Genomic DNA, 54,571 nt, shown 5'->3' on the forward strand with positions numbered 1-54,571 from the left:
CCAGAAGGATGAGCCACCGAAGGCATTCGCGCGCGCCGGAGCCAGGCCATGTGTGTCCATGGCGGCCTGCGCGGCGGCGCGGCGGTCGCGGAAGGCCCGGGTCATGCGCGCCACCTGCGCGTCCCAGTGGCCCTGGGCGAGGAAGTAGGCCGCGGTGCGCTGGACGTGGCCGGGAACGTGGCGCAGGACGAGGCCGCGCAGGGCACGCAATTCGCGGATCACGGGCTCGGCGGCGACGAGGTATCCCAGGCGCAGGCCCGGAAAGAGCGACTTGGCGAACGAGCCGATATAAATAACCCGGCCCGTGCGATCGAGCGATTTGAGCGCGGGCAGGGGCGGTGTGACGAAGCCCAGTTCGAACTCGTAATCGTCCTCGACGATCAGCATCTCGCGCCGCTCGGCCAATGCGAGCAGGGCGCGGCGGCGGGCGAGCGGCATCGTCACGCCGGTGGGGCAATGGTGGCTGGGCGTCACGAACAGGACGTCCGCCCCCTCGGGCACCTGACCGGGAGGCAGCCCGCCGCCATCGACCGCAACTTCCTGCGCGATGCAGCGGCCGAGTTGCAGGATCTCGCGCAGGGCGGGGTAGCAGGGGCGCTCCATCACCGCGGTGCGCCGCTGCGTGAGCAGGACCTGCGCCGCCATCCAGAGCGCGTTCTGCGCGCCCATCGTCACCAGCACCTCTTCGGGGCGGGCGTCGATACCGCGGCGGGGCAGGATGCGGGTGGTGATCTGCTCGACCAGATAGGGGTCGTCGCGGGCATAAGCGTCTTCGGAGAGGGGGCCGAAATCGCGCGAGCCAAGCGCCTGGAGCGCGCAGCGCCGCCAATTGCCGTGATCGAAGAGCCGCTGGTCGGTCTGGCCGTAGATGAAGGGATACGGATAGCGCCGCCAATCCGCCGGGCGGGCCAGTGGCGCCGGGTCGGGAAAGCGCTGGCCCAGGGCGCGCGACCAGTCCACACCGCCGCGCGCCGGCCGGGCCGCGCGCGGGACGGGCGCGGGCGTCGGCGCATTGGGCGACACGAACGTGCCGGACCGGCCGCGGGAGACGAGGTAGTCGTTGGCAACGAGATCGGCATAGGCCAGCGTCACGGTGATGCGGCTGAGGCCCAGATGGCGGGCCAGCGCGCGGCTGGACGGCATCCGGTCGCCCGGCCGCATCCGGCCCGCGAGAACGCCGCGCGTCACCGCGTCCTGCACCTGCCGTTGCAGCGTCGCCCCCTGAGCGGGGCCGAGCACGAACGATTCGACGGGGATCCGGGCCATGTCTGGACCGATAGCGCGGCCGGGTTGGCCTTATGAAGGGGTGTTGTGGCCGGGTGCCGCGATCAGCGGCGGCGGCGGAACCAGCGGTCGGTGGCGCCGGTCATGGGGGCGAGGATGATCGCCATCAGCAGCCAGAACGTGATCCGCACCGCAGAGCCGCCGTCATTCGCCGTGGTCGTCGCAAAGCGCGAGACATCGTTGATCAGAAGGAAGCAGGTGAAGGCCGTCGACAGGATCACGCCCATGGCGAGGCAATCGAGCCATTCGTTCAGGACCTGACGAACGTGCCGGTTCATGAGGGCTCATCTAGGCCGGAGCTTCCTAACATCCAGTAAAGAAGCCGAAATCCGGCTTTCCACGCGGCTGTCATGTCAGAAGCCGAGATCAATGGAGCGGATCGTCGCTTCGTCGAAAAGGGCGGACAGAGGTGCGGCCACATCGGTGATCGCGACGTAGAGAATGACCCCTCCGATCGCCAGAACGACCAGCGGGGCAGGCGCCTTCGATTGCTTCCGCGCCGGAGCGGCGGCGCCCCAGGCGGGCGCGGGACGAGGAGCCGCCTTGGCGGATGCAGGGGCGGTGGCGGCCCGGACCTTGGACGGTCTTTCGGAGCGGACGACCGGCGCGCTGCCGGATCTTGCCTGCGCGGTCCCGCGCATATTCGTGATCGGCCCCTCGTCGCGCGGAACCGCGTTGCGGGGGTGCCTGGTGTCGAGCGGGTGGAACGACTTCGCCATGCCGATCCCATGGCGGGCGAATGCGGCAGGGATTTGGCCGCCCGGCGCCGCGCCGCCGCTTGGCGAGGAGGGGTGTGGCCCCACGGGGCGTTGCCCGGCGATCCGGGTCCGGGGGCCTGGGGTGCGGCGAGCAGTATGCCGCCCGCTCTCAGGGTGTCTCGCCGTCCCGTGTCAGGACGTCCCAAACGGCCTGGAGATATGTCTTCGGCTCGTAGACCGTGAGCCCGAGAACGGTCACGCCCGTATCGGGATCGCCGACTTGGCCGACGGTCGGATTGGAGAGGGTGAAGAGCAGCAGATACAGCGCGACGGCGGCCAGCACGCTGAGGATCATCGCGGGCGCGCTCCTGCCTTCGGCGCGCTGGCGGGCGCTTTCCCCGCGGAACAGGGCCAGAACGGCGGCGCCGGGCAGGAACAGCCTTGCCCAGAGCGGGACGCTGCGCCGTGCCTCGCGCTCGGCCGACCGGACGCGCGCCTTGCGTGCCTTCGCCTCGGCGCGCATGTCGACGATGGGACCGTCCGCAGGTGGAGGGGGCGCGGAGCGATTGCGTTCGTCGAGAGGGTGCAGCTTTCGCATGCCGGACCTGATCGCCTCGAAATCGAGCCGGATTGGGTCGGTGCGCGGGCTATTCCTCGTCCCGGCCAAGCAGGACGAGCGTGCCGATCGGCGCCGCCAGCATGGCGAGATGGGCCCAGACGACGGTCAGCATCAATGGCCCCATGGCCCGCAGCCCCTCGCGTGCCCCGAAGATGTCGAGCAGCATCATGGCTTCGAGCAGAAGGGTCGACACCACGACGCCGATGGCGAGGCTGTCGAGCAGGATCCTGGTCGGTCCGTCCTTCATCTCTAAGGACTTAGCCGGCCCCGGAGGGCCGGCAAGGCATCAGGAGAGGACGCGGCCCATCGCCTCGTCAACCGAGGCGGTGATGGCGTCGATGTCGTCGGCCGTCGCGATCAGCGCCGGGCTGAAGAGCAGGCAGTTGTTGCGCTTGGGGACCGAGCGGTTCGACGCCCCGATCACGTAGCCCTGCTGCATGCAGTCGGCGGCAATGGCCTTGACCTGCGCCTCCGGCAGAGGCTCTCGCGTGTCGCGGTCGGCGACGAGTTCGATGCCGCAGAAGAGGCCCTTGCCGCGCACGTCCCCGATGGCTGCGTGGCGTTCGGCCAGCGCGTGAAGGTTGTCCAGCAGGCGTTCGCCCATGGCCTGCGTGTTCCGGAGCAGGTCCTCGGTCTCGATGATCTCCATGTTCTTGAGGGCTGCGACGGGCCCGGCGGCGCACCCCCCGAAGGTGGAGACGGCGCGGAAGAAGTTCATCGGATCGTCGGGGGCGGATTTGAAGGTGTCGAACACCTCTTCGGTCGTCGCGACGCAGGAGATGGCGGCATAGCCCGAGGCGACACCCTTCGCCATTGTCACGATATCGGGGCGCACGCCGTAATGCTGGTAGCCGAACCAGGTGCCCGTCCGGCCGATGCCGCAGACGACCTCGTCGATGTGGAGGATCAGGTCGTATTTGTCGACGATCTCCTGCACGCGCTCCCAGTAGCCGGGGGGCGGGACGATGACGCCGCCGCCTGCCGTGATCGGCTCGAGACAGATGGCACCGACGGTATCGGGGCCTTCGGCGAGGATGACCTCTTCGATGGCGTCGGCGGCGCGGCGGCCGTAATCCTCTCCGGACAGGTCGCCCCAGCCCTGGTCGTGCTTGCGGTATTCGAGGCAGTGAGGGACGCGCACGAAGCCGGGGGCGAAGGGGCCGTATTGCTCGTTGCGTTCGTCCTGACCCCCGGCGGACATGCAGCCGATGGTGGTGCCGTGATAGTCGCGGTCACGGTAGAGGATCTTCCACTTCTTGCCACCGTGGCGCGTCTGGGCGATCTGGCGGATCATCTTGAACGCCTGCTCGTTCGCCTCGGATCCGGAATTGGTGTAGAAGACGCGGCTGAGCCCCGGCATCTTGTCGAGAAGCCGTTCCGCGAACAGCGATCCCGGAATGCTGCCAAGGGTTTGCGCGAAGTAGTTCATCTTGACGAGCTGGTCGCGGACGGCATCCGCGATCTCTGTCCGGCCGTAGCCGACATTGACCGTCCAGACGCCGCCGGACACGGCGTCGAGATGTTCCTTGCCGTGCTGGTCCCAGACGCGCATCCCCTTGCCCTCGACGATGATCCGGGGATCCGTCGTCTCGAGCGATTTGTGGGGCATGAGGTGGTGCCAGATATGGGCACGGTCCGCCTCGACCACATGGCTCAGGTCGTTCGCGTTGAAATCCTTCATCACTGACCTCCGGGACTGATCTGGCGAGGGGCGTGGCCCGCCCGTCTTCGCACAGCGCACGAATATCATGCCGCCCGCAAGTAGGGCAGCGAAATCGTGAGCGGGATAGGGCCAGATTATCCGTCAGGATCGGTCCACATCGGGGAAGTGACGCCGGGTCGCTTGTCAGCGCTCTCGCGTCGCGCTTAGGCTCTGCTTGCGTGGACGCCCCTGCGATGCTGGGGTGCAGATCAAGGCGGCCGAGAGAGATGCCGCCCGACACATATCCAACGGGAGACCGACATGACCCTGAAATCCAAGCTGATGGGCGCCGCAGCCGCGGTGGCCGCGCTGTCCGGCGCGCAGATGGCGATGGCAGACGCCCATCTTGAAGAAATCACGGTGGGCTACTTCCTGGAATGGCCGATGCCGTTCCTGGCCGCAAAGGCGTCCGGCGCCTATGACGAGGCCCTGGGTGTGACGGTGAACTGGGTCAGCTTCGACACCGGCACCGCGATGAGCGCCGCGATGGCCTCGGGCGACGTGCAGATCAGCGTCAGCCAGGGTGTGCCGCCCTTCGTGGTCGCCACCAGCGCGGGCCAGAACCTGCAAATCGTCGACGTGGCCGTCAGCTATGCCGACAACGACAATTGCGTCGTCCGGGAGGATCTGGAGATCACCGCCGACAACGCGGCGGACCTGTCGGGCAAGAAGGCCGCCGTGCCATTGGGCACCGCGGCGCATTACGGCTTCCTGCGCCAGATGGAGCATTTCGACGTCGACATCTCGACCATGGAGGTCGTCGACATGGCCCCGCCAGAGGGCGCGGCCGCGCTGGATCAGGGATCGGTGGACATGGCCTGCGGCTGGGGCGGATCGCTGAACCGCATGAAGGAGGCGGGGAACATCCTGCTGACCGGCGCCGAGAAGCAGGAGCTGGGCATCCTAGTCTTCGACGTGACCTCGGCCCCGGCCGAGTTCGTGGCCGAGAACCCGGATCTGGTCGCTGCCTTCGTAAAGGCGACGGCGGACGCGAATGCGGAATGGGCGGCAAACCCCACGGACGAGATGCTGGCCGTCATCGCCGACGAATCCGGCATGGACACCGAGGCGACGCAGGCCTCGCTCGACACGTTCGAGTTCCCGACCATCGATCAGCAGCTGTCCGACGCCTGGCTGGGCGCCAATGCGGCGACCTTCATGAAGGGCGTGGCGGACGTCTTCGTCGAGGCGGGATCGATTCCCTCGGCGCTGGACAGCTATGAAGACCTGATCAACGTCGAGCCGCTACAGGACGCGCAGGGCATGTGATCGGCGCCGGGGGCGGCCTCGTCGCCCCCGGTCAATCGGCCCCCGAGAGCGGGGCAAGGGGGACAGGGATGACCGGATTATCCATCGAGAAGCTCTCGATGCGCTTCGACCTGCCCAATGGCAGCCATGTCCAGGCGCTCAAGGACGTGTCGCTGGATCTGAAGAACGGCGAGCTGCTGAGCGTGCTGGGCCCGTCGGGTTGCGGGAAGACGACGCTACTGAACATCGTCGCCGGGTTCCTCGCTCCGACGGAGGGGCGGATCGTCCTGAACGGGCACGATGTGAAAGGACCGGATGCCGAGCGCGGAATGGTGTTCCAGCAAGGTGCCCTCTTCGAATGGATGAGCGTGCGCGACAATGTCGAGTTCGGTCCGCGCATGAAGGGCGCGCCCGTGGCGGAGCGGCGCGAAAAGTCCGACCACCTGCTGGAGATCACCGGCCTGAAGGATTTCAAGGACAAGGCGATCTACGAGCTTTCGGGCGGGATGCAGCAGCGCGTGGCGCTGGCCCGCTGCTTGGCCAACGACCCGGACGTCATCCTGATGGACGAGCCGTTGGGCGCGCTGGACGCGCTGACCCGAGAGAAGATGCAGGGCCTGGTACTGGAACTCTGGAAGGAGACCGGCAAGACCATCATCCTGATCACCCACTCGGTGGAGGAGGCGCTTCTCCTGGGCGAGCGGCTGCTGGTCATGGCGCCGCGTCCGGGCCGGATCCACAAGGAGTACCGTCTGCCCTTCGCCGAAGCCGGCGTGGGCGCGGACCTGCGACAGGTCAAGAAACACCCCGATTTCGCCACCACCCGCGAAGAGATCCTGACGATGATCTGGGAGATGGAGGAAGAGATCATGGGCCGGACGGAGACTGCGTGACATGACCGGATTGCTGATCGTCCTCGTCTACATCGTCCTCTTCGCGCTCTCGGCCTTCGTGGTCACGGCGATCACGGCGCGGGCGCGGCCCAAGGACTACACCTCGCTGAAGACGGTGACTTTCGGCGACGAAAGCGCGGTGCGACCGAACCGCTGGGCCAGCGTCATCTCGGTCGTCGTGCTGTTCCTGATCTGGGGCGCCTTCACCGGGTCCAGCCTGTCGCCGATCCACGTGCCCGGACCGTTCATGGGCGACACCTCGTTCACCTACACGGCCCGGAACGCGTCCGGCGAGACGGACGAGGCGACGGTCACGGTGCGGGTGCACGAATTCGGTGCCGATGTGGAGGACCCCGCGATCGAGGAAGGCGACGGCTTCGCCAGGAACGACGCCGAGCGGATCGCCGTCTACAACTCCGCTATCATTCGGGTGGAACGCAACGACGAGGGCGGGCGCGAGGACGGCTATGCGGTCACCGCCATCGACGGCCAGCCCATCGGCTTCAACGAAACCGTCCAGACCGCGGATGGCCGCGTCACGATGAACGCGCGGGGTAGCCTGAACTTCGTGCCCGAGCGGGGCTTCCAGATGCAGCCGCTCTACCTGCCGTCGCCCGAGCGGGTGTGGGCCGCGCTGAGCGAAGTGGCGACCGACGGGTACCGCAACTACACCCTGCTTGAGCATCTGGGATATTCGCTGTTCCGGGTGCTGGCCGGGTTCTTCTTCGGCGCGCTGATCGGCATCCCGCTGGGCTATGCGATGGGGTTGAGCAACTGGTTCCGCGGCTGGTTCGACCCGATCGTGGAATTCATGCGTCCGGTTCCGCCGCTGGCCCTGATCCCGCTGGTGATCATCTGGTTCGGCATCGACGAGACGGGGAAGGTGGTGCTGCTGTTCCTCGCGGCGCTCTGGATCATGGCGATCGGGGCACGGGCGGGCGTGTCCGGTGTGAACATCACCAAGGTCCACGCCGCCTATTCGCTGGGGGCAAGCAAGACGCAGATCCTGCGCCATGTCATCATTCCGAACTCTCTGCCCGAGATCTTCACCGCCGCGCGTGTCGCCATGGGCGTCTGCTGGGGGACGGTGGTCGCGGCCGAGCTTGTGGCCGCGAATGTCGGCGCGGGGATGATGATCACCACGGCGTCCAAGTTCCAGCAGACCTATATCGTGGTGATGGGGATCATCCTCATCGGCATCATCGGCTTCGGCATCGACATCCTGATGCGCAAGGCCGAGAGCTGGCTCGTCCCGTGGAAGGGGCGGAGCTGATGCTCCAGATCAGGCCCAATTGCGAATGGTGCGACCGGGATCTGCCGCCCGATAGCGCGGACGCGATGATCTGTTTATACGAATGCACCTATTGCGCGGATTGCGTGCGCGACGTGCTCCACAATGTGTGCGCGACTTGCGGCGGGGGCCTCGTGCCGCGTCCGATCCGGCCGCGGCACGCCCATCGCGAGGCGCCGAGGCTGGGGCTTGCAAACCAGCCCGCCTCGATCACGCGCGTGCTGTCGAGATGGCGCCGCGAGGATGTGGACGAGATCGTGCAGCGGTTGCGGGATCTGCCGCCGGAGGCGCGATAGGCGCCCGCCGCTTCAGGCCGGCTTGCGCGCGAAGACCAGCCAGACCAGCGCGCCGCCCGCCAGCGTCAGGAACGGCGCCATCGCCCAATTCACGGCGGCCCATCCGAGTTCGGCCGTGTCGGCAGAGTTCATCAACCCGCCCGAGGACAGCGATGCCAGCGAGACGAGGCCGAAGACCATCGCGTCATTGAGGCCCTGCACGGTCCCGCGCTCGTGCGGGGCGTGCGCGCGGGTCAGCATGGTCGTGGCGCCGATGAAGCCGAAATTCCATCCGAGGCCGAGAAGGATCAGGGCGAGATAGAAATTGACGAGTTCGGTCCCGGAAAGCCCCGCGAGGCCGGCCGCCGCCAGCAGCGCGAGGCCCGCGCCGACGATGGTGGTCGTGCCGAAGCGAGCGATCAGGTGGCCCGTGAAGAAGCTGGGGGCGAACATCGCCACGACATGGGCGGCCACGATGTCCGAGGCGTTGCCGACGCCGAAGCCGCAGCCCACGACCGCAAGCGGCGTCGAGGTCATCACCAGGTTCATCAGGGCGTAGCTGACCATCGCGCAGATGATTGCCACCGCGATCACCGGATCCGAGAGGAGTTCCGACCAGGAGCGGCCGCGATCCGCGCCCGGTGCAGGCCGCGGCGGGCGCGGGATGTCGAGCGCGAAGAACAGCCACATCCCCGCAAGGTTGAGCGCGGCCGCCGCGAGATAGGTCGCAAGGAAGGGGGTCAGCGTGACGTCGGAGGTCGCCTTGACCAGTTGCGGCCCGATCAGCGCGCTGAGCAGGCCCCCGGCCATGACGTAGCTGATGGCCTTGGGCTTGAAATCGTCTGACGCGGTATCGGTCGCGGCGAACCGGTAGAAGCCCTGCGCGCTCATGTAGATGCCGGTCGCGTAGGAGCCGAGGAGGAACAGGACGAAGCTGCTCCAGACAAGGCCCGCGACGCAGAGAAGCGCGCCGCCAGCCCCGGCCAGTGCGCCCAGAACGAAGCCCGACCGGCGCCCGAAACGCTGCATGAACGGGCTGATCCAGGGCGCCGTCGTCATCGAGCCGATCACGATCAGGCTGATCGGCAGCGTCGCCATCAGCGGCGTGGGCGCGAGCGTCATGCCCGCCAGCCCGCCGGCGATGAAATGCAAAGGCATCTGCGCGCCGAGGATCGCCTGTGCCGCTACCAGAACCCAGACGTTCCGCCGCGCGCGGCGATCGTCCACGAGGGGGGCGTCGCTGGGAATGTCGGCCGGGCTCGTCATGGCTCCGGGATAAGCGCGGGGCGGGGGCAGCGTCCAGCGCTGGATTGTGTGGATACGCTTGGCCCGCGCGCGGGCGGGACGGGGCCTCGCATTCCCGATCGCGTGGGGCGGACAGCAAGGAGCGGGTTGATCCCCGCTCTCCGCCTCGCACATGTGGACGCATACGAATTGACGCGACTGGCCCGCCACCCGCGCGTGCGGTCGTCTGGCAGAACGGAGAGGGCGCGGCCTGGCCTGCAGAGAGATGCGAATCATCGAGACTCCGGACGATGTGGCCGAGGGCGCGGCTTGGCTTGCCGCCGTCGAGCCGCGCTTCGCCGCCGCCTTGCGCGAGACGGGACCCCTGCCGCTGCGGCGGCGGGGGGACGGCTTTGTCGCGCTTCAGAACGCCATCATCAGCCAGCAGGTCAGCGTGGCCGCAGCGCGGGCCATCAGCGCCAAGTGTCGCGCCGCCGGGATCACCGGGCCCCGCAAGGTGATGTGGGCCAGCGACGACGAGTTGCGCGCCTGCGGGCTGAGCCGTCAGAAGATCCGCTATCTGCGCGAACTCGCCGCCGCGCGGATCGACTGGCGCGCCTTGCGCACAGCGCCGACCGAGGAGGTGGTCGAGACATTGATCCGCGTGCCTGGCATCGGCCGCTGGACGGCCGAGATCTATGCGATGTTCAGCCTGGGCCATGCCGATGTCTTCGCGCCTGCCGATCTCGCATTGCAGGAATCGGCGCGCGTGCTGTTCGATCTGCCCGACCGCCCCAAGGAGCGGCCGCTGCGCGAGATGGCCGAGGCCTGGGCGCCGTGGCGGTCGGTTGCGGCGCGGCTGCTGTGGTCCTACTACCACGTGGCCAAGGACCGGGAGGGCATCGCGTGACGCTTGCATTCGAACGCCGGGGGCCCGAGAGCCCCGACCGGCTGGTGATCTTCGTCCACGGCTATGGCGCCAACGGGGCCGACCTAATCGGCCTTGCCGACCCACTGGCAGAGCACACGCCGGGCACCGCCTTCCTGTCCCCCGATGCGCCCGAGCGGAGCGTCGCGAACCCGATGGGGTTCCAGTGGTTCCCGATTCCCTGGATCGACGGGTCCTCGGAAGAAGAGGCGATGGCGGGTATGGAACGCGCGGTCGCCGATCTGAACGCCTTTCTCGACGAGGCGATGGAGCGCGAGGGGGTCGCGGCCAAGGACGTGGTGCTCTTCGGCTTCAGTCAGGGGACGATGATGTCGCTGCATGTCGCCCCGCGCAGGAGAGAGGCGGTCGCGGGCATCGTGGGCTTCTCCGGCCGTTTGCTGGCGCCGGAGCGGTTGGCCGACGAGGTGCAGGTGCGGATGCCGATCCTGCTGGTTCACGGAGATGCCGATGAGGTGGTTCCGCCTCAATCGCTGCCGCTGGCCGCCGAGGCGCTGGAGCAGGCAGGGTTCGAACGGCTCTATGCGCATGTGATGAAGGGGACCGGCCACGGTATCGCACCGGATGGCCTGTCGGTCTCGCTGGGCTTCATGCGGGACGTCCTGGGGCTGGAAGACTGATCCTCCGGACGTGTTGGCTCGGGTTCTCTTTTTTCCTTCCGGGGGCGCAGCGCCGCGCACTCCGGGGCAAGTCCGGGCCGAGAAGAAGCCTGGTGCGCCCCGTCAGCTTTGCGGCAGGGAATGTGCCGGGCGTCCTGTGTGGTCTGTGAATAACTGTCACAGGGTCGTCACCGGCCCCCGCCATATGGGCACTTGAACGGGATCGGACGCCAGATATAGTCCGACCTGAGAGGGCCTCGCGCCCCGAGCCGCGGGGCCGGTTAGAGGAATGACCGGATGCCAGCGACGAGTCCCAGATCAGACCCGGATCGAAGTCCGGAATTCCGCACCAGTTTCGTGCGCGACCCTGCCGGGACGCGGCATTTCCCGGCGCTCGTGCTGAATGCGGATTACCGGCCGCTCTCTTACCTGCCCCTGTCGCTCTGGCCGTGGCAGGAGGCGGTGAAGGCGGCCGTGCTGGACCGCGTGACGATCGTCAGCGAGTACGAAGAGGTCGTACGCTCTCCTTCGACCACGATCCGGATCCCGTCGGTCGTCGTGCTGCGGGACTATGTGCAGCCTCAGAAGAGGGTCGCGTTCACCCGCTTCAACCTGTTCCTGCGGGACGAATTCCAGTGCCAGTATTGCGGCGCCAAGGGCGACCTGACCTTCGATCACGTGATCCCGCGCGCCCGCGGGGGCGTGACGTCGTGGGAAAACGTCGTCGCGGCCTGTGGGCGGTGCAACCTTCGCAAGGGATCGCGGTCGCTCAAGCAGGTGGGCTTTTCGCTGCGCAAGCCGCCGAAGCAGCCCTCGTCCGGACAGCTGATGAATCTCGGTCGGAAATTCCCGCCGAACCATCTGCATGAAAGCTGGATGGACTTCCTTTACTGGGATGCCGAACTGGAGGCCTGACGGCGTCGGCCGCGCGAACGGGGCGAAATGACCCCGAGCGGGGGCCGCTAGAGATCCAGGTCCAGCCAGACGGGAACGTGGTCCGAGGGTTTCTCGCGGCCGCGCATTTCGGTCTGGATCGTGCAGTCGGTCATCCGGTCGGCGACCCATGGCGACAGCAGGAAGTGGTCGATGCGGATACCGTCGTTCCTGTCCCAGGCGCCGGCCTGATAATCCCAGAAGGAGTAATGCCCCGGCTGGCCCGGATGGCGGGTGCGGAACGCCTCGGTCAGGCCGAGATTGCAGAGGCGGCGCCAGGCGGCGCGGGTCTCCGGCCGGGCAAGCGCGTCGTCATGCCATTTCGCGGGGGCGGCCGCGTCCTCGTCCTGCGGGATGACATTGAAGTCGCCCGTCATCAGAAAGGGCGTTTCCTCGGCCAGCATGGCGCGGGCGCGGGTCTCCAGCCGCTCCATCCAGGCGAGCTTGTAGTCGTATTTCGGCCCCGGCGCGGGATTGCCGTTGGGCAGGTAGAGCCCGCAGATCCTGACCGCGCCCGCCTCGCCGATCGCGGTCGCCTCGATATAGCGCGCCTGCTCGTCCGCATCGTCGCCGGGCAGGCCGCGCGTGATATCTTCCAGCGGGATCTTGGCGGCGAAGGCCACGCCGTTGAAGCCCTTCTGGCCGTGGGTGTGGAGGGTGTAGCCCTCGTCCTCGACCAGGTCGCGGGGGAACGCCCCGTCGGTCGACTTGATTTCTTGCAGGACGGCGACGTCCGGGGCGTCTTCCCTGAGCCAGGATTGCAGCGTCTGGGCCCGGGCCTTGACGCCGTTGATGTTGAAGGTGGCGATGCGCATGGCGGCATCGTTAGGGCACGGTCGCGGCCTTGTCACCCGGTTGCGCGGCTGGAGGGGGCGCTGCCCCCGCGCCAGCAGCGCCCCCCGGACTATTTCGGCCGAGAAGAGGACCCGAGAGGGGGCGGTGCGACAGCATGCCAGTGCGGTATACCACGGTATGCACTTGCGCCGGGGCGCGGGATCGGGCAAACCGCGCGCAAGCCAGGCCTGACCGGAGGAACCCCGCATGACCATCGAAGTCGGAACCGACACTGCCAAGACCCGCCGCGAGCTGAGCGTCGGCGGCAAGACCTACGCCTACTACTCGCTGGATGCCGCCACCGAGGCCGGACTGGGCGACTTCTCGAAGTTGCCTGCGGCGCTCAAGGTGGTGCTGGAAAACATCTTGCGCTTCGAGGATGGCGGCGCGACGGTTTCGACCGACGACGCGAAGGCCTTTGCGGACTGGGCCGCCAAGGGCGGCAAGAACCCCCGGGAGATCGCCTATCGGCCCGCCCGCGTCCTGATGCAGGATTTCACCGGCGTTCCCGCCGTCGTGGACCTCGCTGCGATGCGCGACGGGATCGTGGGCCTCGGCGGCGACGCGCAGAAGATCAACCCTCTGAACCCGGTCGATCTGGTCATCGACCATTCGGTCATGATCGACGAGTTCGGCAATCCGCGCGCCTTCCAGATGAACGTGGATCGCGAATATGAGCGCAACATGGAGCGGTACCAGTTCCTCAAATGGGGCCAGACCGCGTTTCAGAACTTCCGCGTGGTGCCGCCGGGCACCGGGATCTGTCACCAGGTGAACCTTGAATACCTGGCGCAGACCGTCTGGACCGACGCCGATCAGGACGGGACCGAGGTCGCCTATCCGGATACTCTGGTGGGCACCGACAGCCACACGACCATGGTCAACGGCGCGGCCGTCCTGGGCTGGGGCGTGGGAGGCATCGAGGCCGAGGCCGCGATGCTGGGTCAGCCGATCTCCATGTTGATCCCCGAGGTCGTGGGCTTCGAGCTGACAGGCCAGATGGTCGAGGGCACGACCGGCACCGATCTCGTGCTGAAAGTGGTCGAGATGCTTCGCGAAAAGGGCGTGGTCGGCAAGTTCGTCGAGTTCTACGGCGCTGGTCTCGACACGCTGCCGCTGGCGGATCGGGCAACGATCGCCAACATGGCGCCCGAATACGGCGCGACCTGCGGCTTCTTCCCCATCGACGGCGAGACGCTGCGCTACCTGCGCACCACGGGGCGGGATGAAGACCGGATCGCGCTTGTCGAGGCCTATGCCAAGGCCAACGGCATGTGGCGCGACGCCGATTACGCGCCGGTCTATACCGACACGCTGCATCTGGACATGGGAACGATCGTCCCCGCGATCTCCGGCCCGAAACGGCCGCAGGACTACATCGCGCTGGACCGGGCGGCGAAAGCCTTCGGCGAATACGTCAAGGGCGTGCGGTCCGGCGAGGATGCGTCCGCAAAGGCCGAGATCCGCTGGGAAGGTGAAGGCGGCGCGCCCGAGCCTGTCGACATCCCTGGCGATGAGGGCCACCACGCGCGTGGCTATATCAACGGGGGCGAGGCCGATCGCGCGCAGATGCATGACGGCTCGATCGTGATCGCGTCGATCACGTCCTGTACCAACACGTCGAACCCCTACGTGATGATCGGCGCGGGCCTGGTGGCGCGGAAAGCGCGCGAGAAGGGTCTGAACCGCAAGCCGTGGGTGAAGACGTCGCTGGCGCCGGGCTCGCAGGTCGTGAGCGCCTATCTGGAAGCGGCCGAGCTTCAGGAAGACCTTGACGCGATCGGTTTCAACCTCGTGGGCTATGGCTGCACCACCTGCATCGGCAACAGCGGCCCGCTGGCGCCCGAGATCAGCAAGTGCATCAACGACAACGATCTGATCGCCACGTCGGTGCTGTCGGGGAACCGCAACTTCGAGGGCCGGATCAGCCCCGACGTGCGCGCCAACTACCTGGCCAGCCCGCCGCTGGTGGTGGCCTACGCGCTGGTGGGCGACATGAATGTCGACATCACGACCGAGCCGCTGGGACAGGATCAGGACGGCAACGATGTCTTCCTGAAGGACATCTGGCCGAGCCAAGCCGAGATCGCCGAGCTAGTCGAGCGCACCGTGACCCGCGAGGCCTTCCAGGAGAAGTATGCCGACGTCTTCAAGGGCGACGAGAAATGGCAGGCGGTCGACGTGCCCCAACAGGAGACGTACGACTGGCCCCCCACCTCGACCTACGTGCAGAACCCGCCTTACTTCCAGGGCATGGGGCCCGATGCCGGAGAGATCGAGGATGTCGTGGGTGCCCGCGTGCTGGCGGTGCTGGGCGACATGATCACGACCGATCACATCAGCCCCGCCGGGTCGTTCAAGGAGACCTCGCCCGCAGGGCAGTACCTCAAGGAGCGTCAGGTGCCGGTGCGGGAGTTCAACTCCTACGGATCGCGCAGGGGCAACCACGAGGTGATGATGCGCGGCACCTTCGCCAACATCCGCATTCGCAACGAGATGCTGGACGGGGTCGAGGGCGGCTACACGCTGGGGCCGGACGGTGAGCAGACTTCGATCTACGATGCCGCGATGGCGTGGCAGGAGAAGGGCGTGCCGCTGGTCGTCTTCGGGGGCGAACAATACGGCGCCGGATCCAGCCGTGACTGGGCCGCGAAGGGTACTGCGTTGCTGGGCGTGAAGGCCGTCATCGCCGAGAGCTTCGAGCGGATCCACCGCTCGAACCTGGTGGGCATGGGGGTCATCCCGTTCGAGTTCACCGGCGGCGATACGCGCAAGTCTCTGGGCCTGACCGGCCAGGAAGAGGTCACGATCAAGGGCCTCGGCGACGTGAAGCCGCTGCAAGAGGTCGAGGCGCAGATCAAGATGGCCGATGGCAGCGAGAAGACGATCACGCTCAAGTGCCGGATCGATACGGCGGTCGAGATCGACTACATCAAGAATGGCGGTGTGCTGCACTATGTGTTGCGCAACCTTGCCGCGCCCGCGGTCGCGGCCGAGTAAGCCGGTCTTGCATTTGGAACAGGACGGGGCCTCAGGGCCCCGTTTTCTTTTCGGGATCTGCGCAGATCCGACGTCTCGGCTCCGCAACGGGCCGCGACGGCGGTGAGACGTTTTCGATCTCGGCCATGCGTCGCAGTGCGAGGCCCCGGCCGGTTCGTGCTGTGCGAGGCGCCGCAAAGACCGGTCATCCGTCGCCGCGAGGTTCACGCAACGTTGACCCGGACGATCTGGCATTGACGCCCTTGTCTCGTTAGGTCGGTCAGACGCAGTCACAGGACCGTCCATGCGCCTCGCCCTCGCCATTACCGCTTGCATATCCCTTCCGGCCTCTGCCGATCCGGTCGTGGTCGAGCTTTTCACGTCGCAGGGTTGCTCCTCGTGCCCACCGGCCGACGCGATGCTGCATGATCTCGCCGAACGGGAAGACGTCATCGCGTTGTCGCTGCATGTCGACTACTGGGACTGGATCGGCTGGGAAGACACGTTCGGCGATGCGGCCCATACCGAGCGGCAAAAGGCTTATGCAGCGCGCGAAGGATCGAGCGTCGTCTACACCCCGCAATTCGTGATCGACGGGCAGGTTCAGATCGCGGGAGCCAAGGGCATGAAAGTGTCGGAAGCGGTGTCCGCTCATTCGGGCGGTGCGGAAGTGCTGGAGATCGACGGAGACCGACTGCTTCTGTCCGGCCAGGACAGCCGCGCCGACCTCGTGATGGCGCATGTCCTTCCGGAGATACAGGTTGCCATTGGCCACGGGGAGAATGCGGGACGGACGATCACCTACGCGAACGTGGTTCAGGGATGGGAAAACCTCGGATCGTGGGATGGTGCGCCCGGCGGGCTGGACCTGCCGGCCCGTCGCGACGGAATGATCCGGGTCGTCCTTGCGCAGGAGATCGACGCAAAGGGCCGGCCGAGCGCGATCCTCGGTGCGGCCAGGGATCGGTGATCCGACCCAAGGCTGTCCTCTTCGACAAGGACGGGACGCTGACCGACTTCCGCGCGACTTGGGACGATTGGATGGCGGGCGCCGTCCCCGCTCTGGCGGCCGAGGCGAAGGCGGACCCGGCCGGCGTGGCCGATGCGATCGGGTTCGACCTGTCGGCCGGGCGGCTGCGGCCCGACGCGGCTTTCGTCACGCAGCCGGACCGGGTGACTCGCAAATCCATCGCGCAAGCCACGGGCTGGGACGAGAACGCGATCGCGGCCTGGTTGACGGCGCGTTTGGCGACGGTTCGGCAAGTCCCCGTTGGCGATCCGGTTGCCGTCCTGAGCGGGTTGCGCAACCGCGGCCTTGGCACGGGCGTCCTGACCAACGCGACACGGCGCGAAGCCGAGACCCACCTCGACCATATGGGCCTCGCGCGCCTTCTCGACACCTTGGTCGCCTGCGACGACGGGCACGGCGCAAAACCGGATCCGAGGGGCGCGCTGGCCGCCGCGCGAGCGATGGGGGTCGCGCCGAAGGATGTGCTGTTGGTCGGAGATGGAGAGACGGACAGACAAGCGGCGGCCGGGGCAGGGATGCCGTTCGTCGGCGTTCTGACGGGGACCGCCGAAGCCAGTGCGTTTCCCGGCGCGGTCGCCGTTCTGCCCGATATTTCGGCGCTTGCGGATCTGCTGGAGGATTGGGCCGCGGCTCTCTGAAGGATCCGAGCATTAACGGAATGTTCGCACATCGCTCGCTACGGTCCGGGTGACCAAGGATGGCGGACAGGACGATGCACGGTCTGATTTGCAAGGGGGTGGGTGCGTTCCTGTCCACGCGCTACGGCGAGGAAACGTGGGCCGAAATCGGCAAGGCGGCAGGCCTTGGCTTCGCCCATTTCGAAGCGACACGGACCTATGGCGATGCCATCCTGCCGGAGCTTTTTGCCAAAGCGGGTGAGGTTACGGATACACCGCCGGCCGCCTTGGCGGAGGATTTCGGCCATTGGCTCTGCACGCATCCTCCGCTGGAACCCGTCCGCCGTCTGATCCGCTTTTCGGGCGCGAGTTTCGAAGAGATGCTGTTTTCACTCGAGGAACTGCACGAGCGGGCGCACATGGCGCTGCCCGACCTCGATCTTCCGGTCTTCAGTCTGATCGAAAAGGGCGACGGGGCCTATCGTATCGCGTCCACTTGGTCGGCGCCGGGCGCCGGCCCTGTCCTCAGCGGAATGCTGCGTGCCATGGCCGACGATTACGGCGTGCTCGCGGTTCTCGATTTCGTCAAGGGTGCCGAAGTCAACGGCGCCTGGACCGAGGTTATTTCGGTCCGGATGTTGGATCCGGCCTTCGCCGCAGGTCGCAGTTTCGAGTTGGGAGGTGCCGCATGAAGGGCGTTCGCATCGATGAACGGGCCTTGGCGATGCTGATGCCCCTTCATCTCATATTCGACAATGCGGGCCGCATCCGCGCGATGGGACCGGCCTTGTCGAGTATTGCGGGCACGGTGACAGGGCGCCGTCTGTCCGATGTAGTGACGTTCCGACGGCCGCAATTGAAGGGCGATCCGGAAGATGTGCTCGCCCATCCCGACCGCCGTCTCATGATCGATCTCAAGACAAAGGATAACGGTGAGCCACAGCGCATGCGGGCCATGGTCGTCCCGCTCGCCCAGGGGGGCGGCCTCCTTCAGTTGGGCTTCGGGCCGGACCTCACGGCCGCCATCCGGCGCCACGGCCTCACGGCGGGCGACTTCTCGGCCGTCGATCCGGTGATGGAGGTGCTCTACCTCCTCGAGTCGCAGGTCCTGATCCGTGCGGAACTGGCGGATGTGATCGCGCGGCGGGAGCGTGACCACGCGATCGCGGCGGAAGAGGCCGCGACCGATCGGCTGACCGGCCTGAGGAATCGCCGCGCGATGGACCGTCGTCTGGACGAGCTCGTCAGCGGGGGAGTGGGCTTCGGCCTGATGCATCTGGATCTCGATCACTTCAAGGCCGTCAACGATACGCTGGGTCATGCGGCCGGCGACGAAGTCCTCGAAAGGGTCGCGCGCATTCTTCGGGAGGAAACCCGCAAGGGCGATCTGGTTGCTCGGGTCGGTGGCGACGAATTCGTGCTGCTGATCGAGAATTGCTCAGACCGCAAGCTCATGGCGCGGATCGCCAAGCGGATCCTGCGCCGGCTGGCCCAGCCGATCCCGACCTGCGGTCAGGTCTGCCACATCTCTGGCAGCATCGGTATCGTCTCTTCAGCCGGTTACACGCGGGTCGAAGCCGCGCGCCTTCTGTCGGACGCCGATTCCGCGCTCTACGTGTCCAAGCGAAGTGGGCGTGCGACCTTCACCTTCCATGGCGTCGATCCGGATGCAGCGGCCGACAGATCGGGCGCTCCGATAGACCGCCGCGCGGGAAATGCGAAGCGAGAAAGGGTCGACGATGCGCTGCCGGACGGCTTGAAGGAGCCTGCGGCCCGCTCAACCAGAGTGGCGGCCGCCTCGAAGGCTGGCAGAGTGCGGCGCGCCGCAGAGGTCGACACTCCGCCCGCCGCGGAAGTCGGCCGATCCTGACCGCAGGCGGGGTGGTTGCACTCTTTCACGGCCCCCGTCTCCCGTATTCGGAACCCTGCATCGGGTGGGTGGGGCATCAAGAGGTTGTTCTGGCTTTCATTCACGATCGAAGCTGCGGCGCTGCTGCTGTCGCGATATCCGGCCCGTCTCGGCGGATCCACTGCAATGGGTGCGCGGATCCATGAGCGATGCTTCGCACCATCAGTGCGGACCCCCGGTTGGTCGGATTGATCTGTTACCGAGGTTGGGACTGGACCGCGTCCAACGATGTCTCTGCCAGAGAGCCCGAACATTCCAGTCGCACCCGTCCATCGATCTGAAATCGATGGTACCCCGTAGGGGAATCGAACCCCTCTTTCCAGGTTGAAAACCTGGCGTCCTAACCGATAGACGAACGGGGCGCCGTCGGTGTGACGCTGCACTTAGGAAATCGGCGGAACGGGCGCAAGCGGATTTTTCGCCGGTTTCGTCACGATCAGCCAGAGGCGGGCGCCGCGTCTTCCAGCTTCAACTGGACGCTCTCCCGGCCCTGCCACCGGTTGACCTCCAACCGGCCAGCGACATGCACCGGACGGTCTGCGCGGCTGAGCAGGTCCGACAGGTCCGCAGGGCAGCGGAAAGCGATTGCATCGAGCCGGGATGGGCCATCGGCAAGCGTCACCTTCAGATGACCATCCCCGACCGTGCGGGTATGCGCCACGCGCAGGTCCGGAAGGGCGAAGCGCGGCGCGGGGGCGCCTTGGCCGAAGGGCCCCGCGGCATCCAGGGCCCGGACGAGATCGAGGTGAGCTCCGCCCGCCATCAGAGCCCCGTCGAGCGTCAGGTCCCTTGGACCGGATCTGACGCCGCCTTGTCGTTCGACCAGCTCTGCCAGCCGCTCCATCGCAGGTTCGATCCCGTCTGCGGAAAGCGTGATCCCGGCCGCCATGACGTGGCCGCCCCCCTTGGTCGCCAGCCCTTCGGTCACGAGGCGCTGAACCGCGGCTCCGATATCGACGCCGCTGACGGAACGGGCCGATCCCTGGGCCGTTCCGTCCGGCCGCACGCCGATCACGAGGGACGGGCGGTTGGTCGCGTCTTTGAGCCGGGACGCCACGATGCCCACGACACCGGGATGCCAGCCGTCACCCGCCGCCCAGGCGATGGCACCCTCGCGGGTTGCCGCCTGCTCCAGCGCGGCTTCGGTAATCCGTGTCTCGATGGCGCGCCGCTCCGCGTTCAGGGCATCCAATCGCTCTGCCAGGGCGTCGGCCTCGGATGGATCGGACGTTGCCAGAAGTCGCGCGCCAAGATCCGCGGCCCCGATGCGCCCGCCGGCGTTGATCCGAGGACCGAGCAGGTAGCCCAGGTGATAGGCCGAAGGCGGCCCTTCGAGACGCGCGCGATCCGAGAGCGCCCGCAGCCCCGGACGGGCTCGCTGCCGCATCACGGTCAGCCCGGCCCTCACAAGGGCGCGGTTCACCCCCACCAGCGGCGCGACATCGGCCACCGTGGCCAAGGCCACGAGATCGAGCATCGCCATGAGGTCGGGCATCGGCGTCGCGCCGCGCCCCTGACGGTTCGCTTCGACGAGGCAGAGGAACGTGACGGCTGCCGCGCAAAGATGGCCCTGCGAACGGTCTTCGTCCTGCCGGTTCGGATTCACAATGGCAAGTGCCGGTGGCAGGGTTTCGGCGCCCAGATGGTGGTCGAGGACGATGATGTCGGCCTTGGTCGCCGCGTCCAGGGCGTCATGGGCTGCGGTTCCGCAATCCACGCAGACGATCAGGTCATGCCCCTCGGCGAGGCGGGCCATGGCGGGCGCGTTGGGGCCGTACCCTTCTGTCACGCGGTCGGGGATATATAGGGTCGCGTCGCGGTCCAGCGCGCGCAGCCACCAGATCAGGAGCGCGGCCGAGGCGCCCCCGTCCACGTCGTAATCCGCGAAGATCGCGATCCGCTCACCCGTTCTGGCCGCACGCAGGAGGCGCTCGGCCGCGATCTGCATGTCGCGCAGGCCGCGCGGATCCGGCAGCAGATCCCGCAGCTTGGGGTCGAGGAACGCCGAGGCCGTATCCGCCGTGACACCTCGCCGCGCCAAGTGCTGCGCGAGCGGACGCGGGTGGCCCGCTTGGGCCAGCGCGTCGGCCAATCGCTCGGCTTCGGGGCCGGGGCCGATCCAGCGGCGGCCCGTTGCGGATGCTGTGACACCAAGGAACGACATGGCCGTCCTCTCGCCCGCCTGCCGGAGGAGCGCAAGCGGCCGTCCTGGCAGGTCAGGTCGGGTTGCGGTAGACCATCCGCCGGACACTGCCGGTCTTGGAACGCATGAGGATCGTCTCGGCGGTCAGGAAGCCGGGCTCGCGCTGGATGCCGGCGAGGATCGATCCGTCGGTGACACCCGTGGCGGCGAAGATGACGTCGGACGTCACCATGTCGTCGCGGGTATAGACGCGATCGAAATTGGTGATGCCCGCCTTCTCGGCGCGGCCGCGTTCGTCGTCGTTGCGGAAGGTGAGACGGCCGAACATCTGGCCGCCCATGCATTTGAGCGCGGCGGCCGCCAGCACGCCCTCGGGGGCGCCGCCCAGGCCCATATACATGTCGATCCCGGTTTTCGCGGCTTCGGCGCAGTGGATGACGCCAGCCACGTCGCCATCCGTGATCAGGCGGATGGCGCAACCGGTGGTCCGCAACTCCGCGATCATGTCCTCGTGCCGCGGACGCTCCAGCACGCAGACGGTGATGTCATTGGTCGAACAGCCGCGCGCGGCGGCCAGCGCGCTGACCCGTTCGGCCGGAGACATGTCCATCGTGACGACGCCATCACGGTAGCCGGGCCCGATGGCCAGCTTGTCCATGTAGACGTCGGGGGCATGCAGCAGAGTGCCGCGCGGGGCCATCGCGATCACGCACAAAGCGTTCGGCATGTCCTTTGCGGTCAGGGTTGTGCCTTCCAGCGGGTCCAGGGCGATGTCCACCTCGGGTCCGGATCCCGATCCGACCTCTTCGCCAATATAGAGCATCGGCGCCTCGTCGCGCTCTCCCTCTCCGATGACGACGGTGCCCTTGATGTCGAGGAGGTTGAGCTGATCGCGCATGGCGTTGACGGCGGCCTGATCGGCCGCCTTCTCGTCCCCGCGGCCGATCAGCGTGGCCGAGGCCAGCGCCGCCGCCTCCGAGACGCGGGCAAGGCCCAGGGACAGCATGCGGTCGTTGAAATCGGTCTTCGCCATCTTGGCCTCCTGAGCTTCAGGCATCGGGTTATCCGCTGGGTCACGGGCGGGAAACCCCCGGCGGCGCGCTGATTGCGCTAAACCTCTTCGGAGGACTTCGCCCAGAGATTGAGGCCTTCGTCGCTGGACGCCTCTTCGATGGCGGCGAGTTCGGCATCGGTGAATTCCAGATTCCCTGCGGCCCCGGCGCAGTCGACGACCTGCTCGGACCGGGAGGCGCCGATCAGGGCCGTCGTCACCCGGCCGCCCCGCAGGACCCACGCAATCGCCATCTGTGCGAGTGTCTGGCCGCGGGCCTGCGCGATGTCGTTGAGGGCGTTCAGTTTGGCCACGACCTCGTCGGTGACCATCGCGGGATCCAGCGACTTTCCCTGCGTGGCGCGCCCTTCGTTCGGAAGACCCTTCAGATAGCGCGAGGTCAGGATCCCCTGCGCTAGCGGCGTGAAGGCGATGGAGCCCACGCCAAGGTCGTCCAGCGTGTCGAGCAACCCGTCGCGTTCCACCCACCGGTTCAGCAAGTTGTAGCTGGGCTGGTGGATCAGGCAGGGCGTGCCCAGATCGCCCAGGATGGCGACCGCCTCTCGGGTCCGTTCGGAATTGTAGCTGCTGATCCCGGCATAGAGCGCGCGGCCGGAGCGGACGATCTGATCCAGTGCGCCCATCGTCTCTTCCAGCGGCGTGTCGGGGTCGAAGCGGTGGGAATAGAAGATGTCGACATAGTCCACGCCCAGCCGCTTCAGGGACTGATCGCAAGAGGCGATGAGGTACTTGCGGCTGCCCCATTCGCCATAGGGCCCCGGCCACATCTCGTAGCCCGCCTTGGACGACAGGATCAGCTCGTCCCGGTAGCCGCGGAAGTCGGTGCGCAGGATCTCTCCGAAGGCTTCCTCGGCGCTGCCGGTGGGGGGGCCGTAATTGTTGGCCAGATCGAAATGGGTGATGCCGTGGTCGAAGGCGGCGCGGCAGATGTCCCGCTTGGTCTGGTGCGGGGTGTCGTGGCCGAAATTGTGCCAGAGCCCTAGGCTGATCGCGGGCAACTTCAGACCGGATCGTCCGCAACGGCGATAGACCATCCGCTGATAGCGTTCGGGGTCGGGAGCGTAGGGCAGGGGATCTCTCATGAGGGTCTCCGGGTCTTCAGCCGTCTCGGCCGAGTGTGGCGGCGGGCAGATCGCTGCCGAGGAAGCGCTCGAACCCGTGCGGCGGGGCATGGCCGGGTCTCACATAAGGGTTCGCGAAGGCGACGACGAAATGGATGATGAGGCCCGAGAATCCCGCGAAGGCCCCGATCAACGTCAGGTTCAGCGCGGTCGGAGGAAAGGTGAAGTAGGCTGCCGCGGTCAGCATCACCCCGACCAGCGCGGTTACGATGAAAAGGCCTGACACGCCCGCACGCGCCGCCTCTGCGCGGGCCTCCCGCAAAGCGGAGAGTTCGCGGATATCGCGCAGCAGGATCTCCGACAGCCTCTCTTGCCGGGGTGTCGCGGGGGCGAGATCGAGGATCAGGGCATAAGTCTCGTCCCACGCCCCCCACGCGTCGGGGGACAATGTGCCGGCGCGGCCGAGCGCGGCCCACTCCTCTTCGACGACCAGGCCGGCGTAGCGCGCAATGGCCTCTTGTGCCTGCTCCGTCGTTTCGGCGTCGTAGCGGCGCAGGTCGTAGAAGATATCGCCGACGAGCGTCGCCTCGCGCGCCGTCGCCTCGCGGACCGCGCCGATGCCGGCCAGTTCCTGCGCGAAGACCAGCGCGAGCACCAGCCCGTGCAGCGCGGCGATCCGGAAGACGACCGACCCAGCCAGGTCGCGCGTGTCTTCATCGGCCCGGTGGGCCAGCGCCTTGTGAGCGATGGCGTAACTTGCGAGCGCTCCCGCCACTACGAGCGCGACGACCAACGGGCCCGCGACCAGAGGGGGCAGGCCGGGCAGCATCGCGTCAGGCGTCCTGGATTTGGAGCGCCACGGGTTCGTCCGCGACAACGCTGCTGGTCGCGAGTTCGGCCAGGGCGTCGGTCAGATCGGCGGGCGGGCAGGGATGGGTGACGATCAGCACGGGCGCGTCGGCGCCGGGATGGTCGTATTGGCGCATCCGGTCGATCGAGATGCCGGCCGCGCCCAGTCGCGTCGCCACATGCGCCAACGCGCCGGGTTCGTCGCGAAGCAACAGGCGGACATAGTGGGCACAGGGGGCCGCCTCATTCGCGCGCCGTGGCGTGGCGAGCGTGTCCGCGGGCTGCCCGAATGCGGGGATCGAGACGCCACGCGCGATGTCGATCACATCGCCCATCACGGCGCTGGCGGTCGGACCTTCGCCCGCACCGGCCCCGCGCAGGACGATCTGGCCCACGGCGTCGCCTTCGAGGACGACCATGTTTGTGGCCCCCTCCAGCTGTCCCAACGGCGAGTCGGCAGGAACCAGCGTGGGGCGCATGCTCTGCTGTACGCCGTCCGGACCGCTTTGCGCGACGCCAAGCAGCTTGATCCGGTAGCCCATGTCGCGGGCGCGGCGGATATCGTCGATGCTGACCCGCTCGATGCCCTGAAGCTGCACGCCGTCGAAATCGACCTGGCTGCCGAAGGCGATGGCCGACAGCAGCGCCAGCTTGTGGCCTGCATCTATCCCGCCGACATCCAGCGTGGGATCGGCCTCCAGATAGCCCAGCGCGCGCGCCTCCTCGAAGACGTCGTCATAGGGCAGGCCGGCGCTCTCCATGCGGGTCAGGATGTAATTGCAGGTCCCGTTCATGACGCCCATCACGCGCGTCACACGGTTCCCGGCCAGACCCTCGGTCAGGGCCTTCACGCAGGGAATGCCGCCCGCGACTGCCGCCTCGAACCGCAGCGCCGCGCCATTCGTCTCGGCCAATTCGGCAAGGGCCTGGCCATGGAGCGCGAGCATCGCCTTGTTCGCGGTCACCACGTCCTTGCCCGCCGACAGCGCCGCCTCGGTCGCGGCCTTGGCCAGGCCGTCCGAGCCGCCCATCAGTTCCACGAGAACATCCACGTCGTCGCGTCGGGCGAGCGCGACGGGATCGTCCTCCCATGCGTAGGCCGACAGGTCGACGCCGCGATTCTTGGCGCGGCTCCGGGCCGAGACGGCGGTGATCGCAAGGGGGCGCCCCGATCGGGCGGCCAGCATGTCGCCATGAGCCTGCACGATCTTGACCACGCCCGCGCCGACCGTGCCCAGACCCGCGATCCCGAGACGGAGTGGTTCTGACATGGCGCGCTCCCGTAGGTTGATCGCGCCTCTGCTAGCGTGGCGGGCAGGAGGGCGCAACGCGGCCCGTCAGAGCGGCGCGCTCCGCAATGCGTCGGCCCGCTCGCGCAGGCGGTCGGCGCGCGCATCGAGGTCAGTGCCCGTCGGTTCGGGGACCCGGCTTCTGCGCAATCCCGCGCTGCGGGCGCGCAGGGCATCCTGTGCTTCGGCGGCGCGGCTGGGGCGGGCGCCTTCCTCGAGCAGACCGTCCAGGGGCTGAAGGACCGGATAGTCGCGCAGCGGTACGTTGGCCGGAACGGACACGTCTACCGGTGGCAGTTCGGGGCCGCATCCGGCCAGCAGGATCAGGGTCGCGAGCGTCCGCATGACGCCGACGCTAGGCGCGACCCCCATGGGCGTCCAGCCTCAGAGGCCGGGATAGATCGGGAAACGCGCCGTCAGGTCGGCGACCTTGGCCCGTACCCGCGCCTCGACATCTGCGTTGCCGTCCGCGCCGTTCGCGGCCAGCCCGTCGACCACCTCCACGATCAAATCGGCGACGGTGCGGAATTCCGCTTCGGCAAATCCGCGCGTGGTTCCGGCGGGCGTGCCGAGACGGATGCCGCTGGTCACTGTCGGCTTCTCGTCGTCGAAGGGGATGCCGTTCTTGTTGCAGGTGATGTGGGCGCGGCCCAGCGCGGCCTCGGTCTCGTTGCCCTTCACGCCCTTGGGGCGCAGGTCGACGAGCATGAGATGCGTATCCGTGCCGCCGGTCACGATATCGAGCCCGCCCTTCATGAGCTGATCGGCCAGCGCCTGGGCGTTCGCGATCACCTGGGCCTGATACTCCTTGAAGCCGGGGCGCAACGCTTCGCCGAACGCCACGGCCTTGGCGGCGATCACATGCATCAACGGCCCGCCCTGGATGCCGGGGAAGATGGCCGAGTTCACCTTCTTGGCGATTTCTGCATCGTCGGTCAGGATCATGCCGCCGCGCGGGCCGCGCAGCGTCTTGTGCGTCGTGGTGGTGGCGACATGGGCGTGGGGGAAGGGGGACGGATAATGTCCGGCCGCCACCAACCCGGCGAAATGTGCCATGTCCACCAGCAGCCAAGCGCCCACGCTGTCGGCGATTTCGCGCATCCTGGCGAAGTCGATGATCCGCGGAATGGCCGAGCCGCCGGCGATGATCATCTTGGGCCGATGTTCGGACGCGAGCGCCTGCACCTGATCGTAATCGAGCAGCAGGTCATCGCGGCGCACGCCGTACTGGATCGCGTTGAACCACTTGCCCGACTGGTTCGGCTTGGCGCCATGTGTCAGGTGCCCCCCCGCATCCAGCGACATGCCCAGGATCGTGTCGCCCGGCTGCAGAAGCGCGGTGAACACGCCTTGGTTCGCCTGGCTCCCGGAATTGGGCTGCACGTTGGCATAGTTGCAGCCGAACAGCTCCTTGGCCCGGTCGCGGGCCAGGTCTTCGGCCACGTCGACGAATTGACAGCCGCCATAGTAGCGCCGGCCGGGATAGCCCTCGGCGTACTTGTTGGTCATCACGCCGCCCTGCGCCTCCATCACGGCGCGAGAGACGATGTTTTCGGACGCGATCAGCTCGATCTCGTCGCGCTGGCGCTTGAGTTCGTCCTGCGTTGCGGCGGCGATCTCGGGATCGGTCTCGGCCAGGCCGCGCGTGAAGAATCCGTCGTCCTTGAAGGGGGCGTTCATGGGGCAATCCTCCGTGGTTGCGGCCTCATACGCCGACAGATCGCGGGTTTGAAGCGGTCAAACCCGCGCGGAGGGCCGATCGCGCGTGGGTTGCGTTTCCGATAGGCTGCGGCCAACCCTGTCCCGCGACGATGGGGGGACCATGCGCGACGCACCGAATATCGCCTTCGTGGCCTCGGAGACGCCCGAGGCGCAGGACGCGTTGGAGCGTCTCACGAACCGTTACGGACAACATGACATGCACGGGGCCGACGTGATCGTTGCCTTGGGCGGCGACGGGTTCATGTTGCAGACCCTGCACGCGACCGAGGGGCTCGATACACCGACCTATGGCATGAACCGGGGCACGGTCGGGTTCCTGATGAATGCCTATCAGGAGGACGACCTTCTCTGGCGGCTGACGGCGGCAGAGGAGGCGGTGACCAACCCCTTGCGCATGCGGGCGACGCAGTCCGATGGGACGGTGGTCGAGGCGCTGGCCATCAACGAGGTGTCGATGCTGCGCGCCGGGCCTCAGGCTGCACGTCTGCGGATCGTGATCGACGGCAAGGTCCGCATGGAGGAGCTGGTCTGCGACGGCGCGCTGGTCGCGACGCCGGCAGGATCCACGGCCTATAATTACAGTGCTCACGGTCCGATCCTGCCGATCGGCGCGGGCGTCTTGGCGCTGACGGCCATGTCGGCCTTCCGACCCCGGCGCTGGCGCGGTGCGCTGCTGCCGCAGACCGCGAAGGTGCGTTTCGACGTGCTGGACCCGGGCAAGCGTCCGATGATGGCCGAGGCCGATTCCCGCTCCGTGCGCGACGTCGTCCGCGTCGAGGTCGAGAGCGAGCCGCGCGTCGCCCACCGTCTGCTGTTCGATCCCGGACACGGCCTGGAAGAGCGGTTGCTTCAGGAGCAGTTCACGTAATCTGGCGGAGCGCGCCTTGCGCGCAAGTGATTCGGTCGACAGGGGCTCTGCCCCCGGCGCGTGCCGCGCCTCCCCCGGAGTATTTGTGCCGAGAAGAAGCCGCGGATCGGTTCTTGCGGGATCGGCCATGCCCGGCCTAGATGCGCGCCGATCAGGAGAGAGACATGGCCCGCACGCTGATTACGTCCGCGATCCCCTACATCAACGGGATCAAGCATCTGGGGAACCTGGTGGGCAGTCAGCTTCCCGCCGATCTCTATGCGCGCTGGTGCCGTCTGCGCGGGGACGAGGTTCTGTTCCTCTGCGCCACGGACGAGCACGGGACGCCCGCAGAACTGGCGGCGGCCAAGGCGGGCAAGCCCGTGGCCGAGTATTGCGCCGAAATGTGGCAGGTGCAGGCCGGGCTGGCCGAGGGGTTTCGCCTGTCCTTCGACCATTTCGGACGGTCGAGCAGCCCGCAGAACCACCGCCTCACGCAGCATTTCGCGGGCCAATTGGCCGAGAACGGTCTGATCGAGGAGCGGGTCGAGCGGCAGGTCTATTCCGTCGCCGACGGTCGGTTCTTGCCCGACCGCTATGTCGAGGGGACCTGTCCCAATTGCGGCTACGACCGGGCGCGCGGAGACCAGTGCGAGAACTGCACCAAGCAACTCGATCCGACGGACCTGATCGAACCGCGCTCGGCCATCTCCGGCTCGACGGAGCTGGAGCAGCGGGAGACGAAGCACCTCTACCTGCTCCAGTCAAAGTTGAAGGACGAACTGGATGCGTGGATCGACAGCCAGGAAGGATGGCCGATCCTGACCACCTCGATCGCGAAGAAGTGGCTGCACGACGGGGAAGGACTTCAAGACCGCGGCATAACCCGAGATCTTGATTGGGGAATTCCCGTTCGCAAGGGCGAAGATGACTGGCCGGGGATGGAGGGCAAGGTCTTCTACGTCTGGTTCGATGCGCCCATCGAGTACATCGCCTGCGCCGCCGAATGGGTCGAGGCGGGCAAGGGCGAGGATTGGGAACGCTGGTGGCGCGAGGACAAGGGCGCCGGCGATGTCCGCTACGTGCAGTTCATGGGCAAGGACAACGTGCCCTTTCACACGCTGAGCTTTCCGGCCACGCTGATCGGATCCGCCGAGCCTTGGAAGAAGGTCGATTATCTCAAGTCCTTCAACTACCTGAACTACGATGGCGGGCAGTTCTCGACCAGTCAGGGGCGCGGCGTGTTCATGGATCAGGCGCTCGAGATCCTGCCGCCGGATTATTGGCGCTGGTGGCTGTTGAGCCATGTGCCAGAGAGCCAGGACACGGAATTCACATGGGAGAAGTTCGCGGCCGACGTGAACAAGGATCTGGCCGACGTCTTGGGCAACTTCGTGAGCCGGATCACCAAGTTCTGCCGCTCCAAGTTCGGAGAGGCGGTGCCAGAGGGGGGCGAGTGGGGGGCCCGGGAAGAGGCGCTGGCGGAGCGGATCGAGGCGGGATTCTCCAGATATTCCAGTCACATGGATGCGATCGAGGTGCGCAAGGCGGCCTCGGAACTGCGCAGCCTGTGGGTGGCGGGCAACGAGTACCTGCAGGAGGCGGCGCCCTGGGCCACTTTCAAGGAGGATCCCGGGACGGCGGCCATGCAGGTCCGGATGGGCCTCAACCTCATCCGGCTCTATGCGGCGATCTCTTCTCCATTCATTCCAGACGCTTGTAATGCGATGTTGAAGTCGCTCAACCTGTCGGACGCGCCTTTGCCGAAGGGCCGTAACGCGCTGACGGCGCTGGCGCCGGGCCATGCCTTCGAGGTGCCCGAGAACCTGTTCCGCAAGATCTCGGACGAGGAGCGGGACGGGTGGGCGGCGCGTTTTTCGGGGCGCCGGGAATGATGCGATTTGCGCGCCATAAGGCCGCCTCGGCGTCCTTACAGTGCGCAAATCCTGATGCACCCCCTGTGCACCCCCTGTGCACCCCCCGTCTGCACAATCGGTGCATGGCCCCTTCATGAAGCTGGGTCTCTTCGCGCTGCTGGTGCCGGATTACGACCCGGCTCTGGCCTTCTTCGTCGGGGGGCTGGGATGGACCTGCCTCGTGGACGAGGATCAGGGACGCAAGCGTTGGGTCGTGGTGGAGGCCCCGGCCGGGGGCAAGCTGCTACTGGCACGGGCGGAGGGCGCGCAGCGTGATGCGATCGGCACGCAGTTCGGCGGACGGGTCGGCTTGTTTCTGGAAACCGACGATTTCGACCGGGACGCCGTGGCAATCAAGGCGGCGGGCGGTCATTTCGAAGAGGCGCCAAGGGACGAGCCCTACGGCCGCGTCGCCGTCTGGCGCGATCCGTGGGGCAACCGTTGGGATCTGATCCAACCGGGAACCACGACGCCTCTGGAACGTTAGGCGAACATCCCAACGGAGGATCCCATGGACAAGATCACCGACACCCCCAAGCAGGACGCGCCCGGCAATGCCGAGAAAGATCCTGATAACTGGACCACGGGAGACGAGCCGATGACCGGCGCGCAGGCAAGCTATCTCAAGACGCTGTGCGAGGAGGCCGGGGAGGAATTCGACCCCGACATGACCAAGGCCGACGCTTCCAAGCGGATCGACGCCTTGCAGGAGAAGACTGGCCGGGGCGCCTGACGCTCATTGCGCCGGGGGCGCGGGGCCCGCATAAGCGCTAGCCATGCGGATCCTGTTTCTGGGCGACATCATGGGGCGGGCGGGCCGGACGGCCGTCGCCGCCCGCCTGCCGGATTTGCGCCGCGACTGGCGCCTCGATGCGGTGATCGTCAACGGAGAGAACGCCTCTTCGGGGCGCGGTCTGAACGAGGGGCAGGCGCGCGCGCTGCTGGAGGCCGGGGCCGACGTGATCACGCTCGGCGACCATGCTTTCGACCAGAAGGACATGATGCAGATGGTCGAGCGGGAGCCGCGCATCCTGCGGCCCCTGAATTATGCCAAGACGGCGCCGGGCAAGGGGGCGCGCATCTACGAGATCGCGGGCCGCAAGGTGCTGGTGGCGCAGGTTCTGGGCCAGGTCTTCATGTCGCGCACCTATGACGACCCCTTCAGCGCCGTGGACGCGGTTCTGGGGCAGGCGCCTCTTGGGGGGGCCGTGCAGGCGGCGCTGGTCGACATGCATTGCGAGGCGACCTCCGAGAAGATGGCGATGGGCCATTTCTGCGACGGCCGGGTCAGCGTCGTGGTCGGCACGCACACCCATGTCCCCACGTCGGACGCGATGATCCTTCCGGGGGGGACGGCGTACCAGACCGATGCGGGCATGTGCGGCGACTACAACTCCGTCATCGGGATGGAGAAGACCGAGCCCATGCGCCGCTTCGTCACCGGCATGACCCGCGCCCGGTTCGAGCCGGCGGGCGGGGAGGCAACGCTTTGCGGACTGTTCGTGGAGACCGACGACGCCACCGGCCGGGCTGTCACGGTCGCGCCGGTCCGGCAGGGCGGGCGGTTGGCGCCGCAGGGCCCCGAAGGATGACCGCGCCTGTCGCGTCGCCGCATGAAGGGTTGGCAGGGTGAAGGCGCAGGCGTTGCTGGCGGCGCTGCTCGCCGTCGGCCTTGGCGCGGGCGCCGTGGCCCAGCATTTGCCCCAGCGGGATCCGTGGCACCTGCCCGCGACGCAGGGCGGCGATTGGCCGAAATGGGATCCGCGTCGCCAGCTGACCTTCGCGTTCCACGAGCGTGCGCGGGGGAACATCGTCACAGGGCGCTTTGTAACCTTCGAGATGGCATTGGGCCACACGACGGGCGGCTACGGTTGGCTCGTGGGTGCGCCGAACGCGGAGAGTTCGGCCGGCGCGACGCTCTACCACAATGCGGCGTTTGCGGAGGATGGGTCGGTCTCGATCCTGCCGCAAGCGACATCACATGATGGCCCGCCGAGGGGCGGCACGGTGACGCCGCCGGGTTTCGGCGTAAGACTCTCCTCGAGCGACTCCCCGAACCATCGGATCCTCGAACGTTTGATGATCCAGGCGAAGCAGTTCAATCCGCCCTTTCCGGGCAAATATAGACTGGGGGGCGGGCGCTTGGCTTTGAGCGACCCCGACGAGGTTCACCACGTCGGCGAGCATTGCGGTTTCGATATGTTCGAGTCCACGACCGATCGTGAATGGCACCAGCATCCCCTCGATCTAACACGCCCCCCACTGCCCGACATACTATTTCCGCACGACCGCGCGCGCCTTTTCGGGTGGCCGAACGAGGGCGGCGTGACCTACGAGTTCGAGTTGCTGTGCGAGGATGACCAGCTATGCCTCCTCGACGCGCCGCCCCGCGATTGGCTGAACGCCACCTACCTCTTTCGCCGCGCCTGGCTCTGCGAAGTGCCGAAGACCGTCCATGCGCACCGCGCCTGGCTGGAGGAGCGCGTCGTCGCGGAAGAGACCGAACGCGTGAATCCAGCGTTCAGGAAGGTCGGGGAATGACCCGCGCGACGGCGCAGAAGAAGTCGGCCCTTCGCGCGTCTCAATGGCCGCAATCGCCCGGCGCGGATCAGCCGATGGCGGATGACGAGGGCCGGCACTGTCGGCAGATCCTCTCGGCCAAGCCCGTTTCAGCCATGCACATATCGAGCAGCGAATCGGCCGGATCTGGGCAAACCACCACCGACCGCCACGCTGCGCCACTCTCCGAAATGGGGTTCGTCGGAGACAACCTCGCCGCGTTCCTCGCGGTTGGGGCCGGGACCCGGACGGGGGCGTCGAGGTCGAGGGCATCTCCTTTCCGCCCGACCTCGGGTCCGAACGCGACCCGCGCTCTGTGGTCTGCCGGACGCCGCACGTGCCGTGGCGGTGGATCTTCGGTTCCTGCGGGGCAGGGGTGAGGATCTCCACCTTGGAGGGCGGCCCTCTTCAGGTCCATGCAGGCCCGCGATGAGAGATGCGAGGATCTCATCCGAGGATTTGCGCGGGCCTCGGCGGAGATCCGGCGCGAAGTGGCTATGAAGCCGCCCCCGGCGGGTCTACATTCCGCGCGCCAGAGGCCTCCGATATCGGCGGCCCCGCCGAGCGAGCCGAGATGAACGAACCCCACCCAGTCAGCCGCAAGAAGAACGGACCCATCGCATGAGATCACATGGCGCAATGGACCGGGCCGCCACCACCCTTGGTGCCGGAGACCGGTTGCAGTGACGTGGCTCGACCTGCCTCAGCCGGCCGAAGCCTGGCTGGCGATCGCCGTGGTGGGCGTCATGTTCCTGCTCTTCCTGCGCGAGGTCTATCCGACCGAGGTGGTCGCCATCGGCGGGGCAGCGGTGCTGCTGGGCACGGGCGTCCTGCCCTATGATGCGGCGCGGGAGGTGTTGGCCAACCCGGCGCCCTGGACGATCGCGGCGATGTTCGTGCTGATGGGCGCGCTGGTGCGGACCGGCGCGCTGGACGCCTTCACCAAGCTGGCAGAGGGGCGCGCGCGCTCGAACCCGCGGGGCGCGGTGGCTTTGCTGATGGGCTTCGTCGTGATCGCATCGGGTTTCGTCGCGAATACGCCGGTGGTGGTCGTGATGATCCCGGTCATCGTTCAGATCGCAGGGACGCTGGGCACGGTTCCGTCGAAGCTGCTGATCCCGTTGAGCTACGCCTCGATCCTGGGCGGCATGCTGACCCTGATCGGGACATCGACCAACCTGCTGGTCGATGGCGTCGCCCGCGCCGAGGGGCTGGAGCCGTTCGGCATCTTCGAGGTGACGCCGCTGGCGGCGGTGCTCTGCGTCTGGGGATTGCTCTATCTGTGGCTGATCGCCCCGCGCGTCCTGCCTGAGCGGACGAGCATGGCGGCCCTGCTGGGCGGGGGCGGGTCGCGCAAGGCCAAGTTCTTCGCCGAGGCGGTGATCCCGCCGGATTCGAACCTGATCGGGCGCGAGGTGCTGGGCGTGCAGCTGTTCAAGCGGCCGGGCGTGCGGCTGGTCGACGTGATCCGGGGCGACCTGTCGCTGCGCCGCGATCTGGAGGGCGTGGAGTTGCAGGTGGGCGACCGGGTGGTGTTGCGCACCCCGATGGCGGAGTTGCTGACCTTGCAGCGGGACCCGTCGCTCAAACGGCTGGATCAGGTGGGCGCGGTCGAGACGACGACGGTCGAGGTGCTGGTCACGCCGGGCGCGCGGCTGGTGGGGCGCACGCTGGGGGTGCTGCGCCTGCGCCGGCGCTACGGGGTCTATCCGCTGGCGGTGCACCGGCGGGACCAGAACCTCCAGGGCCAGCTCGACGAGCTGGAGCTGAAGGTAGGCGACACGCTGCTGGTCGAAGGCGCCGAGGCCGACATCACCCGCTTTGCCGACGACATGCGCCTGCAGGATGTCAGCCGCCCCTCGGCCAGTGCCTTCCGGCGCGAGAAGGCCTGGATCCCGGTCGCCTCGATCGCGCTGCTGGTCGGGCTGGCGGCCATTGGGGGGGCGCCCATCCTGGCGCTGGCCGTGCTGGCCGTTGCGGTGGTGCTGCTGACGCGCTGCGTCGATGCCGAAGAGGGCTTCGGCTATGTCGAGGGGCGGCTTCTGGCCATGATCTTCGCCATGCTGGCCGTCGGGGCCGCCTTGCAGGCCTCGGGTGCCGTCCAGATGATCGTGGACGCGGCCGCGCCCTATCTGGGCGGGTTGCCGGGGCCGGTCCTGATCTGGGCGATCTTCGTGCTGACCAGCGTGCTGACCGAACTGGTCAGCAACAACGCCGTGGCCGTCGTCGTCACCCCCGTCGCCATCGGGCTCGCGCAGGCGCTGGGGATCGACCCGCGCCCGCTGGTGGTGGCGGTGATGGTCGCCGCCTCGGCCAGCTTTTCGACGCCGATCGGCTACCAGACCAACATGCTTGTCTACGGACCGGGCGGTTACAGGTTTACCGACTTCCTTCGGGCGGGTATCCCGCTGAACCTGAGCATCGGGGTCCTGTCGGCCCTGGTGATTCCGTTGATATGGCCGCTCTGAGGTATTCCATGCGTCGTGTCCTGCTCCTCTGCCCGCTCTTGCTGGCCGCCTGCGTCGAGACGGGCGGCCTGTCCACCGGGGGGGCTGAAGGCACGCCGCGCTTCGGGGCCTCCGTCGTCGACGTGACCGCGCGGCCCTCGCAAGTGACGTTCCGCATGGCGGACGGGTCGCGCTGCATCGGAGAGCGCCCCGAGGGAGAGCGCAGCGGCTGGTCCGGCGTCACCGACGAGGCCTGCGGCTATGCGCTGCCCTACTCGGTGTCGTTCTCGCGCGGCGGCCAGGCGCGGCGCTTCACCATCGAGGATCCGGGCGGCACCCTGACCGGAGGGGGGCAGGCCGGTCCCCGGGCGGAGGTCTTCGTGACCGACACGGACGGTCAGCGTCGCCTCTTCGTGCGCCCCCTGCGCAACGCGGTCTTCGAAGACGCACCGACGGGCTGACCTCGCCGCCCGGCGGTCTGTAGGTCCTGCCCGCCAAGGGGCGTCGCGCCCCGTTTCTTCGTTTCTCAAATATCCCCGTCCGATCCGCCCCGCCTCAGAGCGGCCAGAACAGCAGGATGGCGGGCAGGCCCACGGCGATGACCAGGATCTCCAGCGGCAGGCCCATGCGCCAGTAATCTCCGAACCGATAGCCGCCGGGGCCGAGGATGAGCGTGTTGTTCTTGTGCCCGATGGGCGTGAGGAACGCGCAGGAGGCCGCGACCGCCACCGCCATCAGGAACGGGTCCGGAGAGGCCCCCAGCGTCCGGGCCATCTCGATCCCGACAGGGGCCGCGACGATAGCGGTCGCGGTGTTGTTGAGCACGTCCGACATCGTCATCGTCACCACCATCAGGACCAGCAGCGCGACCCAGCCGGGCTGTCCGTTCGTCAGGGTCGTCAGGCTGTCGGCGATCAGCTTGGTCCCGCCCGACGATTCGAGCGCCGCGCCCAGCGGGATCATCGACCCGAGCAGCACCACGACCGGCCATTCGACATGATCGTAGAGGTCCCGCAGCGGCACGATCTTGGACAGGGCAAAGGCCACCACGACCAGCCCCAGCGCCACGGTCAAGTCGATCAACCCGAAGCTGGCCGCGGCCACGGCGGCCCCGAACAGCCCGACGGCCAGCCAGATCTTGCGATGGGCCGTCACCGCCAGCCCCCGATCGGCCAGGGGCAGGGCGCCCAGCCAGGAGACGGTGTCGTCGGCGGTCTCGGTCGGCGTCAGCAGCAGCAGGATGTCGCCCGTGCGGATCCGTTCGCGCCGCAGCCGGTCCGTGATGCGGCGGCCCCGGCGGGAGATGCCCATCAGCACGGTGCGCTGGCGCCAGGCCAGCCCGATGGCGCTGGAGGACTTGCCGTTGATGCGGCTGTCCTCGGTCACGACGACCTCGATCAGCGAGAGGCCTTGGTCGGCGGCCTCCAGCAGGGTCATCCGCTTGCCGTCCGCGAAATCCAGATCCAGCGCCGCGCGGAACTCGTCCAGCGCGTCGGCGGGCGCCTCCAGGACGAGGCTGTCCTTGGCCCGCAGCTTCACGTGCCGGGCGGGCCCGAAAAGACGGCGCCCCTCGCGGACGAGGCCCAGGACGTTGACGCCGGACTCGTCGGCCTCGGCCTGCAGGTCCATGAGCTTCCGGCCTTCCAGCTTGCTGTCCTTGGGCAGCGTCAGTTCGGCCACGTAGTGGGACACCTGTTCGCCCGCGTCGCCTTCGCTCGCGCCCTTGTCGCCCGGGATCAGGCGCCAGCCCACCAGCGCCACGAAGGCCAGCCCGGCCGCGGCGACCACAAGGCCCACCGGCGCGAAGTCGAACATGGCGAAGGACGCGCCCAACTGGTCCTGACGGATGCCCGCGATGATGATGTTGGGCGGTGTGCCGATCAGGGTGATCATGCCTCCGAGGATCGTCGCGAAGGAGAGCGGCATCAGCGTCACGCCCGCCCGACGGCCCGCCTTGCGCGCGGTGGCCACATCCACCGGCATCAGCAGTGCCAGCGCGGCGACGTTGTTCATGAAGGCCGACAGGATGCCCCCGATCCCGCCCATCACGGCGACATGGGCCCCCACGCGGCGCGAACTGTCTACCAGCGTGCGGGTGATGACCATCACCGCGCCCGAGCGCACCAGCCCCGCCGAGACGATCAGGACCAGCGCCACGATCAGGACGGCCGGATGGCCGAAGCCGTCGAACGCCCCCTCGACCGGGACGACGCCCAGGACGACACCGGTCAGAAGCGCGGCGAAGGCGACGATGTCGTATCGGATGCGCCCCCAGAGCAGCAGGGCGAACACCGCGCCGAAAAGCGCGAAGAGGATGGTCTGGTCTGTGGTCATGCGTGGCCCCTGCTTCCACGGCCTAGATATCCCAACTCGTCCAAAGGGCGAGGATTCTCGTCGCGGGGATGACCAACGATTGATTTTGCATACGTATGCAATAGGGTGACGCGGGGGCAGATCGGAGGAGGATCGCCCCGGACATGACAGGGAGGGAGGACCCGATGAAGCTGTTCGCACGGATCGCCGCCGCCGCCTTGGTGGCCGGAGCCATGGCAGAGCCCGCCGCCGCGCAGGAGCGCCTGGCGCTCGGCGCCACCAACGCGCAATCGTCGCATTACGCCTATTTCGCCGCGCTCGCGAAGGTCATCAACGAGGCCTATCCCGACAAGTACCAGGCCAGCGTCGTCGAGACCGGCGCCACGGTGGACAATCTCCGCCGGATGGAGCGGGGGCAGCTGGACATGGGTCTGATCACGACCTCCGCGCTCTATCATGCCAACGAGGGGATCAAGACCTTCGACGGAGAGGCGATCGACTCGCCGCTGCTCTGGGCCTATGCGCTGGCGCCGCAGAACGTGATCGTGCGGCAGGATGCCGGTGTCACCTCCATCGAGGAATTGGCGGGCCAGCGCTTTGGGCCCGGGCAGCGCGGCAGCTCGACCGAGGCGACCAGCCAGGAGGTGCTCGCGCTCTTCGGGGTGGAGCCGGACTGGGTCCGCGGCTCGAACGGCGAACTGGCGGCGGCCATCAAGGACAACCGCGCCATCGGCTTCATCAAGTCGGCCGTGGGCACCGATTTCGACGCGCTGACCACCGATATCGCCACCTTCACGCCGGTGCAGGTGCTGCCGGTGCCCGACGACAAGGTCGCCATGATCCAGGAGACCTTGCCGGAACTCAGCATCGTCGACATGCCTGGCGGAGAGATGGAGAATACCGGCCCCTACCGGACCTGGGGCTTCATGATCGGCGTCTCCGCGCGGCCCGGCCTCGATGACGAGACCGCCTACGACATCGTCAAGGCGGTGATGGAGGACGACGTGGAGCAGGTCACGGCGTTCCCCTCCATCGACGGTGTGAACCTGGCCGAGCAGACGCTGGCCTATGCCACGTCGCCGCTGCATCCCGGCGCGATCCGCTGGTTCGAGGAGAACGGCTACGAGGTGCCGGACCGGCTGCGCCCGGCCGAGTGACGTCCGCCGCCTGACCTGCCGGGGCGTCCGCGCCCCGGCTTGCGCCCCCGTCGGCCGGAGGTCCCATGACGACCCAGGACATCGACCCGACCCCGCCGGGCACGGACCCCGAGCCGCGCCCCTCGCTGCGGATTCGCGCGGCCGAGGCGCTGGCGCTGCTGATCGGGGTCTTCGTCTTCTACACCTCGTTCTTCGGCGCCTTCGAGACGCTGAATCAGCGCGCAAGCTTCGTCGCGATGATCGTCGCCATGGCGGTGCTCTTGTATCCCACTGGAGGGGGGCGGCGCTGGCGCCCGCTGGGCATCGCGCTGGACGCGGCGATGGGAGGCTGGGTTCTGGTCTCGGCCCTCTACGTGATCGCGAATTTTGAGCGGATCATGGTCCAGCTCCCCTTTGCCGAGCCGCTGGACGTCTGGCTGGGCTTCGGCACGCTGCTGGTGGTGCTGGAACTGGCGCGCCGCACCGCCAGCCTGGTCTTTCCGATCATCGTGGGCGGGATGGTCGCCTATGCCTTCTTCGGGGACCTGATCCCCGGCGCCTTCGGTCACAGGGGCTTCGATGCCTTCTACATAACCGAGGTCATGTTCCTGTCGGACCGGGGCCTCTGGGGGATGCTGGTTTCTATCGCGTCCACGACGCTGGCCGCCTTCATCCTGTTCGGCGCGTTGCTTCTGCATACGGGGGCGGGACAGACCTTCTTCGACCTGTCGGCCCGGGCGGGGGGCGCAAGCCCCGGAGGAGCGGCCAAGATCGCGACCATCGCGAGCGGGCTCTTCGGGTCGATCTCCGGCTCGTCGGTGGCGAATATCGCGACCACCGGCAATTTCACGATCCCCCTGATGAAGCGCCTGCGCTACCCCGCGTCCTTTGCCGGGGGCGTGGAGGCCGTCGCCTCGACCGGCGGGCAGCTTGCGCCTCCGATCATGGGCACGGCCGCCTTCGTCATGGCCGAGCTGGTTGGGGTTAATTATTGGACCATCGCCGCCGTGGCCTTCCTGCCGGCGGCTCTGTTCTATCTGGGCGTCTTCACGACCGTGCACCTGATCGCCAAGCGGACGGGACTGGGACAGGTCTCGGGGGAGGATCTGCCGGATTGGCGCGCGGCGGCGAACTGGCGGCGGCTGGCCCCCATCTTCGCCGGGATTGCTGGGTTGGCGTGGGGGATCTGTAACGGCAACTCGATCCAGTTGACGGCCTGTTACGGCATGATCGGGATCATGCTCGCCTTTACCGTCGCGACCCTCAGCGGTGGCGGCAGCATCGGCGAGGTCGTCCGAACGCTGGTCCGCGCCTTCCGCGACGGTGGCAAGGGCGTGGTGATCGTGGGCATTCTCCTGGTCGCGGCGCAGGTCTTCGTCGCCATGGTCAACCTGACCGGCGTGGGCGTGGCCGTCACGAGCCAGATCCTCGCCGTCGCCGGGGACAATATCTGGGTGATCGCGGGCATCATGGCGGTGGTCTGCCTGATCGCGGGGATGGGGCTGCCCACGTCGGCGGCCTACGTGCTGGTGGCGGCGGTCTTTGCGCCGGTCCTGATCCAGCAGGGGCTGGACCCGGTGATGGTGCATCTCTTCGTGCTCTACTACGCCGCGCTGTCCGTCATCACGCCGCCCGTTTGCGTCGCCGTCTTCGTCAGCGCGACCATCGCCGAGGCGCCCTGGCTGAAGGTCGCGCGCGACACGCTGCGGCTTGGCGGCACGGCCTATGCGCTGCCGATGCTGTTCATCGCCTATCCGGGGCTCTTGCTTCAGGGCGGGGCCGAGGCGATCGCCCATGCTATCCTGTCGGGCGTGGTCTTCGTGCTGGCGGTGGCGAACCTGTTTGCCGGTCAGCCGGTCGTACGGCTCGGGCCCTTGGCGCCCGTCCTGTGGATCGGCGTCGCGGTGCTGGCATTGTTGCCGGGTTGGACGGCGTCGGTCGCGGCGCTGGCCCTGTTGGTGGCGGCCTACGCGCCCGGCCTCGGGCGGCCGGCGCGGGCTACCTGATCGACTGGCCGAAGAAGATCATCAATCCGCCGGGACCGAAGACATGCACCTCCCGCTGGCCGTAGTCCGTGTCGAAGGGCGCCCGGACATGGCCGTCCGGCAGGGTCGCAAGAAAGCCGCGGCGTTCCGCCCAGAACGCGTCGACATCGGGGACGTCGACATAGACCATGTGCTGGAGGCCCGTCTGCGCGGCAAAGTCCGGGTTCTCCAGCAACCGGATACCGCCGCCCGCGCTGCGCATGTAGGCATAGCCGTCTTCCTCTCCCCTGAACGTGCAGGTGAGGCCCAGCGCCTCGTAGAAGGCGATGGCCTGTTTCAGGTCTGGCACGAGGGTGAAGGGCGTGATCCCGTGTGTGTCGAGCATGGCGGTCTCCGGGCTTGCGGGCGGGCATTGGCACGACCTATATCGCGGCCCACGCGACGAGAGGGGATTTCCATGGCCGGACACAGCAAGTGGGCGAATATCCAGCACCGCAAGGGACGCCAGGACAAGCTGCGCGCCAAGTTGTTCTCGCGGCTCTCGAAGGAGATCACGGTCGCCGCCAAGATGGGCGACCCCGATCCGGACAAGAACCCCCGCCTGCGCCTCGCCATCAAGGAGGCCAAGTCCAACTCGATGCCCAAGGACAATATCGAGCGGGCCATCGCCAAGGCGACGGGCGGCGACGGCGAGAATTACGACGAGATCCGCTATGAGGGCTACGGCCCCAACGGTGTCGCGATCATCGTCGAGACAATGACCGACAACCGCAACCGCACCGCCTCGAACGTCCGCTCGACCTTTACCAAGAACGGCGGGAACCTGGGCGAGACGGGCAGCGTCGGCTTCATGTTCGACCGAAAGGGTCAGATCGTCTACCCGGCCGATGCGGGGTCCGAGGACGACGTGATGATGGCCGCCATCGAAGCGGGTGCCGAGGATGTCGAGTCCGATGAGGACGGGCATGTCATCTGGTGCGCGGACACGGACCTCAACGCCGTCTCGACCGCTTTGGAGGCCGATCTGGGCGAGGCCGAGTCGACCAGGCTGGTCTGGCGGCCGCAGACGACGACCGAGCTGGACCTCGACGGGATGCAGTCATTGATGAAGCTGATCGAGGCGCTGGAGGAGGACGACGACGTTCAGACCGTCACGGCAAATTTCGAGGCTTCCGACGAGGTGATGGCCCAACTCTAGGTCCGGCTCGTGCGGCTCGTTCCGGCACCCGCGCGCGCGACGCCGTTGGCGGCTTCGACCGATCCATGCAACCCAGACGGGCAAGGTCGCGTTGGGAGGCATGGCTGTGTCAGACAATTCCGGGATCGTCAGTCCCGATGATCCGGGGGCCGAGCGCCCGACTTTCCTGCGCCTGCTCGCGATGCTCGCTGTGGGTGGATGCGTGGTCTTCGCCGTCTCCGTTCTGATCGCGGATTTCGTCGTCCCGAACCACGACTGGGTCGCCGACACGATCAGCGACCTGGGGGCGGGTCGCTACGAATTCATCGTCGATATCGGCATCTATGCCTATTCCTGCGCCCTGATCGCCTGCGCCGTCGGGGCCTCGCATTCCCATATGGGCGGACGGGGCTGGAGCTTCGGGATCTTCGGACTGATCTTCATGGGGCTGATCGTTTTCCTCGTGGGGGCGCGCAACGAATACGGAGATGGCGACAACGAAGGCGTGGTGATCCACAGCCAGCTGGTCTGGGCTCTCGGGCTCCTGTTCGCGGCGGTGCCTTGGGCGATGTCCTACGGGGCGGAGGCCTGCTCCGTGACGCTAAAATGGATCTTTCGGGGCGTTGCGATCCTCTGGGTGCCTCTGGCGCCGGCTTTCATGCTGGTGGTGCCCGACACCTGGGACGGTATCTATGAGCGTGGGCTGGGCCTGCTGACCTTCATCTTCGTCTGCGCGATGGCGTGGCTGCTGGTCGGCCGTGCCGCTGCCGTCGAGGCCGCGCGCGACGGGTAAGGCAGCCGGCGCTGCGGCCTGATGCACGTGAAGTGGGCCGGACGGCGAGGACTGACAGTGAGGTGGAGGCCTGCCCCGTTCGACCGACAAGACGGCCCGGAGGCCCTTCAGTCCGAGCGGCCGAAAGACCGATCACATGCCGTCTCTCGCCGCGCGCCGCATGGCGCGTGTCAGCGGCGCAAGCACATCGGCCATCACGCGGCTGACCTGCCATGTCAGCGGTGTTTCGAGTGTCGCGCCCGGGATCAGCTCGACCAGATGACCGGCCTCGAGATCGGGGCGCATGAGCCCTTCGGGATTCACGCCCCAGGCCAGACCTGCGCGAAGGGCCGCCTGAAGCGGGGAGGTCGCCGGCAGGGAATGGGCGGGCGGGTTGATCGCCTCTCCGGTGACCTGCCGGATCCAGCGGGTCTGGAGCGCGTCCTTCGGATTGAACCGCAGCGTCGGCGCGCGGGCCAGCGCGGCGGCATCGGGGCCGTCCGGAAACCACCGGTCCCGGAAGCCGGGCGAACAGGCGGCCAGATAGCGCAGCGCGCCCAGCGGATAGGCGTCGCAGCCGGGCAGGGGGCGCGTCTGGGCGGTGACGGCGGCGCTGACCTCGCCCCGGCGCAAGAGGTCCGCGGAATGGTCCTGGTCGTCGATGACGACATCGAAGCGGAGCCCCTCGACCGCGGCGAGCGCGGGCACGGCCCAGGTCTCCAGGCTGTCGGCGTTGATCGCGATGGCGAGGGCAGGGGGCGCCCCTTCCTGGCCCAGATCGGCGGCCAGTGCCGCATCGAGGGCGGCCATCTCGCGCGCGTGGCGCAGGAGGCGCCGGCCGAGCGCCGTCGGCTCTGCCGGTCCCAATCGGACAAAGAGCGCGCCGCCCGCCGCCTCGGCCAGGGCCTTCATGCGCTGACTGACCGCCGAGGGGGTCACGCCCACGCGCGCGGCCGCCAGATCGAAGCTGCCGGTCTCGCAGACGGCATCGAGAGTGGCGAGGAGGGTGGGCGCAAACATAAGAAACTCTAATTCTGGGTGACCATTCCTAAGTTGTCATGATAGTCGGCGGCGGTCCAGTTGGCGCCCATGACTTCGCTTCTTTCCGGCTTCGGCCTTGGCCTGTCCCTCATCCTCGCCATCGGCGCGCAGAATGCCTTTGTCCTTCGTCAGGGTCTGCGCGGAGAGCATGTGCTGCCCGTCGTGCTGACCTGCGCCCTGTCCGAAATCGTGCTCATCTCGATCGGCGTGCTGGGTTTCGGCACGCTGGTCGCGCGTGCGCCCTGGGCGGTCGAAGCGATGCGCTGGGGCGGGGTCGCGTTTCTGCTGGTCTATGCCGCGATCGCGGCGCGGCGGGCCTGGATCGGAGGGGCCGCGTTGAGGCCCGGCGGGCAGATGACGTCGCTGCGGGCGGCGCTTCTGACCTGTCTGGCCGTGACCTGGTTGAACCCACACGCCTGGCTGGACACGGTCGTGCTGCTCGGCTCAGTCTCGACGCAGGCAGAGGTGCCGGGCCTGTTCGGGGCGGGCGCGATCGTGGCGGCGGCCGTCTTCTTCTTTTCGCTGGGCTTCGGCGCGCGGCTGCTGCGGCCGATCTTTGCGCGGCCTGCGGCGTGGCGGGCGCTAGACGCGGGCATCGCGCTGGTCATGACCGTGATCGCCGTGGGGCTGGCGACGGGCTAGGCGAAGCGCGTTCGGACGCGGTTGCATCTTGCGCCGCGGCGGTCGCGGGCGCAGGAGGGTCACATGACGTCCCCCAGCCGACCCGTTCAGGGCATCCTGTGGATGGCCGTGACGGGCCTGTGCTTCATCGCCGTGACGGCGGTGGTCAAGCATGGCGCGCAGGATCTGCCGGCGGCGCAGGCGGCTTTTCTGCGCTACCTGCTGGGGCTGGTCTTCCTGCTGCCTCTGCTGCGCAGTCTGGTGGCAGTGCGGATGCCGGCGCGCGACTGGGGCCTTTTCGCGACGCGGGGGGCGGCGCACACGCTGGGCGTGACGCTGTGGTTCTTCGCCATGACCCAGATCCCGATCGCCGAGGTCACGGCGATGAACTACCTCAACCCCGTCTACGTCACGCTTGGTGCGGCGCTGGTCCTGGGCGAGAAGCTGGCGGCGCGTCGTCTGATCGCCGTGGGCGTGGCGCTGTTCGGCGTGGTCGTGATCCTGCGCCCCGGTTTCCGGGAAGTGCAACTGGGCCATGCGGCGATGCTGCTGACGGCGGTGCTGTTCGCGGTATCGTACCTGACGGCCAAGCCGTTGTCGGATCGCCATCCGGCGACGCTGGTCGTTGCCATGCTCTCGGTCACGGTAACGATCGGGTTGGCGCCGCTGGCCGCGCTGGTCTGGGTGCCCCCGACCCTGGCCGATCTGGGCTGGATGTTCCTCGTGGCCGCCTTCGCGACCGCCGGGCACTACACGATGACGCGGGCCTTCGCCGCCGCGCCTATCGCAGTGACGCAACCGGTGACGTTCCTTCAGATGGTCTGGGCCGTTTTGCTGGGCTGGGCGCTGTTCGATGAGCCGCCGGATCTGTTCGTCGTTCTGGGCGCGGCGCTCATCATCGGGTCGGTGACGTTCATCGCGTGGCGGGAATCGCGCCTCAAGCGGCAGGTGACGCCGCCTGTGTTGGCGGTGAAACACTGACCGGGGCGAATTAACCTTTCGTTAGGATTTCGCGTTGCGGGCGGCGGATCCGGGCCGCATGTCTTGGCCATGTTCAGACTTTGTTCACTCCTCGTCCTGCTCGCTGCCCCACTTGGCGCCGGAGAGGCCAGCGGCCCGATCCGCGTCGTCGATGCGGACACGTTCGATATCGGGCTGGCGGAGAATGTCCGCCTGATCGGCATCGACGCCGCTGAGGGCGCGCAGACCTGCACGGACGCATCGGGCACCATCCTCGCCTGCGGAGAGATGGCGAGCGCGGCGGCGCGACGGCTCTACCAGGGAAAGCGCGCGACCTGCCGGTGGGAGGAAACCGACCGATATGGCCGGCCCTTGGCGGTCTGCACGGTCGAGGGGCGCGATGCCAATGCCGATCTGGTGCGCCTGGGACTGGCGCGGACGTATCGCGACAGCCCGGCCTATGCCGAAGAGGAGAAGGAAGCCCAGCTGCTGGCGCGGGGTCTCTGGGCGTACGAGATGATGGACCCGGCCGCCTGGCGGGCGGCGCAGCGCGCGAGCGGGTCGGTTGCGCGGACGGATTGCGCGATCAAGGGCAACATGTCGTCTTCGGGTCGCATCTATCACATGCCGGGCCAGCGGGACTACGACGCGACGCGCATCGACACGCGGCGGGGCGAGCGGTGGTTCTGTTCGGAACGCGAGGCGCGCGAGGCGGGGTGGCGGAAAGCGCGCCGATAGGCGTTGCGGCGGCAAGGATCAGGAAGCCAGTCGCTTGTTCCGCCGGATCGTGAGCGCGATGGCGAGGACCGCGATGCTGCCGGAGGCGACCTGAAGTGCGATCAGGGGAACGGCGCTCTCGCCTCCATTCAGGAGCCAGCCGGCCACGGCCGAGAGCGCCGCGCCGCCGCCAATCATCATCGACCCGCCCAGTCCGCTGGCCGTGCCTGCCAGATGCGGCCGAACCGACAGCATGCCAGCCGTCGCATTCGGGATGACCATGCCGTTGCCGAGGCCCAGCACGGTCATGAAACCGAAGAACACGAGTGCCGAGGTCACGCCGGTGACCAGCGTCAGGACCAGCAGCACCCCCAGGCCGACCGCTTGTCCCAGTGCCCCCCACAGCACCATGCGGTCGACGCCGATCCGCTGGGAGAAGCGCCCGGAGATCCCGTTCCCGATCATGTAGCCGACCGCCGGTGCGCCGAAATAGAAGCCCAGCTCGGCAGGCGTCAGGCCGTAGATCGCCGAGCCGACGAAAGGCGCGCCGCCGAGATACGCAAAGAACGAGCCCGAGGCGAAGGCCGCCGCAAGGCAGTAGCCCCAGAAGCGGGGCGACGTGAGCAGGTCGGGATATTCCGCGACCTGCTGGCGGAAATTGCCGCCCTTCAGCGGGGCGGTCTCTCCGAGATCCGTGTAGGCGAGGATCCAGAGGCCCGCGCCGCACAGAAGCAAGAGCCAGAAGTTCGAGTGCCAGCCGAACGAGCCTTCCAGCAGACCTCCGATCGCGGGGCCAACCATTGGAACGACAGACATGCCCATGGTCACGTAGCCCAGCATCGAGGCCGCCTTGTCCTGCGGATAGAGGTCCCGGACGACGGCTCGGCTGAGCACCATCGCCGTCACGATGGCCGCCTGGCACATGCGGAAGACGAGGAACGTCTCGATCGTCTCGGCCATGAGGCAGCCGATCGTGGCGAGCATGAACAACGCGATCCCCCAGAGGATCACCGGCCGCCGCCCGTACCGGTCCGAGAGCGGACCGACGATGAGTTGCAGGACGGCGTTCACGCCGAGATAGGCGCCGACCGAAAGCTGCACGAGCGCGTAGTCCGCCGCGAACCATTCCGCCATGGCGGGAAGGCTGGGCAGGAAGATGTTCATCGACAGGGTCGACACCCCGACCAGCGCGACCAGCGTCAGGATGTGGGGCGGTGAGCGCCGGGTCGTGGTCTGGTCGGTGAGCTGGGCCATCGTCTTCCATTAAGCGCGCAGGGCGCGCTCGTCCAATTCCGTGGATGCAGCGGCGCCTGTGCGTCTGCGCCGGGATCCGGGATGATCTGATGCGTGCGTGCGGTATGTTCGCGGAAGAATCGGTGAGGGTCTTTACGGTCCGCGATCCTCGGGGATCGGATCGTGCGGATTGCCGTTCGAAAGTTGGCAAATGTTGCGCGGGGGTCTTCCCTCGCCGCGTCGCAGCGTCTAACCGGACGCCAGACAGGGAGGACGCCGCATGAAGGATATCCTGAACGAGGTCGAGGGCCGTCGCGAGGCGGCGCGTACCGGCGGCGGGCAGGCGCGGATCGACGCGCAACACGAGAAGGGCAAGCTGACCGCGCGTGAGCGGGTCGAATTGCTGCTGGATGCGGGCTCCTTCGAAGAGTTCGACATGTTCAAGGCCCACCGCTGCACCGAGTTCGGGATGGAGAAGAACCGCCCGGCGGGCGACGGCGTCGTGACCGGCTGGGGCACGATCAACGGTCGCCTCGTCTACGTCTTCAGTCAGGATTTCACTGTTCTGGGCGGCTCCGTCTCCGAGACCCATGCGCAGAAGATCTGCAAGATCATGGACATGGCATTGCAGAACGGGGCGCCGGTGATCGGGCTGAACGATTCCGGCGGGGCGCGCATCCAGGAAGGCGTCGACAGCCTTGCGGGATATGGCGACGTCTTCACCCGCAACATTGATGCCTCGGGCGTGATCCCGCAGATCAGCGTGATCATGGGGCCGTGCGCGGGGGGCGCCGTCTATTCGCCGGCGATGACGGATTTCATCTTCATGGTGAAGGACACCTCCTACATGTTCGTCACCGGCCCAGACGTGGTGAAGACTGTCACCAACGAGGTCGTCACCGCCGAAGAACTGGGCGGCGCGTCGGCCCATACGAAGAAGTCCGGCGTGGCCGACGGCGCCTTCGAAAACGATGTCGAGGCGCTGGCCGAGGTGCGGCGCCTGGTCGACTTTCTGCCGCTCTCGAACCGCGAGGTTGTGCCGGTGCGGCCCTTCTTCGACGACCCGGACCGGCTGGAGGACAGCCTCGAGACATTGATCCCCGACAACCCCAACCAGCCCTACGACATGAAGGAGTTGATCCTGAAGATCGCCGACGAGGGCGACTTCTACGAGATCCAGCCCGATTTCGCCGCCAACATCCTGACCGGCTTCATCCGCCTGGAAGGGCGGACCGTCGGTGTCGTCGCCAACCAGCCCATGGTTCTGGCCGGGTGTCTGGATATCGACAGCTCCCGCAAGGGCGCGAAGTTCGTCCGCTTCTGCGACGCCTTCTCGATTCCGATCCTGACGCTGGTGGACGTGCCTGGCTTCCTGCCCGGCTCGAGCCAGGAATATGGCGGCATCATCAAGCACGGGGCGAAGCTGCTCTTCGCCTATGGCGAGGCGACGGTGCCGAAGGTGACGGTCATCACCCGCAAGGCCTATGGCGGCGCCTACGACGTCATGGCGTCCAAGCATCTGAGGGCGGATTTCAACTACGCCTGGCCCAGCGCCGAGATCGCCGTGATGGGGGCCAAGGGCGCGGTCGAGATCCTCTATCGCAAGGAGCTGGGCGATCCCGACAAGATCGCGGCCCGGACGGCGGATTACGAGGACCGTTTCGCCAACCCCTTCGTCGCGGCCGAGCGCGGATTCATCGACGAGGTGATCGAGCCCCGCGCGACCCGCAAGCGCGTGGCGCGGGCCTTCGCCTCGCTGCGGACCAAGCAGACGCAGCGGCCGTGGCGCAAGCACCCGACCCTGCCGCTCTGAGCGCGCGATGGGGGCGGAACCGGCGATACGGGTGATCCACCGCATCGAGCTGATGGCCGATGACCGGGGCGGGATCACCCATGCGCATATCGAGGGCGAGGAGATGCCGGTCCAGTCCGGGGCCTGGGCTTTCTACGCCCCGCTCGTGAAACTGAAACTGTCCCACGCGCGGGAGGGTCGGCAGACCTGCCTGCACAGGCGGGCGCGGCGTTTCGTGTCGCCGGGGCCGGCGCAGCGGGTCCTGAACCGCGTCTCTGCCATGACGGGACGGCGGATCGGGCCGTATCTGGTCGAGGATTGGCACCGGGCGCTGTCCACGCGTGCGACACGGCGCACGGCGGAGACCTGGATCGCGGCGCGGCGCTTGGCGCAGGCTGGGCTGGGACCGGGCGTCGGCGATCCCGTCGTGGTGCAGCATCTGTCGGCGCCATATCTCGCGGCGTCTTCGGTAACGGCGGGTTTCGTGCAGGAGAACGCGCTGACGCTGCCGCCCGGACCGTCGCCCGATGCAGGTGCCTTGCGCGCCGCCGGTGTGCGCCCGGACCGGATCGAGTCCTGCATCCGCCAGCCGATCAACGGCTATGTCACGGATCTGAATTCTGTCGTCGGTGTCGTGCCGCTGGATGCCGAGGAGGAGGTCGCCGATCTGGCGGCCCGACTTGACGCCGCCCTCGACGGCGGGGACGTCACCGCTAGTGTTGGGAGGAACGATGTATGACCGGCGAGGTGCGCCATGACCAAGGATCACGGACCCAGCGTGAAGGACGACGAGACCTACGAGGCGCTGCGCGAGCAGGGCGCGTCGAAGTCGAAGGCGGCGGCGATCGCCAACGCGCAGGCGGGCGGGGACGAGCCGTCGAAGAAGGGGGGCAAGGCGCCGCCCTACGAGGAATGGACCAAGGACGAGCTCTACGAGCGGGCTCAGGAGCTGGACGTCGAGGGCCGGTCGGACATGACGAAGGACGAGTTGATCGCGGCCTTGCGCGACACCTGATCGCGGCCGCGCTCGCGATCGGGCTTGCCGCTCCGGCCACCGCGCAGGAGGCGGTGCCGTCGGGGCAGGCGCTCGTGTTGTGGGAGATCCTCTGGGAAAAGGTCGAAGGACAGGAGGACGTTCAGGCCGTTCTGCGTTTCATCGCGCCCGGCGTTGCGCGAGAGGGCGGCACCGTCGATGCCGAGGCGGCGATGCTGGATATGGACTGGCTGTGCGAGACCCATGCCATGCCGCTTGCGTCCATGTCTTACGCGCGCTCGGACATGGTCATCGTCAATCTCATGGATCGTCCGGTTGCCCGCGGGGAAACGGACCCCAATGCGACGCAGTATTTCGGCGTCTACCGCATCGCCGACGGCGGATGTCTGCCGGAGGACGGCTGATCGTGCTGTGGAGAGCCATGGAACCCGGGGCTGGTCTGCGCCATTCTACTCATGGGAGAGTGCCGCAAGAACGCTACCGACTCCCCGGAAAAGACAGGAGACTCGCATGTCCAAGCTCATCAAGACCGTCGCCGTTCTCGGCTTCACCGTCACGCTGGCCGCCTGTGGCGGCAACGCCGACGACGAGGTCGTCATCGTCGATCCGATCGTGGTCGATCCGGTCAGCCCCAAGTTCTGATTGCGCGGCGTCCCGCCAACATTCCGGCGATCTTTCGCCGGATGTTTCCGGGGCGCTACAGGCCAGGCGGCCAAACGTGGTGATTTCGGGGCACCCGTATTCACACGAAAATCAGGCTGGTAAGGTCTCTGCAGGCCGCGATTTCGCGGTCCCATTCACGGGCGGCGTCGGATGTGTTCCGGCGCCGCCCGTCAACGTCAGGAGACCTTCATGTCGAAAGTCGTCAAGTCCGCCGCGATGCTCGGCCTGCTCACTGCACTGGCCGGCTGCTTCCTCCCGGATCCGAATCCGGAAGAGGTGGTCATCGTGGAACCCGTCGTGGTCGAACCCGTCACGACGAAGTACTGACCTCACGCGGGGGCGGGTCGAACCCGCCCCCCGTATCCCGGCCCCCGGTATCGCGGATCGTCCACGGGGGCGCCGATGCTGAAGCACCGCGGATTCCCCGGCCGCCTGCCCGGGACCGATTTCCAGTTCACCCTGCGCCGTGCCAATCCGAAGGGCGCGACGGAATTGCGTCCGCGCGAGCGGTTCCGCGACCGGCGTCCCGCGGACCGCGCCGCCGACGCCGCATTCATGGCGGCGCTCTGGGCTCATTTCGGCGAAGAGCCCTTCGAGCGGGGAAACCTCGATGCCGGGCGGCTGTCCTGGTTGCTTGGACGCGAGGTCGTTCCGGCCACCGATCCGTGGGATCCGGCCTCCTACGACGCTCTGCTGCGGATTGATCCCGGGGTTGCCCGGACGAGCTTTCCCGATGCCTTCGAGACGGGTGCGACGTGAGCGTTTTGCCGCCGACCCATGGCCGCTCTTGGCTGAACCTTGCCGATAGTTCCGCAACGTCCGATTCGCGCTATGCGGTATGGGCCGGGCGATGCAGGCTGTCATTGCGTTCGGGGCTTTCCCGCCCGGATCGCGAGTGGAACCGTACCCCTTCCCCTGCCGGATGGCGCTGTCCCAATTCGGGGCAATCGTCATCCGGCTTTTCTTTGCCTTTCAGGACAGACGCTGGGCGTTCGGTTATCGCATATCGCGGGTCCGGGCTTGAAACCGAACATGCACCCGGCACGTTATTTGTCGGCAACCACGAACGCGCCGCAGATGCGCGAACGCAGACAGGAGATCACCTATGCGACGTTCCTTTATCCCCGCCCTCGGACTTGTGGCACTTCTGGCGGCCTGCCAGCAGGGCAGCGATCTCGAGCGTGCCGCCGTCGGCGCGGCCATCGGCTGTGCGGCGGGCGAGATCCTGTCGGACGGCGAATGCATCACCGGCGCCGCTGTCGGCGGCGCGGCGGGCGCCTTGGCAAACGACTTCTGAGTCGGCTTTTCTGACGGCGCCTTTTCCGAGGCGCCGGATCAAACGGCCGTCCGGTGTTGCCACCGGGCGGCTTTTTCTATGGGACCCTGCGCAAGACCGGGGAAAGGGATGACATGTTCGACAAGCTACTGATCGCGAACCGGGGAGAGATCGCCTGCCGTGTCATCAAGACGGCCCGGCGGATGGGGATCCCGACGGTCGCGCTCTATTCGGATGCGGATCGCAACGCGCTGCATGTCTCCATGGCGGACGAGGCGGTCCACATCGGCCCCCCGCCCGCCAACCAGTCCTACATCGTCATCGACAAGGTGATGGACGCGATCCGTCAAACCGGCGCCACGGCCGTGCATCCCGGATACGGCTTCCTGTCGGAGAACCCGAAATTCGCCGAGGCGCTGGAGGCGGAGGGCGTCGCCTTCGTCGGCCCGCCCAAGGGCGCCATCGAAGCGATGGGCGACAAGATCACCTCGAAGAAGATCGCCGCCGATGCGGGCGTCAGCACCGTGCCAGGCCATATGGGGCTGATCGAGGACGCCGAGGAAGCCGTGCGCATCAGCGAGGAGATCGGCTTTCCCGTCATGCTGAAGGCCAGCGCGGGCGGCGGCGGCAAGGGGATGCGGATCGCCTGGTCCGCCGATGAGGTGGCCGAGGGGTTCCGGGCCTCGAAATCCGAAGCGGCCAGTAGTTTCGGCGACGACCGGATGTTCATCGAAAAGTTCGTCACCCAGCCGCGCCACATCGAGATCCAGGTTCTCTGCGATCAGCACGGCAACGGCGTCTATCTGGGCGAGCGGGAATGCTCGATCCAGCGCCGCAACCAGAAGGTGGTCGAAGAGGCACCGTCGCCCTTCCTGGACGAGGCGACGCGCAAGGCGATGGGCGAGCAGGCCGTCGCGCTGGCCCATGCGGTCGGCTATTCCAGCGCGGGGACGGTCGAGTTCATCGTCGATGGCGACCGAAACTTCTACTTCCTGGAGATGAACACCCGCCTGCAGGTGGAGCATCCGGTCACGGAGTTGATCACGGGCGTCGATCTGGTCGAGCACATGATCCGCGTGGCCGCCGGCGAAAAGCTGTCGATGACGCAGGAGGATGTCAGCCTGACCGGCTGGGCCATCGAAAGCCGCCTCTACGCCGAGGATCCCTATCGCGAGTTCCTGCCGTCGATCGGGCGTCTGACGCGCTATCGTCCCCCGGCCGAGACCCGTGCCTACGAGCCGGGCACCGCCGCCGGGGCCGCCGGCAGCCCGGTGATCCGAAACGATACCGGCGTCTACGAAGGCGGCGAGATCAGCATGTATTACGACCCGATGATCGCCAAGCTCTGCACCTGGGCCGAGACGCGAGAGGCGGCCATCGACGCGATGGCGGATGCGCTGGACAGCTTCGAGGTCGAAGGGATCGGTCACAACCTGCCGTTCCTCAGCGCGGTGATGGATCACCCGAAGTTCCGCGCGGGCGACATGACGACCGCCTTCATCGCCGAGGAATATCCCGACGGGTTCGCGGGCGTGCGCCTTCCGGACGCGCGGCTGGAGGAGATCGCCGCCGCCACCGCCGCGATGCACCGCGTGGCCGAGATCCGGCGCACGCGCGTCTCGGGGCGGATGGACAACCACGAACGGGTCGTCGGCGACGACTGGATCGTGAGCATGGCGGGTCATGACACGGACGTGCGGTTCGAGACACGCATCAGGGCCGACCGGGACGGCGCGGACGTGACGGTCGGTGAGCATACCTTCCGCGTAGAAAGCGCATGGACTCCGGGCGACAGTACTGCCCGTGTCAAGATCGACGGAGAGGTCATCGCCCTGAAGGTCGAGAAGATCGTCCAGGGCTTCCGCATCCGGCATGGCGGGGCGGAGCTTCGCGTCCATGTCCGCACGCCACGGCAGGCCGAACTGGCGGCGTTGATGCCGGTGAAGGTCCCGCCGGACACCTCGAAGATGCTGCTCTGTCCGATGCCGGGCCTGATCGTTCGCATCGACGTGGCCCAGGGAGACGAGGTGCAGGAAGGGCAGGCCTTGGCCGTGATCGAGGCCATGAAGATGGAGAATGTCCTGCGCGCGGAGCGGAAGGGCAAGGTCAGCGCGATCAAGGCCGCCGCCGGAGACAGCCTGGCGGTGGATGCGGTCATCATGGAGTTCGAATGAGGCCCCGGCTCGCTTGGGTTATCGCATGCGCGGGCGGGTTGGCCGCGGCCTATGCGGTGGCGCGGGCGTCGGCTGAACTGACGCTCTCCGGCGCGCCGACGCGCGGTGTGCTTCTGGCCGCGCTCGGGACGCCGATTGCCGGTGTCGCGGCCTTTGCCTTTCTCTACGGCATCGTTGTGGGTCGGGCACTCGATAGCCGGTTCTGGGCCTTCGCGATCGCGATCGTGACCGGGATCGCTGTCCTTTTCTACGTCGTCATCACGCAGGGGCTGGCGACACCGATCGAGGCGGCGGCGGTGTCGGCGATCCTCGCCTGCGGCGCCGCCGCGATCCTGCCAGTGCGCGCCTGATGGAGCCGTCGACCCTCGCCCAGCTCGATCCGCGGATCTGGCAGGCCGTCATCGCCGGCACGGTCGTCGCGCTGGGTTGGGTTTTCAACGGCTGGCGCACCCGGCGCGCCGAGCGGGAGTTGCGGGCCGAGAAGCTGCGCGATGCCCACAAGGCAATCTACGCCGAGATCCGAAACGTCTGCGCGACCTACTGGCTGGAGGGCGAGGCGGAGGCCCATGCAGCCGCTCTGATCGAGCGCATGGAGGCGGAGCCCGACTTCGTGCCTTTCATTCCGGCGGAACGGCACGACCGTGTCTATGAGACGATTTTGCCGCAGATCGACGTGCTGCCGCGCCAGACGATCGACGCGATCGTCGCATTCTACGCCTTGATCGAGACGA

Annotated in this window: 57 protein-coding genes and 1 tRNA gene (2 of these 58 running past the window's edge); 38 read left to right on the forward strand and 20 right to left on the reverse strand. The window is 67.5% G+C overall.

The window, feature by feature from the left end:
- From pdxR to jaqu_RS11405, 6 genes are all read right to left on the reverse strand, one after another.
- On the reverse strand, positions 1 to 1,266 hold the 5' portion of the coding sequence (gene pdxR, locus jaqu_RS11380) for a MocR-like pyridoxine biosynthesis transcription factor PdxR (protein ID WP_043919085.1). Its footprint begins 225 nt before the window's first position; the window shows 1,266 of its 1,491 coding nt (coding positions 1-1,266); its start codon is at positions 1,264 to 1,266; the stop codon falls past the left edge of the window.
- Between the two features lie 62 nt (positions 1,267 to 1,328).
- Positions 1,329 to 1,562 carry a hypothetical protein gene (locus tag jaqu_RS11385; RefSeq protein WP_043919086.1) on the reverse strand — a complete coding sequence of 78 codons (234 nt, stop codon included), beginning with the start codon at positions 1,560 to 1,562 and terminating at the stop codon, positions 1,329 to 1,331.
- 75 nt (positions 1,563 to 1,637) lie between these two features.
- Positions 1,638 to 2,003, reverse strand: coding sequence for a hypothetical protein (locus tag jaqu_RS11390; protein ID WP_043919087.1), 366 nt, complete (start codon positions 2,001 to 2,003; stop codon positions 1,638 to 1,640).
- A 148-nt stretch (positions 2,004 to 2,151) separates the two neighbouring features.
- Positions 2,152 to 2,580, reverse strand: coding sequence for a hypothetical protein (locus jaqu_RS11395; protein WP_043919088.1), 429 nt, complete (start codon positions 2,578 to 2,580; stop codon positions 2,152 to 2,154).
- Between the two features lie 49 nt (positions 2,581 to 2,629).
- Positions 2,630 to 2,848: a hypothetical protein gene (locus jaqu_RS11400; protein ID WP_043919089.1), complete on the reverse strand. Its 219-nt coding sequence runs from the start codon at positions 2,846 to 2,848 to the stop codon at positions 2,630 to 2,632.
- 39 nt (positions 2,849 to 2,887) lie between these two features.
- The gene (locus jaqu_RS11405) at positions 2,888 to 4,282 is read right to left on the reverse strand and encodes an aminotransferase family protein (RefSeq protein WP_043919090.1); all 1,395 of its coding nucleotides are present in this window, start codon (positions 4,280 to 4,282) and stop codon (positions 2,888 to 2,890) included.
- A gap of 282 nt (positions 4,283 to 4,564) precedes the next feature.
- Here jaqu_RS11405 and jaqu_RS11410 point away from each other — a divergent pair, with 282 nt between their 5' ends.
- The 4 genes from jaqu_RS11410 (at position 4,565) to jaqu_RS11425 (ending at position 8,031) form a co-directional block, all read left to right on the forward strand.
- Positions 4,565 to 5,572, forward strand: a complete 1,008-nt coding sequence (locus tag jaqu_RS11410; RefSeq protein WP_043919091.1) for a taurine ABC transporter substrate-binding protein — start codon at positions 4,565 to 4,567, stop codon at positions 5,570 to 5,572.
- A 68-nt stretch (positions 5,573 to 5,640) separates the two neighbouring features.
- Positions 5,641 to 6,444, forward strand: coding sequence for a taurine ABC transporter ATP-binding protein (locus jaqu_RS11415; protein ID WP_043919092.1), 804 nt, complete (start codon positions 5,641 to 5,643; stop codon positions 6,442 to 6,444).
- Between the two features lie 10 nt (positions 6,445 to 6,454).
- Positions 6,455 to 7,717: an ABC transporter permease subunit gene (locus jaqu_RS11420; RefSeq protein WP_043919184.1), complete on the forward strand. Its 1,263-nt coding sequence runs from the start codon at positions 6,455 to 6,457 to the stop codon at positions 7,715 to 7,717.
- Entirely contained in the window at positions 7,717 to 8,031 is a 315-nt protein-coding gene (locus jaqu_RS11425) for a DUF1272 domain-containing protein (protein ID WP_043919093.1), read from the forward strand. Before jaqu_RS11420 ends, jaqu_RS11425 begins: the two co-directional genes overlap by 1 nt.
- Positions 8,032 to 8,043: 12 nt before the next feature.
- Here the strand turns inward: jaqu_RS11425 and jaqu_RS11430 are convergent, their stop codons facing one another.
- Complete coding sequence (locus jaqu_RS11430; protein ID WP_043919094.1) at positions 8,044 to 9,276, reverse strand: MFS transporter; 1,233 nt, start codon at positions 9,274 to 9,276, stop codon at positions 8,044 to 8,046.
- A 244-nt stretch (positions 9,277 to 9,520) separates the two neighbouring features.
- Here jaqu_RS11430 and jaqu_RS11435 point away from each other — a divergent pair, with 244 nt between their 5' ends.
- The 3 genes from jaqu_RS11435 (at position 9,521) to jaqu_RS11445 (ending at position 11,694) form a co-directional block, all read left to right on the forward strand.
- Positions 9,521 to 10,144: a DNA-3-methyladenine glycosylase family protein gene (locus jaqu_RS11435; protein WP_043919095.1), complete on the forward strand. Its 624-nt coding sequence runs from the start codon at positions 9,521 to 9,523 to the stop codon at positions 10,142 to 10,144.
- The gene (locus tag jaqu_RS11440; protein ID WP_043919096.1) at positions 10,141 to 10,800 is read left to right on the forward strand and encodes an alpha/beta hydrolase; all 660 of its coding nucleotides are present in this window, start codon (positions 10,141 to 10,143) and stop codon (positions 10,798 to 10,800) included. The genes jaqu_RS11435 and jaqu_RS11440 overlap by 4 nt, the downstream gene beginning before the upstream one ends.
- A gap of 276 nt (positions 10,801 to 11,076) precedes the next feature.
- On the forward strand, positions 11,077 to 11,694 hold the full coding sequence (locus jaqu_RS11445) for an HNH endonuclease (RefSeq protein ID WP_043919097.1): 618 nt from the start codon (positions 11,077 to 11,079) through the stop codon (positions 11,692 to 11,694).
- Between the two features lie 47 nt (positions 11,695 to 11,741).
- Here jaqu_RS11445 and xth read toward each other — a convergent pair whose 3' ends face one another.
- On the reverse strand, positions 11,742 to 12,527 hold the full coding sequence (xth, locus tag jaqu_RS11450; RefSeq protein ID WP_043919098.1) for an exodeoxyribonuclease III: 786 nt from the start codon (positions 12,525 to 12,527) through the stop codon (positions 11,742 to 11,744).
- A 226-nt stretch (positions 12,528 to 12,753) separates the two neighbouring features.
- On the opposite strand from xth, the gene acnA reads away from it, so the two are divergent.
- From acnA to jaqu_RS11475, 5 genes are all read left to right on the forward strand, one after another.
- A complete protein-coding gene (acnA, locus tag jaqu_RS11455) occupies positions 12,754 to 15,546 on the forward strand; it encodes an aconitate hydratase AcnA (protein WP_043919099.1) in 2,793 nt (930 codons plus the stop codon).
- Positions 15,547 to 15,829: 283 nt separating this feature from the next.
- Positions 15,830 to 16,495, forward strand: a complete 666-nt coding sequence (locus tag jaqu_RS11460) for a DUF1223 domain-containing protein (RefSeq protein WP_043919100.1) — start codon at positions 15,830 to 15,832, stop codon at positions 16,493 to 16,495.
- Positions 16,492 to 17,193: an HAD family hydrolase gene (locus tag jaqu_RS11465; RefSeq protein ID WP_043919101.1), complete on the forward strand. Its 702-nt coding sequence runs from the start codon at positions 16,492 to 16,494 to the stop codon at positions 17,191 to 17,193. The genes jaqu_RS11460 and jaqu_RS11465 overlap by 4 nt, the downstream gene beginning before the upstream one ends.
- 74 nt (positions 17,194 to 17,267) lie before the next feature.
- On the forward strand, positions 17,268 to 17,864 hold the full coding sequence (locus tag jaqu_RS11470; RefSeq protein ID WP_043919102.1) for a heme NO-binding domain-containing protein: 597 nt from the start codon (positions 17,268 to 17,270) through the stop codon (positions 17,862 to 17,864).
- Positions 17,861 to 19,042, forward strand: a complete 1,182-nt coding sequence (locus jaqu_RS11475) for a GGDEF domain-containing protein (RefSeq protein WP_052500928.1) — start codon at positions 17,861 to 17,863, stop codon at positions 19,040 to 19,042. Before jaqu_RS11470 ends, jaqu_RS11475 begins: the two co-directional genes overlap by 4 nt.
- 326 nt (positions 19,043 to 19,368) lie before the next feature.
- Here the strand turns inward: jaqu_RS11475 and jaqu_RS11480 are convergent.
- The 8 genes from jaqu_RS11480 to glyA all read right to left on the reverse strand — a co-directional run bounded on the left by jaqu_RS11480 (position 19,369) and on the right by glyA (position 27,175).
- Positions 19,369 to 19,443: transfer RNA gene (locus jaqu_RS11480), tRNA-Glu, on the reverse strand.
- Between the two features lie 74 nt (positions 19,444 to 19,517).
- Positions 19,518 to 21,245, reverse strand: a complete 1,728-nt coding sequence (recJ, locus tag jaqu_RS11485; RefSeq protein WP_043919103.1) for a single-stranded-DNA-specific exonuclease RecJ — start codon at positions 21,243 to 21,245, stop codon at positions 19,518 to 19,520.
- A 52-nt stretch (positions 21,246 to 21,297) separates the two neighbouring features.
- Positions 21,298 to 22,257 (reverse strand): class II fructose-bisphosphatase, encoded by a 960-nt coding sequence (gene glpX / locus jaqu_RS11490; protein ID WP_043919186.1) that lies wholly within the window; start codon positions 22,255 to 22,257, stop codon positions 21,298 to 21,300.
- Between the two features lie 77 nt (positions 22,258 to 22,334).
- Positions 22,335 to 23,378: an L-glyceraldehyde 3-phosphate reductase gene (gene mgrA / locus jaqu_RS11495; RefSeq protein WP_043919104.1), complete on the reverse strand. Its 1,044-nt coding sequence runs from the start codon at positions 23,376 to 23,378 to the stop codon at positions 22,335 to 22,337.
- A 16-nt stretch (positions 23,379 to 23,394) separates the two neighbouring features.
- Entirely contained in the window at positions 23,395 to 24,186 is a 792-nt protein-coding gene (locus jaqu_RS11500; protein ID WP_052500929.1) for a bestrophin-like domain, read from the reverse strand.
- Positions 24,187 to 24,190: 4 nt separating this feature from the next.
- On the reverse strand, positions 24,191 to 25,477 hold the full coding sequence (locus tag jaqu_RS11505; protein WP_043919105.1) for a homoserine dehydrogenase: 1,287 nt from the start codon (positions 25,475 to 25,477) through the stop codon (positions 24,191 to 24,193).
- A 66-nt stretch (positions 25,478 to 25,543) separates the two neighbouring features.
- Positions 25,544 to 25,840: a hypothetical protein gene (locus jaqu_RS11510; protein WP_141134329.1), complete on the reverse strand. Its 297-nt coding sequence runs from the start codon at positions 25,838 to 25,840 to the stop codon at positions 25,544 to 25,546.
- A 39-nt stretch (positions 25,841 to 25,879) separates the two neighbouring features.
- The gene (gene glyA, locus jaqu_RS11515; RefSeq protein ID WP_043919107.1) at positions 25,880 to 27,175 is read right to left on the reverse strand and encodes a serine hydroxymethyltransferase; all 1,296 of its coding nucleotides are present in this window, start codon (positions 27,173 to 27,175) and stop codon (positions 25,880 to 25,882) included.
- Positions 27,176 to 27,317: 142 nt separating this feature from the next.
- On the opposite strand from glyA, the gene jaqu_RS11520 reads away from it, so the two are divergent.
- The 8 genes from jaqu_RS11520 (at position 27,318) to jaqu_RS11555 (ending at position 35,447) form a co-directional block, all read left to right on the forward strand.
- Positions 27,318 to 28,085: an NAD kinase gene (locus jaqu_RS11520; RefSeq protein WP_043919108.1), complete on the forward strand. Its 768-nt coding sequence runs from the start codon at positions 27,318 to 27,320 to the stop codon at positions 28,083 to 28,085.
- Between the two features lie 164 nt (positions 28,086 to 28,249).
- On the forward strand, positions 28,250 to 29,959 hold the full coding sequence (metG, locus tag jaqu_RS11525) for a methionine--tRNA ligase (protein ID WP_043919109.1): 1,710 nt from the start codon (positions 28,250 to 28,252) through the stop codon (positions 29,957 to 29,959).
- A 115-nt stretch (positions 29,960 to 30,074) separates the two neighbouring features.
- Positions 30,075 to 30,467 carry a VOC family protein gene (locus jaqu_RS11530; RefSeq protein WP_043919110.1) on the forward strand — a complete coding sequence of 131 codons (393 nt, stop codon included), beginning with the start codon at positions 30,075 to 30,077 and terminating at the stop codon, positions 30,465 to 30,467.
- A gap of 24 nt (positions 30,468 to 30,491) precedes the next feature.
- Positions 30,492 to 30,713 (forward strand): DUF3072 domain-containing protein, encoded by a 222-nt coding sequence (locus tag jaqu_RS11535; protein WP_043919111.1) that lies wholly within the window; start codon positions 30,492 to 30,494, stop codon positions 30,711 to 30,713.
- Positions 30,714 to 30,756: 43 nt separating this feature from the next.
- A complete protein-coding gene (locus tag jaqu_RS11540; protein ID WP_043919112.1) occupies positions 30,757 to 31,572 on the forward strand; it encodes a TIGR00282 family metallophosphoesterase in 816 nt (271 codons plus the stop codon).
- 37 nt (positions 31,573 to 31,609) lie between these two features.
- The gene (locus tag jaqu_RS11545) at positions 31,610 to 32,521 is read left to right on the forward strand and encodes a hypothetical protein (RefSeq protein ID WP_043919113.1); all 912 of its coding nucleotides are present in this window, start codon (positions 31,610 to 31,612) and stop codon (positions 32,519 to 32,521) included.
- 701 nt (positions 32,522 to 33,222) lie between these two features.
- Positions 33,223 to 35,007 carry an SLC13 family permease gene (locus jaqu_RS11550; RefSeq protein WP_043919114.1) on the forward strand — a complete coding sequence of 595 codons (1,785 nt, stop codon included), beginning with the start codon at positions 33,223 to 33,225 and terminating at the stop codon, positions 35,005 to 35,007.
- Positions 35,008 to 35,015: 8 nt separating this feature from the next.
- Positions 35,016 to 35,447, forward strand: coding sequence for a hypothetical protein (locus jaqu_RS11555; protein ID WP_089268376.1), 432 nt, complete (start codon positions 35,016 to 35,018; stop codon positions 35,445 to 35,447).
- Positions 35,448 to 35,541: 94 nt separating this feature from the next.
- On the opposite strand, the gene jaqu_RS11560 is transcribed toward jaqu_RS11555, so the two are convergent.
- Positions 35,542 to 37,320 carry an SLC13 family permease gene (locus tag jaqu_RS11560; protein WP_043919116.1) on the reverse strand — a complete coding sequence of 593 codons (1,779 nt, stop codon included), beginning with the start codon at positions 37,318 to 37,320 and terminating at the stop codon, positions 35,542 to 35,544.
- Between the two features lie 164 nt (positions 37,321 to 37,484).
- Between jaqu_RS11560 and jaqu_RS11565 the strand changes: the two genes are divergently transcribed.
- Positions 37,485 to 38,456, forward strand: a complete 972-nt coding sequence (locus jaqu_RS11565; protein ID WP_043919117.1) for a TAXI family TRAP transporter solute-binding subunit — start codon at positions 37,485 to 37,487, stop codon at positions 38,454 to 38,456.
- Between the two features lie 65 nt (positions 38,457 to 38,521).
- Positions 38,522 to 40,441, forward strand: coding sequence for a TRAP transporter permease (locus tag jaqu_RS11570; RefSeq protein ID WP_084629759.1), 1,920 nt, complete (start codon positions 38,522 to 38,524; stop codon positions 40,439 to 40,441).
- Here jaqu_RS11570 and jaqu_RS11575 read toward each other — a convergent pair.
- Positions 40,434 to 40,805: a VOC family protein gene (locus jaqu_RS11575; RefSeq protein WP_043919118.1), complete on the reverse strand. Its 372-nt coding sequence runs from the start codon at positions 40,803 to 40,805 to the stop codon at positions 40,434 to 40,436. The genes jaqu_RS11570 and jaqu_RS11575 overlap by 8 nt on opposite strands.
- A gap of 72 nt (positions 40,806 to 40,877) precedes the next feature.
- On the opposite strand from jaqu_RS11575, the gene jaqu_RS11580 reads away from it, so the two are divergent.
- The gene (locus jaqu_RS11580; RefSeq protein WP_043919119.1) at positions 40,878 to 41,618 is read left to right on the forward strand and encodes a YebC/PmpR family DNA-binding transcriptional regulator; all 741 of its coding nucleotides are present in this window, start codon (positions 40,878 to 40,880) and stop codon (positions 41,616 to 41,618) included.
- Between the two features lie 100 nt (positions 41,619 to 41,718).
- Entirely contained in the window at positions 41,719 to 42,390 is a 672-nt protein-coding gene (locus tag jaqu_RS11585) for a DUF998 domain-containing protein (protein ID WP_043919120.1), read from the forward strand.
- Between the two features lie 132 nt (positions 42,391 to 42,522).
- On the opposite strand, the gene jaqu_RS11590 is transcribed toward jaqu_RS11585, so the two are convergent.
- Positions 42,523 to 43,389, reverse strand: coding sequence for an ArgP/LysG family DNA-binding transcriptional regulator (locus tag jaqu_RS11590; protein ID WP_043919121.1), 867 nt, complete (start codon positions 43,387 to 43,389; stop codon positions 42,523 to 42,525).
- A 69-nt stretch (positions 43,390 to 43,458) separates the two neighbouring features.
- On the opposite strand from jaqu_RS11590, the gene jaqu_RS11595 reads away from it, so the two are divergent.
- The 3 genes from jaqu_RS11595 (at position 43,459) to jaqu_RS11605 (ending at position 45,729) form a co-directional block, all read left to right on the forward strand.
- Positions 43,459 to 44,052 (forward strand): LysE/ArgO family amino acid transporter, encoded by a 594-nt coding sequence (locus tag jaqu_RS11595; protein WP_043919122.1) that lies wholly within the window; start codon positions 43,459 to 43,461, stop codon positions 44,050 to 44,052.
- A gap of 63 nt (positions 44,053 to 44,115) precedes the next feature.
- Complete coding sequence (locus jaqu_RS11600; protein WP_043919123.1) at positions 44,116 to 45,012, forward strand: DMT family transporter; 897 nt, start codon at positions 44,116 to 44,118, stop codon at positions 45,010 to 45,012.
- A 69-nt stretch (positions 45,013 to 45,081) separates the two neighbouring features.
- Positions 45,082 to 45,729, forward strand: a complete 648-nt coding sequence (locus jaqu_RS11605) for a thermonuclease family protein (RefSeq protein ID WP_043919124.1) — start codon at positions 45,082 to 45,084, stop codon at positions 45,727 to 45,729.
- Between the two features lie 18 nt (positions 45,730 to 45,747).
- Here the strand turns inward: jaqu_RS11605 and jaqu_RS11610 are convergent, their stop codons facing one another.
- A complete protein-coding gene (locus jaqu_RS11610; RefSeq protein WP_043919125.1) occupies positions 45,748 to 46,962 on the reverse strand; it encodes a multidrug effflux MFS transporter in 1,215 nt (404 codons plus the stop codon).
- Between the two features lie 259 nt (positions 46,963 to 47,221).
- Between jaqu_RS11610 and jaqu_RS11615 the strand changes: the two genes are divergently transcribed.
- The 11 genes from jaqu_RS11615 to jaqu_RS11655 all read left to right on the forward strand — a co-directional run.
- Positions 47,222 to 48,754 carry an acyl-CoA carboxylase subunit beta gene (locus tag jaqu_RS11615; protein WP_043919126.1) on the forward strand — a complete coding sequence of 511 codons (1,533 nt, stop codon included), beginning with the start codon at positions 47,222 to 47,224 and terminating at the stop codon, positions 48,752 to 48,754.
- A 31-nt stretch (positions 48,755 to 48,785) separates the two neighbouring features.
- Positions 48,786 to 49,472 (forward strand): hypothetical protein, encoded by a 687-nt coding sequence (locus jaqu_RS11620; RefSeq protein WP_141134330.1) that lies wholly within the window; start codon positions 48,786 to 48,788, stop codon positions 49,470 to 49,472.
- A 15-nt stretch (positions 49,473 to 49,487) separates the two neighbouring features.
- Positions 49,488 to 49,748 (forward strand): DUF7218 family protein, encoded by a 261-nt coding sequence (locus tag jaqu_RS11625; protein ID WP_043919128.1) that lies wholly within the window; start codon positions 49,488 to 49,490, stop codon positions 49,746 to 49,748.
- Positions 49,646 to 50,131, forward strand: a complete 486-nt coding sequence (locus jaqu_RS11630) for a DUF6497 family protein (protein ID WP_269078989.1) — start codon at positions 49,646 to 49,648, stop codon at positions 50,129 to 50,131. Before jaqu_RS11625 ends, jaqu_RS11630 begins: the two co-directional genes overlap by 103 nt.
- Before the next feature lie 106 nt (positions 50,132 to 50,237).
- Positions 50,238 to 50,369 carry a hypothetical protein gene (locus jaqu_RS22250; RefSeq protein WP_269078990.1) on the forward strand — a complete coding sequence of 44 codons (132 nt, stop codon included), beginning with the start codon at positions 50,238 to 50,240 and terminating at the stop codon, positions 50,367 to 50,369.
- Between the two features lie 210 nt (positions 50,370 to 50,579).
- Positions 50,580 to 50,717 carry a hypothetical protein gene (locus jaqu_RS21865; protein ID WP_169746092.1) on the forward strand — a complete coding sequence of 46 codons (138 nt, stop codon included), beginning with the start codon at positions 50,580 to 50,582 and terminating at the stop codon, positions 50,715 to 50,717.
- Positions 50,718 to 50,792: 75 nt separating this feature from the next.
- On the forward strand, positions 50,793 to 51,149 hold the full coding sequence (locus jaqu_RS11635) for a hypothetical protein (RefSeq protein WP_043919129.1): 357 nt from the start codon (positions 50,793 to 50,795) through the stop codon (positions 51,147 to 51,149).
- Positions 51,150 to 51,495: 346 nt separating this feature from the next.
- Positions 51,496 to 51,687, forward strand: a complete 192-nt coding sequence (locus tag jaqu_RS11640) for a hypothetical protein (protein ID WP_043919130.1) — start codon at positions 51,496 to 51,498, stop codon at positions 51,685 to 51,687.
- 113 nt (positions 51,688 to 51,800) lie between these two features.
- The gene (locus jaqu_RS11645; protein WP_043919131.1) at positions 51,801 to 53,840 is read left to right on the forward strand and encodes an acetyl-CoA carboxylase biotin carboxylase subunit; all 2,040 of its coding nucleotides are present in this window, start codon (positions 51,801 to 51,803) and stop codon (positions 53,838 to 53,840) included.
- Positions 53,837 to 54,190: a hypothetical protein gene (locus jaqu_RS11650; RefSeq protein WP_043919132.1), complete on the forward strand. Its 354-nt coding sequence runs from the start codon at positions 53,837 to 53,839 to the stop codon at positions 54,188 to 54,190. The genes jaqu_RS11645 and jaqu_RS11650 overlap by 4 nt, the downstream gene beginning before the upstream one ends.
- Positions 54,190 to 54,571, forward strand: partial view of a hypothetical protein gene (locus jaqu_RS11655; RefSeq protein ID WP_052500931.1) — the 5' portion only. 257 nt of this gene lie beyond the right edge of the window; the window shows 382 of its 639 coding nt (coding positions 1-382); the start codon lies at positions 54,190 to 54,192; its stop codon lies beyond the right edge, outside the window. The genes jaqu_RS11650 and jaqu_RS11655 overlap by 1 nt, the downstream gene beginning before the upstream one ends.

This window comes from Jannaschia aquimarina (assembly GCF_000877395.1).
Lineage (GTDB): Bacteria > Pseudomonadota > Alphaproteobacteria > Rhodobacterales > Rhodobacteraceae > Jannaschia > Jannaschia aquimarina.

What these genes read in the sequence shown, in the direction of transcription:
- jaqu_RS11400 (WP_043919089.1), bottom strand. Translation starts at nt 2,848, where the DNA reads ATGAAGGACGGACCGACCAGGATCCTGCTCGACAGCCTCGCCATCGGC.
- jaqu_RS11425 (WP_043919093.1), top strand. Translation starts at nt 7,717, where the DNA reads ATGCTCCAGATCAGGCCCAATTGCGAATGGTGCGACCGGGATCTGCCG.
- jaqu_RS11535 (WP_043919111.1), top strand. Translation starts at nt 30,492, where the DNA reads ATGGACAAGATCACCGACACCCCCAAGCAGGACGCGCCCGGCAATGCC.
- jaqu_RS11405 (WP_043919090.1), bottom strand. Translation starts at nt 4,282, where the DNA reads ATGAAGGATTTCAACGCGAACGACCTGAGCCATGTGGTCGAGGCGGAC.
- jaqu_RS11575 (WP_043919118.1), bottom strand. Translation starts at nt 40,805, where the DNA reads ATGCTCGACACACACGGGATCACGCCCTTCACCCTCGTGCCAGACCTG.
- jaqu_RS11410 (WP_043919091.1), top strand. Translation starts at nt 4,565, where the DNA reads ATGACCCTGAAATCCAAGCTGATGGGCGCCGCAGCCGCGGTGGCCGCG.
- jaqu_RS11510 (WP_141134329.1), bottom strand. Translation starts at nt 25,840, where the DNA reads ATGCGGACGCTCGCGACCCTGATCCTGCTGGCCGGATGCGGCCCCGAA.
- jaqu_RS11435 (WP_043919095.1), top strand. Translation starts at nt 9,521, where the DNA reads ATGCGAATCATCGAGACTCCGGACGATGTGGCCGAGGGCGCGGCTTGG.
- jaqu_RS11415 (WP_043919092.1), top strand. Translation starts at nt 5,641, where the DNA reads ATGACCGGATTATCCATCGAGAAGCTCTCGATGCGCTTCGACCTGCCC.
- jaqu_RS11610 (WP_043919125.1), bottom strand. Translation starts at nt 46,962, where the DNA reads ATGGCCCAGCTCACCGACCAGACCACGACCCGGCGCTCACCGCCCCAC.
- jaqu_RS11560 (WP_043919116.1), bottom strand. Translation starts at nt 37,320, where the DNA reads ATGACCACAGACCAGACCATCCTCTTCGCGCTTTTCGGCGCGGTGTTC.
- jaqu_RS11645 (WP_043919131.1), top strand. Translation starts at nt 51,801, where the DNA reads ATGTTCGACAAGCTACTGATCGCGAACCGGGGAGAGATCGCCTGCCGT.
- jaqu_RS11565 (WP_043919117.1), top strand. Translation starts at nt 37,485, where the DNA reads ATGAAGCTGTTCGCACGGATCGCCGCCGCCGCCTTGGTGGCCGGAGCC.
- jaqu_RS11520 (WP_043919108.1), top strand. Translation starts at nt 27,318, where the DNA reads ATGCGCGACGCACCGAATATCGCCTTCGTGGCCTCGGAGACGCCCGAG.
- jaqu_RS11505 (WP_043919105.1), bottom strand. Translation starts at nt 25,477, where the DNA reads ATGTCAGAACCACTCCGTCTCGGGATCGCGGGTCTGGGCACGGTCGGC.
- xth (WP_043919098.1), bottom strand. Translation starts at nt 12,527, where the DNA reads ATGCGCATCGCCACCTTCAACATCAACGGCGTCAAGGCCCGGGCCCAG.
- jaqu_RS11595 (WP_043919122.1), top strand. Translation starts at nt 43,459, where the DNA reads ATGACTTCGCTTCTTTCCGGCTTCGGCCTTGGCCTGTCCCTCATCCTC.
- jaqu_RS11580 (WP_043919119.1), top strand. Translation starts at nt 40,878, where the DNA reads ATGGCCGGACACAGCAAGTGGGCGAATATCCAGCACCGCAAGGGACGC.
- jaqu_RS11650 (WP_043919132.1), top strand. Translation starts at nt 53,837, where the DNA reads ATGAGGCCCCGGCTCGCTTGGGTTATCGCATGCGCGGGCGGGTTGGCC.
- jaqu_RS11395 (WP_043919088.1), bottom strand. Translation starts at nt 2,580, where the DNA reads ATGCGAAAGCTGCACCCTCTCGACGAACGCAATCGCTCCGCGCCCCCT.
- recJ (WP_043919103.1), bottom strand. Translation starts at nt 21,245, where the DNA reads ATGTCGTTCCTTGGTGTCACAGCATCCGCAACGGGCCGCCGCTGGATC.
- jaqu_RS11390 (WP_043919087.1), bottom strand. Translation starts at nt 2,003, where the DNA reads ATGGCGAAGTCGTTCCACCCGCTCGACACCAGGCACCCCCGCAACGCG.
- jaqu_RS21865 (WP_169746092.1), top strand. Translation starts at nt 50,580, where the DNA reads ATGTCGAAAGTCGTCAAGTCCGCCGCGATGCTCGGCCTGCTCACTGCA.
- jaqu_RS11530 (WP_043919110.1), top strand. Translation starts at nt 30,075, where the DNA reads ATGAAGCTGGGTCTCTTCGCGCTGCTGGTGCCGGATTACGACCCGGCT.
- jaqu_RS11635 (WP_043919129.1), top strand. Translation starts at nt 50,793, where the DNA reads ATGCTGAAGCACCGCGGATTCCCCGGCCGCCTGCCCGGGACCGATTTC.
- jaqu_RS11570 (WP_084629759.1), top strand. Translation starts at nt 38,522, where the DNA reads ATGACGACCCAGGACATCGACCCGACCCCGCCGGGCACGGACCCCGAG.
- jaqu_RS11540 (WP_043919112.1), top strand. Translation starts at nt 30,757, where the DNA reads ATGCGGATCCTGTTTCTGGGCGACATCATGGGGCGGGCGGGCCGGACG.
- jaqu_RS11475 (WP_052500928.1), top strand. Translation starts at nt 17,861, where the DNA reads ATGAAGGGCGTTCGCATCGATGAACGGGCCTTGGCGATGCTGATGCCC.
- jaqu_RS11555 (WP_089268376.1), top strand. Translation starts at nt 35,016, where the DNA reads ATGCGTCGTGTCCTGCTCCTCTGCCCGCTCTTGCTGGCCGCCTGCGTC.
- jaqu_RS11470 (WP_043919102.1), top strand. Translation starts at nt 17,268, where the DNA reads ATGCACGGTCTGATTTGCAAGGGGGTGGGTGCGTTCCTGTCCACGCGC.
- jaqu_RS11445 (WP_043919097.1), top strand. Translation starts at nt 11,077, where the DNA reads ATGCCAGCGACGAGTCCCAGATCAGACCCGGATCGAAGTCCGGAATTC.
- jaqu_RS11625 (WP_043919128.1), top strand. Translation starts at nt 49,488, where the DNA reads ATGACCAAGGATCACGGACCCAGCGTGAAGGACGACGAGACCTACGAG.
- acnA (WP_043919099.1), top strand. Translation starts at nt 12,754, where the DNA reads ATGACCATCGAAGTCGGAACCGACACTGCCAAGACCCGCCGCGAGCTG.
- jaqu_RS11615 (WP_043919126.1), top strand. Translation starts at nt 47,222, where the DNA reads ATGAAGGATATCCTGAACGAGGTCGAGGGCCGTCGCGAGGCGGCGCGT.
- jaqu_RS11500 (WP_052500929.1), bottom strand. Translation starts at nt 24,186, where the DNA reads ATGCTGCCCGGCCTGCCCCCTCTGGTCGCGGGCCCGTTGGTCGTCGCG.
- jaqu_RS11385 (WP_043919086.1), bottom strand. Translation starts at nt 1,562, where the DNA reads ATGAACCGGCACGTTCGTCAGGTCCTGAACGAATGGCTCGATTGCCTC.
- jaqu_RS11590 (WP_043919121.1), bottom strand. Translation starts at nt 43,389, where the DNA reads ATGTTTGCGCCCACCCTCCTCGCCACTCTCGATGCCGTCTGCGAGACC.
- jaqu_RS11640 (WP_043919130.1), top strand. Translation starts at nt 51,496, where the DNA reads ATGCGACGTTCCTTTATCCCCGCCCTCGGACTTGTGGCACTTCTGGCG.
- glpX (WP_043919186.1), bottom strand. Translation starts at nt 22,257, where the DNA reads ATGGCGAAGACCGATTTCAACGACCGCATGCTGTCCCTGGGCCTTGCC.
- jaqu_RS11430 (WP_043919094.1), bottom strand. Translation starts at nt 9,276, where the DNA reads ATGACGAGCCCGGCCGACATTCCCAGCGACGCCCCCCTCGTGGACGAT.
- jaqu_RS11605 (WP_043919124.1), top strand. Translation starts at nt 45,082, where the DNA reads ATGTTCAGACTTTGTTCACTCCTCGTCCTGCTCGCTGCCCCACTTGGC.
- jaqu_RS11600 (WP_043919123.1), top strand. Translation starts at nt 44,116, where the DNA reads ATGACGTCCCCCAGCCGACCCGTTCAGGGCATCCTGTGGATGGCCGTG.
- jaqu_RS11460 (WP_043919100.1), top strand. Translation starts at nt 15,830, where the DNA reads ATGCGCCTCGCCCTCGCCATTACCGCTTGCATATCCCTTCCGGCCTCT.
- glyA (WP_043919107.1), bottom strand. Translation starts at nt 27,175, where the DNA reads ATGAACGCCCCCTTCAAGGACGACGGATTCTTCACGCGCGGCCTGGCC.
- jaqu_RS11585 (WP_043919120.1), top strand. Translation starts at nt 41,719, where the DNA reads ATGGCTGTGTCAGACAATTCCGGGATCGTCAGTCCCGATGATCCGGGG.
- jaqu_RS11630 (WP_269078989.1), top strand. Translation starts at nt 49,646, where the DNA reads ATGGACCAAGGACGAGCTCTACGAGCGGGCTCAGGAGCTGGACGTCGA.
- jaqu_RS22250 (WP_269078990.1), top strand. Translation starts at nt 50,238, where the DNA reads ATGTCCAAGCTCATCAAGACCGTCGCCGTTCTCGGCTTCACCGTCACG.
- mgrA (WP_043919104.1), bottom strand. Translation starts at nt 23,378, where the DNA reads ATGAGAGATCCCCTGCCCTACGCTCCCGACCCCGAACGCTATCAGCGG.
- metG (WP_043919109.1), top strand. Translation starts at nt 28,250, where the DNA reads ATGGCCCGCACGCTGATTACGTCCGCGATCCCCTACATCAACGGGATC.